The organism is Pelovirga terrestris (genome assembly GCF_014773365.1).
GTDB lineage: Bacteria > Desulfobacterota > Desulfuromonadia > Desulfuromonadales > Geopsychrobacteraceae > Pelovirga > Pelovirga terrestris.
In genome coordinates this window covers 1-56381 of sequence record NZ_JACWUN010000006.1, presented here as the reverse complement: position 1 = coordinate 56381, position 56381 = coordinate 1, and the positions used below count along the sequence as shown (strand labels likewise).

56 protein-coding genes (1 of these 56 running past the window's edge) are annotated in these 56381 nt (G+C 53.2%); 19 read left to right on the top strand and 37 right to left on the bottom strand.

The genetic code is table 11. The annotated features are described in order from the left end of the window. From dnaJ to hemW, 5 genes are all read right to left on the bottom strand, one after another. Window positions 1-612, bottom strand: partial view of a molecular chaperone DnaJ gene (gene dnaJ, locus ICT70_RS06660; protein WP_191154756.1) — the 5' portion only. It extends 501 nt beyond the left edge of the window; 612 of the gene's 1113 nt are visible here — the first part of the coding sequence; it begins with the start codon at window positions 610-612; its stop codon lies beyond the left edge, outside the window. Between the two features lie 75 nt (window positions 613-687). Further along, the gene (dnaK, locus tag ICT70_RS06655; RefSeq protein ID WP_191154754.1) at window positions 688-2595 is read right to left on the bottom strand and encodes a molecular chaperone DnaK; all 1908 of its coding nucleotides are present in this window, start codon (window positions 2593-2595) and stop codon (window positions 688-690) included. Window positions 2596-2631: 36 nt separating this feature from the next. After that, window positions 2632-3237, bottom strand: a complete 606-nt coding sequence (gene grpE, locus ICT70_RS06650; RefSeq protein WP_191154746.1) for a nucleotide exchange factor GrpE — start codon at window positions 3235-3237, stop codon at window positions 2632-2634. A gap of 20 nt (window positions 3238-3257) precedes the next feature. Next, complete coding sequence (gene hrcA, locus ICT70_RS06645) at window positions 3258-4286, bottom strand: heat-inducible transcriptional repressor HrcA (RefSeq protein ID WP_337906752.1); 1029 nt, start codon at window positions 4284-4286, stop codon at window positions 3258-3260. Between the two features lie 137 nt (window positions 4287-4423). After that, on the bottom strand, window positions 4424-5557 hold the full coding sequence (gene hemW / locus ICT70_RS06640) for a radical SAM family heme chaperone HemW (RefSeq protein ID WP_191154742.1): 1134 nt from the start codon (window positions 5555-5557) through the stop codon (window positions 4424-4426). Between the two features lie 230 nt (window positions 5558-5787). Here hemW and ICT70_RS06635 point away from each other — a divergent pair, with 230 nt between their 5' ends. After that, entirely contained in the window at window positions 5788-6564 is a 777-nt protein-coding gene (locus ICT70_RS06635) for a hypothetical protein (protein ID WP_191154734.1), read from the top strand. Window positions 6565-6860: 296 nt separating this feature from the next. On the opposite strand, the gene ICT70_RS06630 is transcribed toward ICT70_RS06635, so the two are convergent. From ICT70_RS06630 to ICT70_RS06600, 7 genes are all read right to left on the bottom strand, one after another. Next, entirely contained in the window at window positions 6861-7241 is a 381-nt protein-coding gene (locus ICT70_RS06630; protein WP_191154732.1) for a hypothetical protein, read from the bottom strand. A gap of 124 nt (window positions 7242-7365) precedes the next feature. After that, complete coding sequence (locus ICT70_RS06625) at window positions 7366-7683, bottom strand: Na+/H+ antiporter subunit G (RefSeq protein ID WP_191154730.1); 318 nt, start codon at window positions 7681-7683, stop codon at window positions 7366-7368. A gap of 15 nt (window positions 7684-7698) precedes the next feature. Next, the gene (locus ICT70_RS06620; protein WP_191154728.1) at window positions 7699-7968 is read right to left on the bottom strand and encodes a K+/H+ antiporter subunit F; all 270 of its coding nucleotides are present in this window, start codon (window positions 7966-7968) and stop codon (window positions 7699-7701) included. Further along, window positions 7962-8462, bottom strand: coding sequence for a Na+/H+ antiporter subunit E (locus ICT70_RS06615; RefSeq protein WP_191154726.1), 501 nt, complete (start codon window positions 8460-8462; stop codon window positions 7962-7964). The genes ICT70_RS06620 and ICT70_RS06615 overlap by 7 nt, the downstream gene beginning before the upstream one ends. Continuing rightward, window positions 8462-10030 carry a monovalent cation/H+ antiporter subunit D gene (locus ICT70_RS06610; protein WP_191154724.1) on the bottom strand — a complete coding sequence of 523 codons (1569 nt, stop codon included), beginning with the start codon at window positions 10028-10030 and terminating at the stop codon, window positions 8462-8464. The genes ICT70_RS06615 and ICT70_RS06610 overlap by 1 nt, the downstream gene beginning before the upstream one ends. Next, window positions 10027-10362: a Na+/H+ antiporter subunit C gene (locus ICT70_RS06605; protein WP_191154722.1), complete on the bottom strand. Its 336-nt coding sequence runs from the start codon at window positions 10360-10362 to the stop codon at window positions 10027-10029. Before ICT70_RS06605 ends, ICT70_RS06610 begins: the two co-directional genes overlap by 4 nt. Further along, a complete protein-coding gene (locus ICT70_RS06600; protein ID WP_191154720.1) occupies window positions 10363-13191 on the bottom strand; it encodes a monovalent cation/H+ antiporter subunit A in 2829 nt (942 codons plus the stop codon). A gap of 274 nt (window positions 13192-13465) precedes the next feature. Between ICT70_RS06600 and ICT70_RS06595 the strand changes: the two genes are divergently transcribed. After that, window positions 13466-14251: a carbon-nitrogen family hydrolase gene (locus ICT70_RS06595; RefSeq protein WP_191154718.1), complete on the top strand. Its 786-nt coding sequence runs from the start codon at window positions 13466-13468 to the stop codon at window positions 14249-14251. Window positions 14252-14271: 20 nt separating this feature from the next. Here the strand turns inward: ICT70_RS06595 and ICT70_RS06590 are convergent, their stop codons facing one another. Next, complete coding sequence (locus tag ICT70_RS06590; RefSeq protein WP_191154716.1) at window positions 14272-14598, bottom strand: hypothetical protein; 327 nt, start codon at window positions 14596-14598, stop codon at window positions 14272-14274. Window positions 14599-14758: 160 nt separating this feature from the next. Between ICT70_RS06590 and trxB the strand changes: the two genes are divergently transcribed. Together trxB and ICT70_RS06580 are read left to right on the top strand one after the other, a co-directional pair. Then, entirely contained in the window at window positions 14759-15697 is a 939-nt protein-coding gene (trxB, locus tag ICT70_RS06585) for a thioredoxin-disulfide reductase (protein WP_191154714.1), read from the top strand. 58 nt (window positions 15698-15755) lie between these two features. After that, complete coding sequence (locus tag ICT70_RS06580) at window positions 15756-17285, top strand: YifB family Mg chelatase-like AAA ATPase (RefSeq protein ID WP_191154712.1); 1530 nt, start codon at window positions 15756-15758, stop codon at window positions 17283-17285. Between the two features lie 60 nt (window positions 17286-17345). On the opposite strand, the gene ICT70_RS06575 is transcribed toward ICT70_RS06580, so the two are convergent. From ICT70_RS06575 to hflK, 3 genes are all read right to left on the bottom strand, one after another. Next, window positions 17346-18281, bottom strand: coding sequence for an RluA family pseudouridine synthase (locus tag ICT70_RS06575; protein WP_191154711.1), 936 nt, complete (start codon window positions 18279-18281; stop codon window positions 17346-17348). A 144-nt stretch (window positions 18282-18425) separates the two neighbouring features. Continuing rightward, window positions 18426-19358 (bottom strand): protease modulator HflC, encoded by a 933-nt coding sequence (gene hflC / locus ICT70_RS06570; RefSeq protein ID WP_191154709.1) that lies wholly within the window; start codon window positions 19356-19358, stop codon window positions 18426-18428. Next, complete coding sequence (hflK, locus tag ICT70_RS06565; RefSeq protein WP_224746877.1) at window positions 19355-20395, bottom strand: FtsH protease activity modulator HflK; 1041 nt, start codon at window positions 20393-20395, stop codon at window positions 19355-19357. The genes hflC and hflK overlap by 4 nt, the downstream gene beginning before the upstream one ends. 221 nt (window positions 20396-20616) lie before the next feature. Between hflK and ICT70_RS06560 the strand changes: the two genes are divergently transcribed. Then, window positions 20617-20922, top strand: coding sequence for an MTH1187 family thiamine-binding protein (locus tag ICT70_RS06560; protein ID WP_191154707.1), 306 nt, complete (start codon window positions 20617-20619; stop codon window positions 20920-20922). Window positions 20923-20942: 20 nt separating this feature from the next. Here ICT70_RS06560 and rsgA read toward each other — a convergent pair whose 3' ends face one another. From rsgA to ICT70_RS06545, 3 genes are all read right to left on the bottom strand, one after another. Then, window positions 20943-21947, bottom strand: coding sequence for a ribosome small subunit-dependent GTPase A (rsgA, locus tag ICT70_RS06555; protein WP_191154705.1), 1005 nt, complete (start codon window positions 21945-21947; stop codon window positions 20943-20945). Window positions 21948-22037: 90 nt separating this feature from the next. Continuing rightward, the gene (locus tag ICT70_RS06550) at window positions 22038-22751 is read right to left on the bottom strand and encodes a 16S rRNA (uracil(1498)-N(3))-methyltransferase (RefSeq protein WP_191154703.1); all 714 of its coding nucleotides are present in this window, start codon (window positions 22749-22751) and stop codon (window positions 22038-22040) included. Between the two features lie 10 nt (window positions 22752-22761). Continuing rightward, window positions 22762-23328: a cob(I)yrinic acid a,c-diamide adenosyltransferase gene (locus ICT70_RS06545; RefSeq protein WP_191154701.1), complete on the bottom strand. Its 567-nt coding sequence runs from the start codon at window positions 23326-23328 to the stop codon at window positions 22762-22764. Between the two features lie 412 nt (window positions 23329-23740). Here ICT70_RS06545 and ICT70_RS06540 point away from each other — a divergent pair, with 412 nt between their 5' ends. The 3 genes from ICT70_RS06540 (at window position 23741) to ICT70_RS06530 (ending at window position 26537) form a co-directional block, all read left to right on the top strand. After that, a complete protein-coding gene (locus ICT70_RS06540) occupies window positions 23741-25396 on the top strand; it encodes an L-lactate MFS transporter (RefSeq protein WP_224746876.1) in 1656 nt (551 codons plus the stop codon). A gap of 73 nt (window positions 25397-25469) precedes the next feature. Continuing rightward, on the top strand, window positions 25470-26072 hold the full coding sequence (locus tag ICT70_RS06535) for an acetate uptake transporter (protein WP_191154698.1): 603 nt from the start codon (window positions 25470-25472) through the stop codon (window positions 26070-26072). Window positions 26073-26198: 126 nt separating this feature from the next. Then, window positions 26199-26537, top strand: coding sequence for a hypothetical protein (locus ICT70_RS06530; protein WP_191154696.1), 339 nt, complete (start codon window positions 26199-26201; stop codon window positions 26535-26537). Between the two features lie 8 nt (window positions 26538-26545). On the opposite strand, the gene ICT70_RS06525 is transcribed toward ICT70_RS06530, so the two are convergent. The 5 genes from ICT70_RS06525 to ICT70_RS06505 all read right to left on the bottom strand — a co-directional run bounded on the left by ICT70_RS06525 (window position 26546) and on the right by ICT70_RS06505 (window position 32795). Further along, a complete protein-coding gene (locus tag ICT70_RS06525; RefSeq protein ID WP_191154694.1) occupies window positions 26546-27922 on the bottom strand; it encodes a sigma-54-dependent transcriptional regulator in 1377 nt (458 codons plus the stop codon). A 24-nt stretch (window positions 27923-27946) separates the two neighbouring features. Next, complete coding sequence (locus ICT70_RS06520) at window positions 27947-29914, bottom strand: sensor histidine kinase (RefSeq protein ID WP_191154692.1); 1968 nt, start codon at window positions 29912-29914, stop codon at window positions 27947-27949. 153 nt (window positions 29915-30067) lie between these two features. Next, window positions 30068-31459 carry a dihydrolipoyl dehydrogenase family protein gene (locus ICT70_RS06515; RefSeq protein ID WP_191154690.1) on the bottom strand — a complete coding sequence of 464 codons (1392 nt, stop codon included), beginning with the start codon at window positions 31457-31459 and terminating at the stop codon, window positions 30068-30070. A 56-nt stretch (window positions 31460-31515) separates the two neighbouring features. Continuing rightward, window positions 31516-31872: a hypothetical protein gene (locus ICT70_RS06510; protein ID WP_191154688.1), complete on the bottom strand. Its 357-nt coding sequence runs from the start codon at window positions 31870-31872 to the stop codon at window positions 31516-31518. A 146-nt stretch (window positions 31873-32018) separates the two neighbouring features. Next, on the bottom strand, window positions 32019-32795 hold the full coding sequence (locus ICT70_RS06505) for a porin family protein (RefSeq protein ID WP_191154686.1): 777 nt from the start codon (window positions 32793-32795) through the stop codon (window positions 32019-32021). Between the two features lie 298 nt (window positions 32796-33093). Here ICT70_RS06505 and msrB point away from each other — a divergent pair, with 298 nt between their 5' ends. Together msrB and msrA are read left to right on the top strand one after the other, a co-directional pair. Then, window positions 33094-33546: a peptide-methionine (R)-S-oxide reductase MsrB gene (gene msrB / locus ICT70_RS06500; RefSeq protein WP_191154684.1), complete on the top strand. Its 453-nt coding sequence runs from the start codon at window positions 33094-33096 to the stop codon at window positions 33544-33546. 43 nt (window positions 33547-33589) lie between these two features. Then, a complete protein-coding gene (gene msrA, locus ICT70_RS06495; RefSeq protein ID WP_191154682.1) occupies window positions 33590-34186 on the top strand; it encodes a peptide-methionine (S)-S-oxide reductase MsrA in 597 nt (198 codons plus the stop codon). Between the two features lie 142 nt (window positions 34187-34328). On the opposite strand, the gene ICT70_RS06490 is transcribed toward msrA, so the two are convergent. Further along, window positions 34329-35009: a Crp/Fnr family transcriptional regulator gene (locus ICT70_RS06490; RefSeq protein ID WP_191154680.1), complete on the bottom strand. Its 681-nt coding sequence runs from the start codon at window positions 35007-35009 to the stop codon at window positions 34329-34331. Between the two features lie 177 nt (window positions 35010-35186). Between ICT70_RS06490 and ICT70_RS06485 the strand changes: the two genes are divergently transcribed. Both ICT70_RS06485 and ICT70_RS06480 read left to right on the top strand, forming a co-directional pair. Next, the gene (locus tag ICT70_RS06485) at window positions 35187-35699 is read left to right on the top strand and encodes a peroxiredoxin family protein (protein ID WP_191154678.1); all 513 of its coding nucleotides are present in this window, start codon (window positions 35187-35189) and stop codon (window positions 35697-35699) included. Between the two features lie 22 nt (window positions 35700-35721). Continuing rightward, entirely contained in the window at window positions 35722-36474 is a 753-nt protein-coding gene (locus tag ICT70_RS06480; RefSeq protein ID WP_191154676.1) for a cytochrome c biogenesis CcdA family protein, read from the top strand. 110 nt (window positions 36475-36584) lie between these two features. On the opposite strand, the gene ICT70_RS06475 is transcribed toward ICT70_RS06480, so the two are convergent. Continuing rightward, window positions 36585-36737 carry a hypothetical protein gene (locus tag ICT70_RS06475; protein WP_191154674.1) on the bottom strand — a complete coding sequence of 51 codons (153 nt, stop codon included), beginning with the start codon at window positions 36735-36737 and terminating at the stop codon, window positions 36585-36587. A gap of 241 nt (window positions 36738-36978) precedes the next feature. Between ICT70_RS06475 and ICT70_RS06470 the strand changes: the two genes are divergently transcribed. Both ICT70_RS06470 and ICT70_RS06465 read left to right on the top strand, forming a co-directional pair. Next, window positions 36979-37692, top strand: coding sequence for a hypothetical protein (locus ICT70_RS06470; RefSeq protein ID WP_191154672.1), 714 nt, complete (start codon window positions 36979-36981; stop codon window positions 37690-37692). Between the two features lie 197 nt (window positions 37693-37889). Beyond that, window positions 37890-38762 carry an aminotransferase class IV gene (locus ICT70_RS06465; RefSeq protein WP_191154670.1) on the top strand — a complete coding sequence of 291 codons (873 nt, stop codon included), beginning with the start codon at window positions 37890-37892 and terminating at the stop codon, window positions 38760-38762. Window positions 38763-38905: 143 nt separating this feature from the next. Here ICT70_RS06465 and cysS read toward each other — a convergent pair whose 3' ends face one another. The 5 genes from cysS to ICT70_RS06440 all read right to left on the bottom strand — a co-directional run bounded on the left by cysS (window position 38906) and on the right by ICT70_RS06440 (window position 44180). Beyond that, entirely contained in the window at window positions 38906-40357 is a 1452-nt protein-coding gene (gene cysS, locus ICT70_RS06460) for a cysteine--tRNA ligase (protein ID WP_191154668.1), read from the bottom strand. Between the two features lie 172 nt (window positions 40358-40529). Continuing rightward, window positions 40530-42197, bottom strand: coding sequence for a glutamine--tRNA ligase/YqeY domain fusion protein (locus ICT70_RS06455; protein ID WP_191154666.1), 1668 nt, complete (start codon window positions 42195-42197; stop codon window positions 40530-40532). Between the two features lie 14 nt (window positions 42198-42211). After that, the gene (gene ispF / locus ICT70_RS06450) at window positions 42212-42724 is read right to left on the bottom strand and encodes a 2-C-methyl-D-erythritol 2,4-cyclodiphosphate synthase (RefSeq protein ID WP_191154994.1); all 513 of its coding nucleotides are present in this window, start codon (window positions 42722-42724) and stop codon (window positions 42212-42214) included. Further along, window positions 42724-43461 carry a 2-C-methyl-D-erythritol 4-phosphate cytidylyltransferase gene (ispD, locus tag ICT70_RS06445; RefSeq protein ID WP_224746875.1) on the bottom strand — a complete coding sequence of 246 codons (738 nt, stop codon included), beginning with the start codon at window positions 43459-43461 and terminating at the stop codon, window positions 42724-42726. Before ispD ends, ispF begins: the two co-directional genes overlap by 1 nt. 239 nt (window positions 43462-43700) lie before the next feature. Then, complete coding sequence (locus ICT70_RS06440) at window positions 43701-44180, bottom strand: CarD family transcriptional regulator (protein WP_191154663.1); 480 nt, start codon at window positions 44178-44180, stop codon at window positions 43701-43703. Between the two features lie 174 nt (window positions 44181-44354). Between ICT70_RS06440 and ICT70_RS06435 the strand changes: the two genes are divergently transcribed. Then, window positions 44355-45275, top strand: coding sequence for a putative 2-dehydropantoate 2-reductase (locus tag ICT70_RS06435; protein ID WP_191154661.1), 921 nt, complete (start codon window positions 44355-44357; stop codon window positions 45273-45275). Window positions 45276-45329: 54 nt separating this feature from the next. Here ICT70_RS06435 and znuB read toward each other — a convergent pair whose 3' ends face one another. The 3 genes from znuB to ICT70_RS06420 are packed head-to-tail and all read right to left on the bottom strand — an operon-like array spanning window position 45330 to window position 47339. Further along, window positions 45330-46139, bottom strand: a complete 810-nt coding sequence (gene znuB, locus ICT70_RS06430) for a zinc ABC transporter permease subunit ZnuB (protein ID WP_224746874.1) — start codon at window positions 46137-46139, stop codon at window positions 45330-45332. Next, window positions 46108-46845, bottom strand: a complete 738-nt coding sequence (locus ICT70_RS06425; protein WP_191154659.1) for an ATP-binding cassette domain-containing protein — start codon at window positions 46843-46845, stop codon at window positions 46108-46110. Before ICT70_RS06425 ends, znuB begins: the two co-directional genes overlap by 32 nt. After that, entirely contained in the window at window positions 46842-47339 is a 498-nt protein-coding gene (locus ICT70_RS06420) for a Fur family transcriptional regulator (RefSeq protein WP_224746873.1), read from the bottom strand. Before ICT70_RS06420 ends, ICT70_RS06425 begins: the two co-directional genes overlap by 4 nt. Window positions 47340-47433: 94 nt before the next feature. Here ICT70_RS06420 and ICT70_RS06415 point away from each other — a divergent pair, with 94 nt between their 5' ends. Beyond that, window positions 47434-48393: a zinc ABC transporter substrate-binding protein gene (locus tag ICT70_RS06415; protein ID WP_191154657.1), complete on the top strand. Its 960-nt coding sequence runs from the start codon at window positions 47434-47436 to the stop codon at window positions 48391-48393. Window positions 48394-48454: 61 nt separating this feature from the next. Here the strand turns inward: ICT70_RS06415 and ICT70_RS06410 are convergent, their stop codons facing one another. From ICT70_RS06410 to ICT70_RS06400, 3 genes are all read right to left on the bottom strand, one after another. Then, complete coding sequence (locus tag ICT70_RS06410; RefSeq protein WP_191154649.1) at window positions 48455-50560, bottom strand: carboxy terminal-processing peptidase; 2106 nt, start codon at window positions 50558-50560, stop codon at window positions 48455-48457. A gap of 209 nt (window positions 50561-50769) precedes the next feature. Then, window positions 50770-51042 carry a hypothetical protein gene (locus ICT70_RS06405; protein WP_224746872.1) on the bottom strand — a complete coding sequence of 91 codons (273 nt, stop codon included), beginning with the start codon at window positions 51040-51042 and terminating at the stop codon, window positions 50770-50772. A gap of 24 nt (window positions 51043-51066) precedes the next feature. After that, entirely contained in the window at window positions 51067-51765 is a 699-nt protein-coding gene (locus ICT70_RS06400) for a diacylglycerol kinase (RefSeq protein ID WP_191154647.1), read from the bottom strand. A gap of 179 nt (window positions 51766-51944) precedes the next feature. On the opposite strand from ICT70_RS06400, the gene ICT70_RS06395 reads away from it, so the two are divergent. The 3 genes from ICT70_RS06395 (at window position 51945) to ICT70_RS06385 (ending at window position 56239) form a co-directional block, all read left to right on the top strand. Further along, the gene (locus ICT70_RS06395) at window positions 51945-53150 is read left to right on the top strand and encodes a 30S ribosomal protein S1 (RefSeq protein WP_191154645.1); all 1206 of its coding nucleotides are present in this window, start codon (window positions 51945-51947) and stop codon (window positions 53148-53150) included. Then, the gene (locus ICT70_RS06390) at window positions 53147-54529 is read left to right on the top strand and encodes an MFS transporter (protein ID WP_191154643.1); all 1383 of its coding nucleotides are present in this window, start codon (window positions 53147-53149) and stop codon (window positions 54527-54529) included. Before ICT70_RS06395 ends, ICT70_RS06390 begins: the two co-directional genes overlap by 4 nt. Before the next feature lie 105 nt (window positions 54530-54634). Further along, window positions 54635-56239, top strand: a complete 1605-nt coding sequence (locus tag ICT70_RS06385; RefSeq protein WP_224746871.1) for a sensor histidine kinase — start codon at window positions 54635-54637, stop codon at window positions 56237-56239. Window positions 56240-56381: the final 142 nt, after the last annotated feature.

The following is a 56381-nucleotide window of genomic DNA, read 5'->3' as shown; positions in this document are numbered from 1 at the left end:
GCCTTTACAATCGGGGCAGGGATCTTTGATCGTTTTTCCTTCACCGTGACAGTCAGGACAGGGGCGGGTCATGGTGAAAAACCCCTGCTGATAACGTACCTGACCGGCACCGCGGCAGGTTGAACAGGTCTGAGGTGAGGTTCCACTGCGAGCGCCACTGCCCTGGCAGCTTTCACACGGCTGACTGCGCGGCAGCTGCAGTTTCTTTTCGGCCCCAAATGCCGCTTCTTCGAAACTGATGGTCAGGTTGTAACGCAGGTCATCACCACGACGGCCACGTCCGGGGCGCCGTGAGCCACCGAAGATATCGCCAAAGATATCACCGAAAATATCCTCAAAAGGTGCGCCGCCGAAATCGAAGCCACCGCCTGAGAAGCCGCCGGCACCGTTAACCCCGGCGTGACCAAACTGATCATAGGTTGCCCGCTTCTGGGGGTCGGAAAGAACCGCGTAAGCCTCGGAGAGCTCCTTGAATTTATTTTCAGCTTCCTTGTTACCTGGGTTTTTATCCGGGTGGTATTGCACCGCTAAGCGCCGATAGGCTTTTTTTATTTCCGTTTCACTGGCGTTACGGTTGACTTCCAGGATCTCGTAATAGTCAGATTTTACCAAAATAATTATCCAGACAGAAAAAAGGCGAACGCCGACCAATGATCAGCAAGGTCAGCGTCCGGCCCGGTTAGCAATTTACTTCTTGTCGTCTACGTCCTCGAATTCGGCCTCAACGACGTCGTCCTTGGCTGAGTCCTCAGCTGTCGTCCCCTCGCTGCCGGGAGCACCGGCATCTTCCTGGCCCTGGGAATACATCACCTCAGCAAGTTTATGAGAAACCTGGGCGAGGGCCTCACTTTTTTTCTTGATCAGCTCCGCGTCATCCCCTTCAATCGCTTTTTTCAGCTCATCCAGGGCCTCCTGAATCTTTGCCTTGGTGTCACTATCAACCTTTTCACCATGCTCGGCCAGGGATTTTTCCGTTGTGTAAGCTAAACCATCAGCCTGGTTGCGGGCTTCAATCAGTTCACGTTTCTTTTTGTCATCACCGGCATGGAGTTCAGCATCCTTGACCATCTGCTGAATTTCTGCCTCGGATAAACCACTGGAAGCAGTGATCTGGATCGACTGCTCCTTACCGGTTCCCAGATCCTTGGCTGATACGTGCAGAATGCCATTAGCGTCAATATCGAAGGTCACTTCGATCTGCGGCACGCCGCGCGGCGCGGGGGGCAGACCAACCAGTTCAAAGTTTCCGATGGTCTTGTTATCATTGGCCATCTCACGCTCACCCTGGAGGACGTGAACCGACACCGCCGGCTGATTGTCGGCAGCGGTGGAAAACACCTGGCTCTTCTTACACGGAACCGTGGTATTCTTCTCGATCAGCTTGGTCATGACCCCGCCGAGGGTTTCAATCCCCAGAGACAATGGGGTGACATCGAGGAGCAGGACATCCTTGACATCACCGGTCAACACTCCACCCTGAATCGCTGCACCGATAGCAACAACCTCGTCAGGGTTGACTCCCCTGCTTGGGGTTCTGCCAAAGATCTCTTTGACCCGCTCCTGTACCGCCGGCATACGGGTCATTCCGCCAACCAGCACCACTTCCTGGATGTCGCCGGCTGACAGACCGGCATCCTTCAGGGCCATCTTGCAGGGACCCACCAGCTTGTCGAGCAGGCCGCTGCAGATACTTTCAAGCTTTGAACGAGACAGTTTGATGTTCAAGTGCTTCGGTCCCGACTGATCCGCGGTAATAAAAGGAAGATTAATGTCGGTCTCCATCGATGAAGACAACTCAATCTTGGCCTTTTCAGCCCCTTCCTTCAAGCGTTGCAGGGCCATCTTGTCGTTACGCAGGTCGATTCCCTGATCTTTTTTGAATTCATTGGCGACATAGTCGATGATCAACTGGTCAAAATCCTCACCACCAAGGAAGGTATCGCCGTTAGTTGACTTAACCTCAAAGACCCCATCACCCAGATCGAGAATGGAAACATCGAAGGTACCGCCACCGAGGTCAAAAACCGCGATGGTCATTTCGTTCTTTTTATCGAGGCCGTAAGCCAGAGACGCTGCGGTTGGCTCGTTGATGATACGCAGGACGTTAAGACCGGCGATCTTGCCGGCGTCCTTGGTGGCCTGGCGCTGGGAATCGTTGAAGTAGGCCGGCACGGTAATAACCGCATCGGTGACTTTTTCCCCAAGGTAGTCCTCGGCGGTCTGCTTCATCTTCTGCAGCACCATGGCTGAGATTTCCGGCGCGCTGTATTTCTTTTCCCGCACCTGGACCCAGGCATCGCCATTGTCCGCCTCAATAATCTTGAAGGGGCTGATTTTCATGTCTTTTTGTACGGCCTCCGAAGTAAACTTGCGGCCGATCAGACGCTTGATGGCAAACAGTGTGTTCTCCGGATTGGTCACCGCCTGACGTTTGGCCTGTTGACCAACCAGACGCTCACCCGACTCGGTGAATGCCACCATGGACGGGGTTGTGCGTGCCCCCTCCGAGTTTGCAATAACAACCGGCTCGCCACCTTCCATGATGGCGACGCAGGAGTTGGTGGTGCCTAAATCAATACCAATAACTTTACCCATGATGTTGTTTCCTCCCTAGATCCTTTTTCCCTGATATCAGGTAGTTTTGTTGTCATCGTCGGCTGCTGAAAGCTTTTGTTCCGGCGACTTTGCCACCAGCACAAAAGCTGGGCGCAGCAAACGTTCATTAAGTTGGTAGCCCTTCTGCATCTCCACCATCACCGTGTTAACCGGATGGTCAGCTGACTCCAACTGCCCCATCGCCTGATGATAAGCGGGGTCAAAGGGTTTGCCGACAGATTCAATGGTCTCCACCCCGAACCGGCTGAGCACCTGGTTGAACTGGGTCAGGGTCATGCGGACGCCCTCAAATAGCCCCCCGCTGTCTTCGGCTTTATCCGAATGTTCCAAGGCCCGTTCGAGATTGTCAATCACCGGCAGAATATCACGCAGGATTCCTTCATTAGCAAACTTGGCAGTCTCTTCTTTTTCGCGGGCTGTGCGTTTGCGCAGGTTGTCCATGTCCGCAAGGGTTCTTAGATACTGCTCATGTAACCGCTGCTTCTCTTCAAGGGCTTGGGTCAACTGCTGCTCCAGATCGCTATTTTCCACGAGGGGTTCAGCCTCGGGCTGAAGACCCTCGGCAGGGTTCTCGGCAACCTGATCTGCTGCACTTTGTTCGGTCTTTTTACCCACAGTCATTCATCTCCTTTTTGATGTATTTATTCCGCTTCCCGATCAAGCACACGGCTAACCAATTGGGCGGTAAAATCAACAATGGGCACAACCTGGGAATAGTCCATACGCATCGGTCCGACCACACCCAGAGCGCCTATCGCACCTTTTCGATTGGAAAAATTCGCTGAAATGAGGCTGCAACCCTTCAAATCGACTTCACTGCCGATAAAAATCTGCACTCCCTGAGCTGACTGGCTGCGATCGAGTAAGTCTATCAGAATTTTTTTGCTTTCAAAGGTCTGGATCAGACGCCGCATCTGATCCGGCGACGAAAATTCAGGCTGCTCCAACATCAACGAGGTACCGGTAACGTAGAGTTGATCCTCAATCTCGTCCTGCAGGGCGGCAAAAGACAAGCTCAAGGCTCTTTTGCGTAACTGATCATAGAGAGTCATTTCATCCTGCATCTCTTTTTTCAGTTTTTCCCGCACCTGGTTAATGGTCAGTCCATTAAGCTCTCGATTCAGATAATTGCTGATTTTTTCCAACTCGCGCTGATCAATATCAGCAGTAGCCGAGATCACCTTGTTTTGTACCAGTCCGGTTTCAGACACATAGATCACCAGCAGACGGCCATGGGACAAACGGACGAATTCTATCTGACGGAAGACCGTGGTTGCAAACTTCGGCACCATCACCAGCCCTGCGTATTTGGATAAACCCGAAAGAATCCGCCCGACCTCCTGCATGATATCTTCCATCTTCATGCCGGAAAAACGGTAGCTACTTCGTAACTGCTTCTTTTCCTTGTCGCTCAAATCACGAATCTGCAACAGGGAGTCGATATAATACTGAAACCCCTTTTCCGTCGGAATCCGCCCGGCCGAAGTATGAGGTGAGCAGAGCAGACCCATCTCTTCAAGATCAGCCATGACATTGCGCACCGACGCCGGTGACAGGTTAAAGTGATGCCTGCGACTAATGGCACGACTGCCTACCGGCTCTGCGGAAGCAATATAATCCTTGACGATCGCTTCCAGGATTTTCTGGCTACGCTCATTCAATTCAGCCATCAACACAACTCCACCATACCCTGACCCATTTATGTTAGCACTCAACCAGCTCGAGTGCTAATACCGCAGATTAACAACGCTAATACCCTTTGTCAAGATCTAACCGGGCAAAGCGCCGACCAGGCCGCATGGACTCTTTAAAAAAAGGACGCGATCAGATGATCATAGATCAACCAATGCTGTGGCAGCAGGACCACCCGCCCATTATCGAACACCAAAGAGCCCTGCAACTGAGCAAGGGCGTCTGGAAAAACCTGTTGTAAAGATTCACCAAAACGCTGCTCAAAAGCCGCCAGACCAAGGCCATCGCTGGTGCGCAGGGCAAGATAAGCGGTCTCGGCCATTGCCCCTTTACGGTCAAACTGCTCAAGCAATTCAGCGGGGTCTGCTCCTGCCTCCAGGAACTTGCGATAACGCACCAGATCGGCCGGCACATGCCGGCGTGCACCATAGCCGGATTCAACAAAACTGTGGCCCCCCGCACCGACAGCCAGACACGTGCGTCGCTGCCAGTAGCACTGATTATGCCGACAGCGATGTCCTGGACGGGCAAAGTTCGACACCTCATAGTGTTCGTAGCCGGCGGCGGTAAAACGTATGCGCAAGAACTCGTACTGACCGGCGTACTCCTCATCATCCGGTACTTTGAGCTGCCCCTGAAGGCGCCACCGAGCAAATTCGGTTCCTTCTTCAATGGTCAGTCCGTAGACTGAAATGTGTTCAGGTTCCAGTTGCAACAGCTGGTCGATCTCTCGCTTCAGATCATTGCTGTTCTGCCCCGGCAGGGCAAACATCAGATCGAGGCTGATATTATCAAATCCGGCAGCGCGAGCGGCGGTCACAGCAGACTGGGCCTGTTGACCGTCGTGACAGCGCCCAAGCTGCTGCAGTTGCCGGTCATCAAAAGACTGAATACCGATAGATAAACGATTAACACCGAGCTGGCGTACCTGCTGAAGATAATTGCCGCCGAAGGTGGCGGGATTAACCTCAAGGGTTACTTCCGCCGTGGCGTTCAGACCAAACAGGTTATGGCAGGTCCCCAATAACTGGGCCAACTGTTTGGCCGTGAGCAACGACGGGGTGCCACCGCCAAAGTATATGGTATTCAGTGGGCTGAAGGTCTGATCGTCTCCAGAGATCAGCGTTAAATGCCGACACAGCAGATCAACATAGATGTCACGCTCGCCGGTGCCGGCCGTCGTTGAAAAGAAATCGCAATAGCGGCAACGCTTGCGGCAGAAGGGAATATGGAAATACAGAGAGCTCACGGACAATCAATCCCTTATCGGCAATCTGACAACATCAGATCTGGTAGACCGCACCATGGCGTGAAAAATCAACGGCCCTGCGACCGATCATACTTGAACAATCCCGCACTGATAAGCTAAATTCCTTATCTTTGAGCAGTATCGTTGTCATTGCGACCTGGCTGCTGTCACTACCATCGCTGAGGGGCGAAACGTTGCGCCAACAAACCGAAAATCACAACCGGAAACCAATGCCCGTGATCAATCCTGGACCAGGCGATACTGACCGCAAACAACTTGGCTTTGTCTGGTTTTTTACCCTGATTGCCCCCTTTGCCCTGTCTCTGGGGCTATTGGTGCTGTTTTACCTCGAACACGGCTGGCCCTTTGTGAAAACCCTGCTACTGACAGCAGCAGCGGTATTTTTTTTCTTTGGTCGCTTTGTCATTCTGAGTGGCAGCTCCAGCACAACAGGCGAAACCTACAGCGCTGTCGATGACGTGATGCAAGAGGCCGTTCAACAAGCTGCGCGCTTTTTCTCTTCCGGGGAGCTTGCCTTTCTGGTGTTTTACATGGACGTGATGGTGGCTTGTCTGCTCGCTTTCCATATCGGCTTTTTGTACCGTCTGCCGCTGCTTGGCAACAAGCTGGAAGAATTACAGGAAGACGGGAAATTTATTCTTGCCAGCAATCCGTGGATGAAAAGCGCCACCTTTGCCGGCATTGTTGCCTTCTGCGTCTTTCCACTGGCGGCCACCGGCAGCGTCGGCGGTTCCATTTTTGGGCGGCTGCTGGGGATGTCCCGCCTCGGCACCTTTTTCGGTGTTGTAACCGGCAGCGCGGTTGGCTGCTCGCTCATGTACTTTGGAGCCACCCTGATCAATCGCTATCTTGATCGCGACAACCCCTGGCTGACTATCGGTGGTATCGTCTTTGTGGTTCTGATGATTCTCTGGCTCAATCAACGCTACCGCAAGATGAAAGCTCAATGGAGAAGCGACCTTGCCTCCCGGCATCATGAAAAATAACGGCCCAAGTCTGGCTGTCTGCCCGAACAACTTGAGTAAAGGGGCTAACCAGATACCCAAATAGTCATGGGGCCAGAGGTGAAACTCACCCTGGCCCCATGACCCTTCAGCTTACAATCTCAACCGACAAGTAAATAACTCTGTATTATTCATTGTAACTATTCACCACTGTCCTTGCGCAGGGTCGGGGTTTCTGTGGCAAGGGTGTTTGTCGCCATGGACGGCGACAACAAGCGGTCAGGGATGACGAAAAGCGTCCCTTGACACAGGAACCCCGATCCAGGACTGGATAGCTACTATTCGTTTAACGCAGGAGTAATTGGCTGCTGAGGATCCCGGACCCGTAACTGTGAACGCTCCTGCCGTTGTTCCCCGTCAAGTTCGCGACGTTCTTGGCGCAATTGCAGCCGTTCTGATTGATTCTGCTCAGCCCGCTGCCGCTGCATTTGCTGATTCGATTCGACCCGCTGTTGTTGCATTTCACGATGTTGTTCCACGCGCTGCTGCTGCATCTGCTGTTTTTGTTCAACCCGCTGCTGCACGGCTTGCGGCGCCCCGCTACTTCCTGCGGCACCAACTCCGCCGCCGCCACGACCGCCACCGGGGGCCGCCAGCACCGGCACAGACAAACAGGCAACGACCATCCATACCAAAACTACGCGATTGCTCTTTTTCATTTTTTAATCCTTTCATGACCAAGTTGCCAGTCCTGCCGTAAACGCTCACGACTCACCGCGAGCAGCTGCAATCACGAAGAAGTGATTGCAGCCGTCATAGATTCAATCGTGCGGAACATCCATCTCAGGTTTCGGGATGATCTTTATCCTCGTGCAGACGTTGATGACGCGCTGCTTTGGCAAGAAAATGGGCACTGACCGGAGCGGTGATAAACAGAAACAGAGTGATCAGCACTTCGTGCAGGCTTAAGCCTTCTTTGAGAAAGCTGAAATAAATGGCCGAGGCAATGGCCATGCTGCCAACCCCCAGAGTAGTTGCCTTGGTCGGTCCATGCAGACGAGTGAAAAAGTCCTGCAGGCGAAACAGACCGATGGAGCCGGCCAGTGCAAAAAAGGCTCCGATTATCAAAAAGAAAGAGACCAGAATCTCCACAACGATCATGTCAAACTCCTCGATTTATTCAACGATATCGCCACGCATCAGGTACTTGCTGGTCGCCACCGTACTGATAAAACCCATCACGGCAATAATCAACGCTGCCTCGAAGTAGGTTGCCGTATCAAAATAGATACCCAACAATACAAACAGGGCTAACGCGTTGATATACATGGTATCCAATGCCAGGATCCGATCCGGCAGGCTTGGCCCCTTGAACAAACGATAGAGGTTCAATAACTGGGCCAGAGTCATAAACACAAATGCGATCACCAGGGCGACATTCAGCATGTGAAAATCTCCTTGAGAGTGGCTTCATAGCGGGACTTTATCTGAGCAATCGCCGCTTGCTCATCGGGCACATTAAGGCCGTGAACGATCAAGGTCTTATGGTCAGCACTGATTTCACTCGATACGGTTCCCGGAGTCATGGAAATAACGTTGGCGAGGATAGAAATCACCATCGGATCATCAATATCAAGGGGTACCTCAATAAACTTGGGTTGCAGAGTTGAAATATCGGGCTTAAGAATCAGGCGCACCACATTGATGTTGGACATGACGACATCATAAACAAAAGTCATGAAAAAGAACCTTAGAAACAAGCGGCGCTTGCAAATCCGCGGGCGCTCCGGCCAGAAGCGATTAGTAAACCAGGGGATCATGATTCCCAGCAGGGTACCAAGCAGAATATGGCCAAAGGAATAGGTGTTATTGAGTAACAGCCACAAAACAATCAGCGCAACGGTCATTAACGGATGAGGGATCCAACGGTTACCTTGCATTAGCGACCTCCTGCTGACATCAATGCAGCTACGGCATCACTACCGAGTACCGCCTCTATGTAATAAACCGGCTGGCTGATCTGGGCTGCGACAGCGTAGCCGAAATCACTTAAGGGACCACCGAACAATACCAAAAGTGGGCTGATCGCCAGAAGAATCAATACCGGGAAGACATAGCCGGCACTGTAACGCGGGATATTGGCATGAGGTTCCTTGGAAAAGGCGTCGACACCACTGTCATCAAGAGGTATGGTTTTCCAGAAGATCACACTACCGGCACGCCCGAGGGCGATCAGCCCCAACAGTCCACCAATCAGTACCAGCGACCAGATCCAGGGTGCGGCAGCATGGGACTGTACCCCCATCAGCATCGTCACCTTGGCAGTAAATCCGCTTAACGGCGGCAAGCCGCCAATCGCCACTGCGGCGCCTAAAAACAACAGTCCCAGTAACCGTTCCTGCCCAACCGGCCGATCAGGAGTCAAGGCCGCACCGGCATCAAGACGTTGCTGGCGGATCATATCCGCGATCAGAAACATGGCGGCGGTCATAAAGGTGGTATGAGGCAGATAGACAATGGCTGCTGCGATAGCATCGACACCGAAGGTACCGATCACGGCCAGCAGGGTGCCGACCGAAGCGACCACCATATAAGCAATTGTCTGGCGCAGGTCACGACTGGCGACAACGCCGATAGAGCCGGCGACCAGGGTTACCAGCGCGACCGGTAGCAGCCACGGCTCAAGGACATTGGCAGCAACTCCGGCGTGATCTCCAAATATCAATGTGTAAACGCGCAGGATGACGTAAACCCCAACCTTGGTCATGACCGCAAACAGGGCGGCCACCGGGGCGCTGGTAAAGCCGTAGGCGTTGGGCAACCAGAAATAGAGTGGAAGCAGTGCCGCCTTGAGGGCAAAAACCCCGAACAGGATCAACCCGCCAGCCTGCAGCAGCGCCGCATTATCGGACGGGGCGTGAGCCAGACGTACCGCCATATCTGCCATATTTAAGGATCCGAGCAGGCCATAAAGGATACCCACCCCGATCAGAAACACACTGGAACCCACCAGATTAAGCATAACGTAGTGCATGCCGGCCTTGGTGCGTCGGGCACCGCCGCCGTGCAGCACCAGCCCGTATGATGCCAGCAGCATGATCTCGAAAAAGACGAAGAGATTAAAAATATCACCGGTCAGAAAGGCACCGTTGATGCCAAGCAGCTGAAACTGAAACAGGGCGTGAAAGTTTTTCCCCTGCTCATCGGTGCCTTTCACCGCATACAGCAGACAAAGAAAAGCCAGCAGGGAGGTAATAAAAATCATCATCGCACTTAACCGATCGAGTACCATGATGATGCCGAAAGGTGGACTCCAGTCACCAAGGACATACATCTGAATCGGACCGGTAGCCGCCTGATACAATAAGGCACCGGTAATCAGAGTTACCAGCAGGGAACTGATCAGCCCCAGGGTACGATGCAGGGCCATACTGCGATTTACTGCAAGAACGATGATCGCTCCCATCAACAATGGCAGCAGCAAGGGAGCAACTATCAAATGGTTCATGATTCGTTCTCCTTGCGACCGTCAACATGATCGGAGCCAAGCTCACCACTGGCCCGCAAGGCCAAAACCACGACAAATGCGACCATGGCAAAACCGATAACAATGGCCGTCAGTACCAACGCCTGGGGCAAAGGGTCTGCATATTGGGCGCGCTCAGGCGAAATAACCGCCGGCAGATTGGTGTGCAGCCGCCCGCTGACAAATAAAAACATATTTACCGCGTAACCAAGCAAGGTCAAACCGAGAATCACCGGAAAGGTTCGCCCTCGCAGCATCAGATAAACACCACAGGCGATCATCACGCCCAGACAGATGGAAAACAACAGCTCCATTTAGTGTGCTCCTTCTTTTTTTTCTTTGGCTTTTTGCACGCTGGCGGACACGATTTCGGCATCCTTCGAATTCATCGATCCCAGCTTCACCAGTATGAGCATCACCGAACCGACCACCGCCAGAAACACGCCAAGGTCGAAAGCGATAGCGCTGGCCACCTCAAATTTGCCAACCAATGGCCAGGTCAGGTAAGTAAAACTGGTGGTCAAAAACGGGTAACCGATCACCCAGCTGCCAACCCCGGTCAACACCGCGATCACCAAACCCCAGGCCATAATGATGTGATTATCGACAGTCAGCCGTGGGCGGGTCCAGACAATCCCGCTGGAAATATACTGGAGGATCAGTACCGACGCGACGATCAGGCCGGCAATAAAACCGCCGCCCGGTTCATTGTGTCCACGCAGGAAAATATAGGCGGCAAACAATAGCGCCAACGGCATCAATGGCCGGGTAATCTGCGCCAAAATCATCGGAAAGCGATCCTGAACCCAAGGGCGTCCCAGCGCGTCAATTCCGGGTGCGGTCAGCTCAAAATTATGCAGCATGGCGTAAATCACCAGGCCGGCAATCACCAGCACGGTAATTTCACCCAGGGTATCAAACCCCCGAAAGTCAACCAGAATGACGTTAACCACATTGGTACCACCGCCACCAGGCTTGCTGTTCTCGAGAAAATATCCGGCAATGGTATCGTAGGGACGTGACAGTACCGCCAACATCAGAGCCGCAGCTCCACCGCCCGCCAGCACAGACAAGCCGATATCACGTCCGCGTCGAACACTGCTCGACTCCACCGGAGTGGTGCGCGGCAGCAGATGCAGCGCCATCATCAGCAGAATAATAGTGACCACCTCAACGGAAATCTGGGTCAGGGCGAGATCCGGTGCCGAAAATCGGATAAAAGACAGTGAAACGATCAGTCCGACAGAACCGAGCATGATAATCGACAAAATCCGGTTACGATGATTCACCACCGTTGCCACAGTACAAACGATCAACACCAAGCCCATGATCAGGGTTACCGGATCGACTGACGACATGGCCAAAGGACCGATAAAAGGCACACTTGACCCAAAAAACGGACTCGCGCCCAGCACGAACACGGCTCCTACCAGCAGGGCAATGTAACGCTGTAATGAGCCGTTTTCCATCAGGCCGGTCAACGTTCTGCCACCCTGTACCAGGCCACGGATAAGGGCCTCAAAAGTCGCTTTTCCGTCACAATAGCGCATACACCAACGGTGGGAATCAAACAGGCGCAGGCGCTGCAGATAAAAAACGGCGCCACCAGCCAGGGCAATGACACTCATCGCCAGCGCCATGTTGAGACCATGCCAGATGGCAATGTGGTAGTCGGGGGTCGCTGCGCCGAGGATGCTGCCGGCAGCCATATTGACCATAGGCGCCGCCAGGGTCATGGGGAACAGGCCGACCAGAACACAGAGGGTCATCAGAATTTCGGCCGGCAGACGCATGCCGTGGGGTGGCTCATGGGGCTTTTTCGGCAGATTGGTGAAGGGCTCCTTGAAAAAAACGTCATGCACCATGCGGATCGAGTAGGCCACGGCAAAAATTGCCGCCAGAGTAGCCCCGAGCGGTACGATCCAACTGAAAGCACCGAACAGGTTGGGCTCCAGGGTTTCCGCCAGAAACATTTCTTTACTCAAAAAGCCGTTAAACAGGGGGACTCCAGCCATGGATGCACTACCGATCATGGTCAGGGTGCCGGTAATCGGCATATACTTCCATAAGCCCGACAGCCGTTTCATATCACGGGTACCCGTCTCGTGATCGATAATCCCGGCAAGCATGAACAAGCCGGCCTTAAAGGTGGCGTGATTGAGGATGTGAAAGACCGCGGTAAAAGCCGCCAGCGGGCTGCCGAGCCCAAGCAGCAAGGTAATCAGGCCGAGGTGGCTGACCGTGGAATAGGCCAGCAGCCCCTTAAGATCATCTTTGAACATGGCCATGTAAGCAGCAAACATAAATGTGATCAGACCAACGGGCGTCACAATATAAAACCACAGGGAACTGCCTGATAGTACCGGAAACAGTAGTGCCAGCAAAAACACTCCGGCCTTGACCATGGTTGCAGAATGAAGATAAGCACTCACCGGCGTCGGTGCCGCCATGGCGTGAGGCAGCCAGAACTGGAAGGGAAACTGTGCCGACTTGGTAAAGGCGCCGAGCAGGATCAGAATAAGGGTGATTGGATAAAGGTGATGGGCATGAATAATCTCTTTTGCAGCCAAAATGGTTGTCAGTTCAAAACTACCGACGATATGACCGAGCAGAAGAAAGCCGGCGATCATTGCCAAACCGCCGCCGCCGGTAATCACCAGGGCCTGACGTGCCCCCTCACGGGCATCGGTACGGTAGCTCCAGAAGCCGATCAGCAGAAACGAGCTGATACTGGTCAATTCCCAGAACATCATCAGCAACATGATGTTTTCCGACAGAACGATCCCCAGCATTGATCCCATAAACAGCAACAGGTAAGAATAAAAACGCCCCATCGGGTCATCAGCTGAAATATAAAAACGGGCGTAAAGAACAATCAGCAAACCGATGCCGAGGATCAAAAAAGCAAACATGAAACCAAAACCGCTGACCCGAAAAGCGAAATTCAGTCCAATAGCGGGAATCCAACTCCAACTCGCCAGCGGCATCTCGCCATTAAAGACCGCCGGTGCTTGCAGCAGCAACAGCAGCATCGAGATGCCGGCGATTGCTCCAGCACTCAAAGCATTCAGATTGCGACTGCGAAACAGGGAGGGGATGAGCGCTCCTAACAAGGGGAGCAAAGGGATCAATGCAAGAGTCATTAGTTCATCCTTCTCGGGCTTTGCATTTGTTACCAAAGACGATTCAATGGTATAAAAAATACCGTCCAAAAAGGTATTCAATTCGGGGAGCAAAAGCAAGAATTATCGAAACCACTGTTTGTAAAACGCTACTATACGATGGCACACTGGTGGCGGAAAACAGCCTCTATGGGCTGTTTTCATCAAATTACCACAGAGAATTGGGGCATTACTTATTGTCGATATCCCCAGTGAAAATAAAACACTTTTCTATCTGACCCAGGGAGATCTTTTCATGAAACAACTGCGCTGTGCCGCCATTCAGTTCAACATTGCTCTGGGAAACATCGACAGCAACCGCAAACAGGTCGCTGCCGCTCTGCGGCGGGTCGCTGCTGCCAATGGTCAGCTAGCCGTCCTGCCTGAGATGTGGAGCACCGGCTACGACTACCGCCACCTACCCACCCTGGCCCAACACACCCCCGAGATTGTCACAGATTTGCAACAACTATGCGCAGAACTGGGGTTGGTCAGTGTCGGCAGCCTGCCGGAGTTGAGCGCTGGAAAAATCTACAATACCGCCTATGTCATTGATCATGGGAAAGTCGTCGGCAGCTATCGCAAGCTCCACCTTTTTTCCGCCATGGGTGAGGACCGCCACCTCGGCTCGGGCAGTCGGAGCCTCGTCGTTGACACCTCTGTGGGCAGAGTCGGCGTTGCCATCTGCTATGATCTGCGTTTTCCAGAGCTTTTCCGCAAGCTTGCGCTGGAAGGGGCCGAAATCATCTGCGTCCCGGCGGAATGGCCCAAGCCACGAGGGGAACACTGGCAGACCCTGTTACGTGCCCGGGCGATAGAAAATCAACTTTTTGTCGTTGCCGCTAACTGCTGTCGGGTGCAGGGAAAGCTGGATTTTTGTGGCCTCAGCCGTATCATCTCGCCACTGGGAACGATCCTCGCAGAAGCCGCAGAAGAGGATATCGAGCTGATCGCTGATTGTGATGTTGCAGAAATGCAGATCTATCGCGATCAGATCAAGATCCTGCATGATCGGCGCGCCGATATTTACGGCACCCCTTAACGAACAAGTGTGAGCACAGACTAGGGAGCCAAACGCTGCGCACTCTGACGATAGGCCGGTGGCACCTGGTTGAGGCTGTCGGCAAAATGCAACACCCCGGCAGCATCAACATAGATATAGCGCGACGAAGCCTCCTCATCAGAAAAATCTTTTTGCACCTCAATAGTCTGGCCGATGCGGTCATCGGTGCGCCCCAAGGTCAGTAACCGCGAACGAAAATCACGATAAAAAACCTGGACCTCCTTTAATACAGGAGTGGTAAAGTGGCGTTTTATCGCCAGTTGATCGATCATCACAACCAGTATCAGGGCCAACACCACCCACAAGATAAAACGAATAAATTTCAACCTGCTGCCTCCCACCATAAAAAATCTCAACATCGCTGAACAGAACACATCATACGCAACGGAATTGTCTGGCTGCAAGCTATTCCATTTTCACCATAATTATGCAAGAATTCGCATCGGTATTAAACGAATGCATCGCTTGAAGGAGTCAACGATTATTATGAGCACCACCGATTACGATGTCATTATCATTGGCGGCGGGCCGGCGGGAATGACTGCCGGTCTCTACGCATCGCGCGCTTGTTTAAAATCCCTGATGATCGAAAAAATGATCCTTGGTGGCCAGATGATGACCACCACTTTGGTGGAAAACTGGCCCGGTTATCCTGGCGGTATCGAAGGACCGGAACTGATGATGCGTTTTCAGGAGCACAGTGTTGAGTTCGGTCTGGAAATCGCTTACGGCACCGTCGAAAAGATCATTGACAATGGCGCCAGCAAAACCCTGTTGGTTGATGGCAAGGAAATGACCTGCAAGGCAGTGATCGTCGCTACCGGAGTGATTCCGCGTAAACTGGGAATTGACGGCGAAGCCGCCCTGGTTGGCAAAGGGGTCTCCTATTGTGCCACCTGCGACGGCGCTTTTTTCCGCAACCAGCCTATCGCCGTGATCGGTGGTGGCGACACAGCCGCAGAAGAAGCTTTATTTTTAACGCGCTTTGCCAGCAAGGTCTACATGGTGCATCGTCGCGATCAGTTGCGTGCCACCAAAATTCTTCAGGAGCGTATTTATGCCAACGACAAGATCGAAATGGTCTGGAACTCCGTAGTCGAAAAATTTATATCGGACAACAGCGGTCTTACCGGAGCCGTTTTGTGCGATATGAAAACCGGTTCGTGCCGTCAGGTTGAGCTAAACGGCATGTTTGTTGCCATCGGGATTACCCCTACAACTCATTTTGTCAAAGGACTGCTTCACCTGGATGAAGATGGTTATATCCGTTGCGGCGAAGATACCATTACCAATGTTCCAGGAATCTATGCCGCCGGCGACTGCCGTACTTCGGTCCTCAAACAGGTTTCCACTGCTGTTGGCGATGGCGCTGTTGCTGCTATCATGGCAGAAAAACTGATCTACGAACTCAATCAAGCGTCCTGATTGTCAAAGCTCAAGAACGTTTATTACAGTCTGACATAAGAGCAGGAAGGGGGGGGACATGCTCGCTAAAGTTACATCCGGAGCCCTGATCGGCATTAATGCCTACCCGGTGACCGTTGAAGTCGATATCGCTCAGGGGTTGCCGCAATTTGCTACGGTCGGCCTGCCCGAAGGTGCCGTTAAAGAGAGCAAGGACCGAGTCAAGTCAGCTATCAAGAATTCCGGTTACGAGTTTCCAGCGCGGCGCATCACCATCAATCTTGCTCCCGCCGATATCCGTAAGGACGGTGCCGCTTTTGATCTTCCCATTGCCATCGGCCTGCTGGCCGCCACCGGCATTGTCGATGCCGAACGCCTGAAAAATTTCATCCTCCTTGGTGAACTGTCCCTTGATGGTCAGGTCAAGCCGGTGCGCGGGGTTCTGCCAATTGCCGTTGTCGCCCGCGACTGGGGCGATCAAGCGCTGATCCTGGCGCTGGACAATGCCGAGGAAGGGGCCATCGTCGCCGGGCCGGCTATCTATCCGGTGCGCGATCTGGCTGAAGCTGTCTGCCTGATTAACGGCGAAAAAGAATTCTCCCCCTTCGCCATGCCTCCAGCTACGTTGACAACCTCACTAACCACTGACGCTGAGGATTTTGCTGAAGTGCGCGGCCAGGAGCACGTCAAGCGCGCCCTTGAAGTCGCGGCGGCCGGCTCCCACAACATCCTGATGAGTGGGCCACCCGGGTCCGGCAAAACCATGCTGGCGCGGCGCCTCCCTACGATTTTGCCTGATTTTTCTTTTGAAGAAGCGCTTGAAACCACCAAGATTCATTCCGTCGCCGGCCTACTGTCGCGCAACAATGCCCTGGTGCGTCAGCGCCCGTTCCGTTCCCCCCATCACACTATTTCCGATGCCGGACTGATCGGTGGAGGCTCGTACCCGCGGCCTGGTGAAGTCTCCCTGGCCCATCGCGGCATTTTATTTCTCGATGAATTTCCCGAGTTTAAAAAGAACGTGCTGGAGATGTTGCGGCAACCCCTGGAAGACGGCCAGGTCAGTATCAGTCGCGCGGCGTTGAGCCTGACCTATCCGGCCGACTTTATGCTCGTTGCTGCCATGAACCCCTGCCCCTGCGGCTTTTTGGGAGACACGGTGCACGACTGCACCTGCACCCCGCCGCTACTGCAGCGTTACCGCAGCAAACTCTCCGGCCCGTTGCTCGACCGCATCGATCTTCACGTCGAGGTGCCTCGTGTCACCCACAAGGATCTCACCGATGTTGCCGCCGGTGAAGCAAGTGGCGCCATCCGTGAACGCGTCAACCAGGCCCGCGATCGCCAGCGCCGGCGTCTTGCTCCCTTCGGCCTCCACGCCAACAGCCAGATGCAGGCGCGCCATATCCGCCGCTTCTGTAAACTCGACGCGCATGGCGACGCCCTGTTGGAACAGGTTACCGACAAGCTCGGTCTGTCAGCCCGCAGTTACACCCGTATCCTCAAGCTCGCGCGCACCATCGCCGATCTGGCCGGCAGCGACCAGATCGGCCGGATACACTTAAGTGAAGCGATTCAGTATCGGGGGCTGGATCGAAAAACAGGATGAAAGATCCAGTTCCGCTCAGATTGGCTTCTTTGCCCCCGGTGTCCCAAGGATCAAAGCGATTTACTGGATAACGTCCTTGTTTAGGTTTAAACTGACGCAGGGATAGTTGCCTTCGACGCCGAAATGACGATTGCAACGATGGAGTTCAACATTCAAATCCTCTAGAAAAGTTCTGAGGTTTTGCGGCACGGGTGATGTGATTTTCACAGGGGTATTGGTGAAGGGATCGTCAAATGCCAGCTGCCGGCAGTGCAGAAACAGCCGGGGCAGGTTATCGGGGCAGGGGCCGCAGTAACGGCGATCACCAAAAAGGGGATGGCCGATTTGCTGAAACTGGCGGCGAATCTGATGCTGGCGCCCAGTCTTTAATTCAATCTGCAGCAGGGAGGCACTGTCATTGGCGGCCAGCACCAGATAACTGGTGACCGCTGTTTTGCTTTTGCCCTTGGCTGGAATCTCAGTAGTTATGGTGCCGGCAGTGGTAAGGTTCCCTTTGACCAACGCCAGATAGGTTTTTTTGACCGGTGCGTTCATCATCATCTTGCCAAGTACCGAACAGCTCTTTTTCCCCTTACCGAACAGCACCACGCCGGAAGTTTCACGGTCAAGGCGTTGAATCGGTGCCGCCACGAAGGGTTCTCCGCGCCGATGGAGCAAGCCTGCCACTCGCGCCGTCAAATTATCCTCTTCATGCCCCTGTCCGGCATGAGTCGCCAATCCCGATGGCTTATCGAGAATGAGCAGATGCTCGCTTTCGTACAGAACCGTTACCGACATCTTTTCGCTTAGTGTCAGTAAATCGACGAGGCGGCGACTGTCTGGCAGGATGATGTGCTCGCCAGCAACTAATGCACCAGCGGTATCCTCACTGCGGCAGATTTTTCCATCTTTCACCAGCTTGCGTAGATAAGCTGCTGGAGCCGCCGCAACCCGCTGCTGGAGAAAATCTTCCAGCGATAAACCGGCTTCGGTGGTGGTGACGATCATTTTAGCCATGGAATTTACTCAACTCTGTAATTAGTCAGATGATTTCTTGTGATCTTGTGTAACCCCAGGATGGCGACCTTTCAAAAAAAAACGCCACCGACCAGCAAAGGCTGATACGGCGACGTTTCAGGGTGTTGTAACGGATGTTACCGGCTAAAATCCGGCATCGCGCGTGCGCAGGTATTTATAATAGTCGGAATCTGCGGAGATCACCAGTTTGCCATTTTTGGTCAGGGTTTTCTGGTAGGATTCCATCGTCCGTAAAAAGGCATAGAGCTCTTTGTCCTGATTGTAAGCATCAGCATAAATTGCGGCGGCCTGAGCATCGGCGTTACCGCGAGTTTCCAGAACCTTGCGGTGCGCTTCGGAGCGGATCTGCTGCAGTTGCAGATCCATTTCGCCTAGAATATTGGCCTTTTCCCCTTCACCTTCCGACCGATAGCGAGCCGCAACCTGTTTACGCTCGTTGATCATCCGTTCATAGACCCGCTCACGTACCTGCTCCACGTAGTTGATGCGTTTGATCTGGATATCGACCAGTTCAATCCCGTAAGCCGGGGTACTGGAACTGGCGCGGGAGAGCACATCACGGATAATGGTTTCGCGACCGATCATTTCATCCGCCCCGATCTCTTTACCATCTACCTCAAAGGCTTCACCTGCGTCAGCCTTGTAATCACTGCCGCGCACCAGTTCGGCCAGCAAGTGACTGGAGACCGCGTCACGCACCACTGAATCGAGGATATTGTCGAGGCGACTCAAGCCCCCCTGGATATTGAAAACGGTTCGGTAAAAAACCAGCGGATCGGTAATCCGCCAACGGGCGGTGGTATTCACCCAGATAAAACGCATATCCTTGGTCGGAATCTGATTGGGATCACCATCCCACTTGAGGATGCGTTTTTCAAAACGGTTGACGTTCTGGACAAAGGGGAGTTTAAAGTTCAGCCCCGAGTCAGTAACAGTACGTACCGGATCGCCGAACTGGGTAATGACCACCTGTTCGGCTTCGTTCACTGTATAAAATGCGTCCTGGCCGACAAGAACAGCCGCCAGAATAATAACAACCAATAATCCGTTTTTCATCGGGCGGCTCCTTCCGTGATTTTGCGCAGGGGCAGCAAAGGTAGTGCGCCACCGTTAATATCATCCATGATGTAGGTTTCATCGAGCTGGGGCAGGACCTGCTCCATGGTTTCGATAAAAATCCGCTGACGGGTCACCTCGGGCGCGCGTTTATATTCGGTGAGCAGGGACAGGAACCGATTGGTTTCACCGCGGGCGCGATTAACCCGCTCTACGGCATAACCTTCGGCTTCCTGCAACGCTCTCTGGGCTTCACCACGGGCGCGCGGAACTTCCTGGTTGAACTGGGCGCGCGCCTGCAGGATCAGACTTTCCTTTTGCTGCTCGGATTCGTTGACCTCGTTGAAGGCACCCTTGACCGGATCGGGCGGCGTGACATCCTGAAAGCGGACGGTGACAATCTGTACGCCGATATCGTAATTATCGAGGGTTTCCTGCAGGGTCTCCTCAACCTTCAGCGCCAGTGACACCCGTTCCGTGGTCAGAACTTCGGTTACATTGGCGTTACCCACCGCCCGGCGCACCATGGCTTCGGAAACATCGCGGATCGTGCCGACAGGATCGTGGATTTTAAAGACATACTTATAGGGGTCACGAATCTGGTACTGAACAATCCACTTGATGTCACTGACGTTCAAGTCACCGGTCAGGGTCAGAGATTCTTCCTCCAGGCCGCGCGTGGAAAGGGTGGGACGAACACCCGATCCTGCAGACCGGAAGCCGAATTCTTCTTTCAGCACTCGCCCGGTCGGTACCAGAAAAACCTGATCGATGCCGAAAGGCACCTTGAAGTGCAGGCCCGGCTCGGAGAAGGTGGCAAATTTGCCAAACCGCAGCACCACACCGGTTTCTTCGGTATTAACTTCGTACATACTGCTGTAAACACCAATAATGATCACCAGCACGGCCACAATAAGGATAATCGGCCGCATACTCTTTTTGGGATCCAGTTGCATTTTTTCTTTAAAGCGATTGGTCATGTCGATGACCTTTTTCTCCAGGTCTTCCCCGGAAGGACCTTGTCCCCAATTCTGCATTGCTACCTCTTTTTTTCTGTGTCAGGGTTGACGAACGATGACTTTGCTACGATTTAAGTCTGCCATGAACCGATGAATATAACAGATTATTCTTTCTGATGGGAGATTTTCGGAGTCTTAATGCCGTATTGTGCCCCACCAAGTGCTGGCCGGCACGTCAAGGGAGAGCTATACTACCGGTACCAGAATACCAACCCGACCAGACAAAGGAGCCCAATATCATGAAGGTGATCGTCGATCTCTGTGTCGTCCCCCTGGGGGTGGGGGTGTCCGTTTCCAGCTATATCGCGCGCTGTCAGAAAATCCTCGAAGACGCCGGACTAACAATCAATCTGCACGCCTACGGCACGAATATTGAGGGAGATTTTGATCAGGTGTTCGCCGCGATCAAGCGCTGTCATGAAGATATTCATGCCGCAGGTGCCCCGCGCATCAGCACCACCATCAGGCTGGGGACACGTATCGATCGGGAGCAGAGCATGCAGGACAAAATCCGCAGCGTTGAAGAAAAGCGATCCGCTACCTGAAAAGCCGGCGGCTGACGGGTTTACTTTCTACCTCGACCCAGGGCATGGAGTTCATTTTTCAGCTTGAGATAACTGGCCAGGCGATCGCTGTCGAGGGTTCCCGCAACTGCCGCCTGTTGCACGGCGCAGCCCGGCTCATGGTCATGGCTGCAATTGCGAAAGCGGCACTTTTGCGCCAGGGTGAGAATGTCGGCAAACGACTCCTCCAGGTCGGCACTCTCCCCCCACAGATGCAATTCGCGCATGCCGGGATTATCCATTAAAACCCCCCCTTGTGGCAGCAGAAACAGTTCACGATGGGTGGTGGTGTGACGTCCTTTACCGTCGGAACTGCTGACCGCCGCGATTTTCTGGCGATCCTCGCCGAGTAGCCCATTGACGATCGTTGACTTGCCTACCCCGGAGGAACCGAGGAATGCCACGGTTTGGCCCGGTTTCAGATACTGCTGCAGGGGCAATAGCTGCAGCGGTTCCAACGCCGAGCAAACAACTACCGGAGTTGTGCCGGCAACATTTTTGACCTCTTTAACACAAACTGCAGGGTCAGGGCACAGGTCAGCTTTGTTGAGAATCAACACCGCGGCAGCGCCGCTGCTGCTGACCAGGGTCAGATAACGCTCAATCCGGCGCAGATTGAAATCCTGATCGAGACCGCTGACAATGATCACCAGATCAACATTGGCGGCGATCACCTGCTCCTCGGCCCGCTGCTCCTTGCCTTTACGTCGACCAGACAGATTGCGCGAAAAGGAATTGCGGCGCGGAAGCTGGGCAACGATGGTGCCTCGCTCCTGCCCTTGAGGAGCAACTACCACCCAGTCACCGACGACCGGTAGATCCGGACGACCACCGGCGTGGTGGCGGATCTTTCCGGTAAAGCGGACAGTCAGTTCACCAACCGGAGAAAGTACCCGAAAATAATTTTTCTCCCCGCGAATCACCCGTGCCGGCAGATGACGACCGTCATTAAAGGGGGCAAAAGCTTCCGCAAAATCTGTCGCCCAGCCCCATTCTTCTAATATCATTGTCATATTCCATTGGTTGATGGCGGCGCAAAAACATCATGGGTTGCTGGACTGTTGTTCATACTACCAGCCACGCTCATCGTAAAGGATCTAGCGGACAAAGCGTGACAACAGCGCCGGCACCACCGTCTCCACCGTTAAAATACGCTCGCCAAAATGAACTGCCCCGAAATCGGCCTGTTTGAGTTTTTCAATTTCGTAGGGGATAAAGCCCCCTTCCGGGCCAACCGCAAGACAAGCGGGAACCTGTGGTTGATAGGGAAAGGCGCCATCATCCCCCCCGGGATGAGCCACCAGGTTGATGGTGCTGCTACTGATGCCGGGCAGTTCATCCTCGACAAAGGGGCGGAAGCGCGGGCACAAATGAACCTGCGGCAGGACCGTATCGCACCCCTGCTCGAGGCCCAGGCAGAGTTGCTCTCTCATCTTGCCAGGGTGCAGCAACGGACTGCTCCAGTAACTTTTATCGACCCGATAACTATTGATTAGATAGAGAGATTTAACCCCCATACTGGTGATCCCGCGCAACAGTCGCCGCAGCATTTTCGGGCGCGGCAAAGCCAGCAGCAGTGTCACCGCCAGCGGAGCTGGTGGCTGTTGATCAAGATGAACCGTCAAGGTCAGACCGGTGGAATCAATAGCCTCAATCACCCCTTGCCCCATCAGACCGTTGATCCGCCCAGTGCGCAAATGGTCACCCAGGTCCTTGCCCAGCAAGCCAGTGATGTGATCGAAACGGCGATCACTTAACCTCACACGATGATCATCAATAAAATCGTTGTCGTCGAGCAAGATCAGATTCATACCTGTCGCGTCATCGATGTTCCCCCGGTTGCCAGAAGATATCTGCCTTGCCGCCGTCGTTGCAAAGCCGGGCCCAGACAAAGCAGAGATCGGAAAGACGATTGAGAAAACCCAGGCACAGGGGATTAATCTGTTCCATTTCAGCCAAGGCAACCAGCTCGCGTTCACAGCGGCGGGTGACGGTGCGGGCCAGATGGAAGAGTGAAGCGGCGCGGGTGCCTCCGGGCAGGACAAAGTTCCGGGCTGGTTCAATTTGCGATCTGGCCTCTTCGAGCCAGCTTTCCAGGGCGTCAATCTGTCCCTGGTGGACGTTGGGTATGCGCGCAGCAAATTCACTGTCGGCAGGAGTCGCCAGCTCTCCCCCCAGATTAAACAGTTCGTTCTGCACCTGCAGCAGCTTGTCCTTGATCCCTGCCGGCATCTCTTCACAGCGCACCAGCCCCAGCACTGAATTGAGCTCATCGACGGTCCCGTAGGTTTTTACCCGCTGCGAAGCCTTGGAAATACGGGTTCCATCAACCAGACTGGTCTGGCCTTTGTCGCCGCCGCGGGTCATAATCTGATCTAGTGTCGGCATAATACACCTCTCTGAATTTTTGCATTTGAACACATCATCGGGTTGTTAAGTGTACGGAAATATCAACCCGGTGACCAGCCCCACAAATTCGCAATTCTGCAAAAAAATCTTCGGCAGACATCACAAGTACAAACCGCTGTTCTGATTGCAGCCTTTCCTAATTGGTTTTATTGAAATCTTTACCTATTTTCAAGTGGTTAGAAATAAAACTTCTTTTCTGTTCCGAGTTAAAAGGAGGCTACCCTCCCCCTGCAGCAATTGCAAATGTGCGAAAATGCCCTCGTCACGGTGTTTTTGACCAATCGCACATTAGCTCTTAACTATTTGGAATTATTGAGGGTATTTTTTTTCACAGATTGGCACACAGGTTGCCTTAAAGAAGGTCATACAATCGCACCCGAGGAGAACTGCCATGGCCATCTGCCCCTACTTTGATCAAGACCAAAAATTCTGCGACGTCGGTGAAGACTATGTTTCTCCTTACGACGTTGTTGCCATGTCTCATTACTGCTCGAGCAGATACCGGGAATGTGACAAGTTTCCCAGTCTGACCGAACGCTACCCGGAGATCCTGGCGCAAGTGAACCCGGCTGAAGCCATCCCCAAGGGAATTGAAGAAGCCCAGCCACTCTACGCCTATGCAAAACCGGCACAAAGAGAGGTTGCCGGGAGGGTGCGGATCCCTCTTGCCATCAAATTTGACAATAAATGGCCTTTGTTCCATCGCCTGAATCGTGTGATGTCCATTCAACAATCTCATGTCATAACACCAGAGGAGAGAGAAGTGATGAAACCGGAAACCATCAAAAATCGTGGCAAGCAAGTTGTCTTTGCCGGACTCGGCATCAACCTGGCCCTGGGCATTCTCTATGCCTATAGTATGCTCAAGGGTGAAATCAGTAAATTGTTTGCCGGCTCGGGCGACCCCTACGCTACTGCCTGCCTGGCCTTTGCTTTATCGATGATTCTTGGTGGCAAGATGCAGGACAAGGTTGGCCCACGCCTGACCGCCATTCTCGGTGGTCTGCTGGTAGGAGCCGGCTTTATCGTTTGTTCCATGACGTCGAGTTACTGGGGCTGGGTGCTGGGCTTCGGTGTCCTGGCCGGCCTTGGTATCGGCTTCGGCTACTCGGCCGCAACGCCGCCGGCTCTGAAGTGGTTTTCTCCAGCCAAAACCGGTCTGATTGCCGGGATCGTTGTCTCCGGCTTCGGCATTGCTCCGGTTTATCTGGCACCACTGTCTCAATACCTGCTGGGCCAGTATGGTTTGCATAGTACCATGATGATCCTCGGGGTCGCCTTCATTGTCATTGTATGTGGTATGTCGATGCTGCTTACCAACCCCCCGGCCGGTTTTGCCGCCGCTACGAAAGATACAGCTTCCAGCGCTAAAACCACCCCTGCAGCACCTACGGTCGATGTTGGGGCGACTCAAATGCTCAAAGAAGGTCGTTTTTACACCCTGTGGCTGACCTTCTTCATCGGTGCCGGTGCCGGCCTGATGGTCATCGGCAGTATCGCCGGCATCGCCAAACAAAGCATGGGCGAAATGGCCTTTATTGCCGTGGCGGTTATGGCCATTGGTAATGCTGCAGGACGGATTGTTGCAGGAATCCTGTCGGACAAGATTGGTCGTGCCTCAACCCTGACCCTGATGCTGGTCTTCCAGGCTGCTTTGATGTTTGCTGCCATTCCGGTTGTCTCCGGAGCCGGTTCCGGCGCCCTGCTGGTGACCCTGCTGGCAACCTTTATCGGCTTTAACTACGGTTCTAACCTGTCCCTGTTCCCCTCTTTTGCCAAGGATTTCTGGGGTGCCAAAAACTACGGGATGAACTATGGTATTCTCTTTTCCTCCTGGGGCATCGGCGCCTTTGTGCTGGTCAAAGTGTCAGCGCTACTCAACGCTAAATACGGTGGCATGGAAAGCTCCTTCATGGTCGCCGGCGTTCTGTTGCTGGTCGGAGCGATGATGGCCATGTCACTGCGTCCACAAAAAGCAGCCGTACCGGCAACGGCACCGATCTTTGTCGAAGACGAAGATCTGGTCCTGGAACAAGTACGCGACTAACCGTCCACCCCTTCATGGTGCTAAAAGACAGCCCTCCATTGCGAGGGCTGTCTTCCCTTTTACTGGAGCTGACATGACTGCACCAGCACCTCAAGCCATCCAGCACGAACTCCCTACTCCAGCCCTTCTGGCTCTGGCTGCTTCACTGCTGATCTATCTGTTCAGCCTGCTGGGGCCCTACCGTCCGCCGGTCCTGCTGAGCGGGATCATCCTGGTGTGCGGCGGGGTGATTCAACTAACCTACGGCTTACGCAGTCATCAGCAGGGGCACCCCCGAGCGGCCGCAACCTTACTCCCCTTCGGATTTTTCTGGCTATCGTTGATCAGTTACGAAATTTTTCCGGAACTGGGTCTTGGGCGTCACCCCAACGCTATGACCATGTTTTCCTATTTAAGCCTGTGGGCCCTGTTTGCAGCCATTTTATTCCTTGGTAGTTTTCGCCGCAGTATAGCCGTGCAAACTCTGTACGGCGCGATCATGTGTTCCTTGCTGGCACTGTCGATGAATCACCTCAGGGAGGATCAAGTCTTTCTGCTGCTGGGCTGCTTGTGCGGTTTTATCGCTTCAGCAACGGCCATGTATATCGCAGTTGCCCAGACAATCAATGAAAGCAGAGGGCAGGACGTTATTCCCCTGGGCCACTGGAATGAAGAATGGGAAGGGGAAGACAAGTAACAGGCTTGCCTCAAACGCTGTTTTAGGATATTTTTTTCAGAGGGCAAACCACCGGTTGTAAATTCCGGATGTAAATTTCCTTTTCGCAGATTCGCAAAAACGCGCCTGCGAACATAACGGGGTAGCATGAGTCCTGCACAACAAATGACATTACTGGGGCTGGTTGCTCTGGCTTACTATGCCATCCTGGTGGCATCGGGCGTGGTCAGCACCGACGTTATGCCGCAATTTGTCGTTTCGGCAGTCATTTTTCTGTCATCCGGGCGCCTGTTGCGCGGTATGGCCCGCAGCCGGGTGAGAGCAGAACGTAAAGATAAAAACGGCAAGCCTCGCCCCGAGCCAAACTGGGCTCTGCGTACCCAGATTCTCAACTGGGTGATGGTCATCCTGATCATGTGTGCTCTGGGCCTGTGGATTATGAAACCGGTGGGCGTTTCCCTTCTTGAAATGTTTGGGTTTGGCTGATTCCTGCTTTACTTCCCCTTATCGCCGAGCAAATCTTCCTTGCGCAGACCGTATTTTTTCATCTTCCGATAAATTGTTGCCATATTCATCCCCGCCTTGACGGCTGCTTCCTCGATATTCCCTCCAGCGGCACTGAGCAACTGGCGCAGATAATCGATTTCAAAACGTGCCAGGGCATTATTGTAATCATCAGCGCCGGCGGACACCTCTTCAATATCGATAAACTGGGCCAGAGTCGTCAAACTGATCTGGTCCTCGGTTTCAATGGTGATACAGGCTTCAATGACATTTTTCAACTGACGGATATTTCCCGGCCAGTTGTAACTGGTGGCCGCCTGTTGCGCCGCCGGTGACAAGCCACTGATATTGGTCGCGAACTTGCGATTCTGTTCACGAATAAAGTAGGCAGCCAGCAGCAAAATATCGGGCTGACGCTGACGCAATGGCGGCAGGTGCAGATTAATGACATTGAGGCGATAGAACAGATCCTCGCGGAAGGTTCCCTGTTCCACTTCTTTTTCCAGATCGGAGTTGGTCGCGGAGATGAGCCGGACATCGACCCGCGTCGGGCTGGTATCACCAATCCGCCGGAATTCCTGCTCCTGGAGGAAACGCAGCAGGGTTTTTTGAACATTAAGAGGCAGGTTGCCGATTTCATCGAGGAACAGGGTCCCACCATCGGCCGCCTTTAACAGCCCCTCCTTGTCGGTATCAGCTCCGGTAAAGGCCCCCTTTTTGTGACCGAACAGTTCGCTTTCCATCACCGAATCGGGGATCGCGCCACAGTTGATGGCAATGAAGGGCTTTTCCTTGCGCGGGGAATTGTAATGAATCGCCTGGGCGATCAACTCCTTGCCGGTACCGGATTCGCCGGTGATCAGGGCGGAGGTGTCGCGCACCGCGACTTTTTTGACCTTTTCCAGCAGCTGCTGAAGAATCGTCGAGGTACCAATGATCTTGTCAAAATTAAACTTCCCGGCAAGCTCCTGGCGCAGTTGCTCATTCTCGCTGAGCAACTGGTTATGCTTGAGGGCGTTGCGCACCCGAAACAACAGCTCATCCGGCTCAAAGGGCTTGGTCAGCATATCGTAAGCCCCTTTGCGCAACGCCTGAATCGACATATCGACGGTGGCAAAAGCGGTAATCATGATCACCGGGATATCAGCGTCCTTGGCCTTGATCCGCAGCAGCACTTCGAGGCCGTCGATCCCCGGCATCTTGATGTCGCTGATGACCAGGTCCCACACCCCGGGGCGAAACATCTCGACCGCTTCAAGGGGGTCGGTAAAGGTGCGCACAGCATGACCATCGTCCATCAACACCGCTGCCATCATCCGGCACAACCCCTCTTCATTATCAACAACCATGATCTGTTTTGCCGTCATTCCTCATTCCCCTGACATATCATATCAATATTCCTCACGTACCAACGGCAGGCGGATAATCACCCGAGTGCCTCTACCAATCTCCGAGTCGATGGTGACCTGACCCTGGTGCATATCAATGATCTGTTTGGTAATCGCCAGACCTAAGCCGGTACCACGCGCCTTGGTGGTAAAAAAGGGCTCAAAAATCTTGTCCAGATTTCCTTCGCTGATGCCTTCTCCCTGATCGGCAAACTCGATCCGGATATAGCGATCATCTTCGATACTGGTGGCCACGCTGACCTGTTTCCCCGGTTGAGAAGCTGCTCCGGCATTAAGCAGCAGGTTGATAGCAACCTGGCGCAGTTGGTCACCATCGGCCGCAATCATCGGTAGGTCGTCGGTAAAATTCTGAACAATCTGCACATGGTTCATATCCATGTGGTTGCCGGCAAAATCGATAATCTGGCGCAGCAAACGATTGATATCGGTGGGTTCCAGTGCCGGCTTGGGGGTGCGGGAGTAGCTGAGCAGATCCTGAACAATTTTTTTGCAGCGCTTGCTCTCCCGCTTGATCTCATGAATAAAGCTGTAATTGGGGTCATCTTCCGGAATCTTCTTCTCCAGATACCCGGCATAACCAAGAATCACCCCCAGAGGATTATTGATTTCATGTGCTACCCCGGATGAAAGCACCCCGAGGGATGCCATTTTCCCCTGCTGCGCCAGCGCTGCTTCCATCTCCTTGTTCTTCCGCAACATCCGCGTCATACGGTTAAAAGCGATGGCCAGTTCACCCAATTCATCCTGACTTTCCACCGACATCTGCTCATCAAGCCGACCCTGACGTACCTTGCGCATGACACTGATCATCCGCTGGATCGGATCGGTCAGAACCTTCGCCGCCAGGGCGAGCAGGGCGGTCGCCACCAGACCGATAATCAACGGCAGCAACAACACGTGCAGGGCAATGCGCCACTTAAGATCGTTAGCCGCCCGATAGAATTCATCCTCATAGCTGCCAACCGCAACGATCCAGTCCCAGGGCTCAAAGTAGCGATAACGAACAATTTTCATCCGGTTTTTTGTATCCTGCGGGCCACGCCAGGGGTAACGAATCCAGCCATCACGCTGCTGCGCCATCTCGACAATAAAGGCCCGCCCGTCAAGATCGGTAGCATGCAGCAGATTTTCACCTTCAGCGTCAGGATGAATAGTCAGGGTACCATCTCCGGTCATCGTGTAGATATATCCGGTCTGACCGACCTTTTTGCTTTTGATCTGTTGGCCCAACAGGGCCATGGCGTTCTGCTCAAAGGTCGGGTCATCATAGGTTTCATCCAGATAGCCGCCGGCAGCAACGATCCAGTCCCAGGTATGACAATAGCGAAAGGCGACAATCTTGCGGCGCGGACGACGGTCGCCGGGTAACTCATTGTGCCAGGGATAGATGGTATAAAGGACTTCCCCCGGCGCACTCGCCAGGGCCCGCTGTTTCATCTCTTGAATAAACAACCAGCCGTTTTCATCCTGCGCAGCGCTGATGTCTTCCCCTTCACGCGCCGGATGTACGGTCAACATTCCGCTGCCGGTCATGGCGAACAGATACCCGCTGGTACCGATACTGACTTCCTTGAAACTATTACCCACCGCCTGTTGGGCAGACTCAAGATCGATCTGACCGATCCGCTGTCGGCGCTGCTGCTCATTGATCACACCGAAAGCCAGCTCAACCAGGCTTTTCATCTCCTGTTCAACAATTTTCTTCTTGTCATCACGATACACCTCAAACTGGCGATGATGATTTTCCAGCAGGTCGAGGGTAAAGCTCGCCATATGATCAAGGTCGGCACGACTGACTTGCGTCAATCCCTCATAAGCCTGGCGGGTTGCGACGTACCCAATAATTGCACCGAGCAGAAAAATCGGTACGATGATCAGGGGCAGGATAATTACCAGCATTTTCCAGCGAATTTTCATTCTGTTGAGAAAACGGGAAAATATGCGGACCATAACACCTCATTGCCGGTCAGGATTTCCGAACAAAATCTGTGACTTTATAACATGAGTTGGCCAACGGAGGAAGGATCAGGTAGCTGAAATACCCGATTTAATGAGTCAAGAGAGGCTTAATTAGTACCATTCTGTTGGAGGCATCGGGCCGAGTCAGATCAGCCCCTGCATCTGGGCATTATCGCGCGCGGCCTGACGCAGGCCATCACTGATACTCGGATAAACGTGAACCGTGGTACTTAAATCGACCACCGACAGGCCAAAACGGATTGCCAGGGTCGCCTCGTGGATGATGTCGGCTGCCCGCGGGCAGAGCATCTGGACACCGAGAATCTTTCCGGTCCCCTGTTCGGCGGTAAGCAGCACGCCGCCCAACATTTCCCCCATAACATGCGCCTTGGGCACCCGCTCGAGATCAACATACGTGGTCAGAACGCTATAGCCCTGCGCTTCGGCCTGGATGTTCGTGAGACCAACGGTGGCAAACTCGGGATCAACAAAAACCGCCATCGGGGAAAACCGATGGTCGATGGAATGATTGCCGCTTGGATCAAGGATGTTCTTAACGGCAATCTGGGCTTCCCGCGCCCCCGCCGGCGCAATCAGCGGCGCGCCGGTCACATCGCCGGCCGCCCAAATTCCCGGCACGTTGGTACGTAACTGACGATCAACCTTGATAAAACCGGCCTGATCAGTTTCCACGCCAATCTCTTCCAGTCCAAGATTTTTGGTTACCGGCGAGGTCCCGATGGCAAGCATCAGCCGTTCGGCACTAAAGCCGACCTCCGCCCCGTTAATCAAAGCAAACAGGCAGGTATTGTCGCCGTGTTTTTCCACCCGTTGGGCCTCGACGTTGCAGAGGATCTCCACACCTTCCTGCTCAAGCATCATGCGAAACAATTCTGTCAGACGCAGATCGAACTCAGCCAGCAGACGCGGTCCACGTTCGAGAATGGTGACCCGGGTACCGAAGCGGGCAAACATCTGTCCCATCTCCAAGGCGATGACACCGCCACCGAGAATGACTATCGATTGGGGAAAACAGGGGAGATGCAGGGCGTTGTAACTGGTGAGAAAGTTGACCGTGTCAAGGCCGGGGATCGGCACAACACGTGGCTCACCGCCGGTGGCGATCAACATATGTGGAGCACTGTAAATGGTGCCACCGGCATCTATTTCACATGGGGAAATAAAATGTCCACGCGCCTTGATGACCTTGATATTAGGTGACTGGTCCACCTCACGCTGATAGTGGGTTTCACGCACCGTCACCACCGCCTTTTGCTTTAACGGCATCAGGGTCCCGCAATGCGGCGCGCCGGCCTGCAGGTTCAGCCCCCAGCCTTCCCCCTTGCGCGCGCCATGGTACATCTCGGCCTTGTGAATCAGGGTTTTACTGGGAATGCACCCCCAATTGACACAGGTGCCGCCCAAGTGGGATTGCTCGATCATCAACACCTTTTTACCAGCAGCCGCAGCAATACGAGCGCCGGCAAATGCCGTCGTACCAGCTCCAAGAACAATCAGGTCAAAAGAAGTGGGCATCTTTGTTTTTTCCATTAATAAGGCAAGGGTAAATGACGTTGGCCAACCTTAGCTGTCTAGTTGTCCATGGCCTGATACTGATGTCTCAATCGGCAGATTTCCAGTTTAGCCCGATAAAGATCACGGAACACCAGACTGGAGCGTTCGAGCATCTGTTGATTATAGCAGTCAACCAGCTGACCTAAACCCTTTTTTATTTCATCAAACTGCTGCTGGGTCAGATCTGATGGAAGTTTCAGCGAGATTTCCGGAACATCTTCAATAAAGTACGTTTCAATAATTTTTTCAAGTTCTGTCTTTAAACAATTGATCACTTCCGGGTTCTGGTCAGGGGGATGCTTCGCCAAGGCCTCATCAATAATCTGTTCTATCTGCGCTTGCGATTTTTTTATCGGAATCACTTTTGCTGCCATCAGTCAGATCCTTTTCAATGCGCTCGGTTATCCCATGAGGTTACAACAGCTCCAGCATAACGGATAATGGCAAGCAGATGCAAAACGGCCACCCCAAAATAAAGTGAAGTGGCCGCATGACATTGAGCACAATTGATCAGACTGGGTCAGAAACGCACGAACAACCCGCCAAATGGCCCGGAAAATTCTGTTTCCAGAAACAGGTCACTCTCATCAACCTTCAGATCAAAATAGCGATAACCGGCGTAGAGACCAAGGGTAGGAAGTGGCGAAAATTCCACCTGGGCTTCGGCATCCAGAAACTGATTATTATCGTATTCCATATAGCCTACCCGCCCAACCAGACCAAGAAAGTCGGCCAGGGCGACGCGCCCACGCACGCCAACCGTGGGAATTGGCACCAGCGCTGATTCTTTTTCCTCAAATACATTTGTTAGATTTCTCAACATCACTTCAGCATCGGCAATCTTAACCGCCAACTCCAGACCAAGTTGCAGACGGATCGGAAGATCATCCAGATTGAGCAAAAAGTAGGTGTAACCGATATCGTAAAGGGCGATATCCAGTTCGCTTTCTACTCGATCGTTAACCGAAAAACTTTGACCTTTGAATGTTCCACTAACCTTGAGGGTACCGGTACCGGAAAAGCTGATCGGCAGGTAGTTAAATGCGAGGCGGGAATTGCCCAACTGCAGGGCGACCTCACCGGTGAGTCCACCGCTGTCATCCAGATCCAGGTCGCGACGGACGTCGATCTTTTGCCCGACACCGTTGTCGGTTCCGGCAATGGAGCCTTCAGGGCTCAGGAGCTGATAGCCTGCCTTAATCGACAGCAGTTCATCGGCAAAAGAGGTTGTGCTCAGGGTGAGCAAAAACATCAGGGCGGTAGTCAACAAGAGTGTCACTTTACATTTGGGTGGCATGGCCATTCTCCTTGCCGGTTTGGGTTGCAAAAATAGTTAACACAAACCAACAACCGAGGTCATCACTTTTAATATTAATTGTGTGAGCGTTAATATTTATTGGAACCCTTGCATTTATATGCGTCAGCACCAGATAATACAAGTAAAAAGGTCAACTATTAATCCAAGGCATTGAAAAATGAAAATTTTCACAGCTTCTGTTACCAGACGACAGCTTGTAACATTATTGGCTTCACAACTGGGGATGTTATGGCTGGCGTCCCAGGGATTTTCGACACAAGCAGAGAAGGATAAAATCATGAATAACGACGAATCAACCGTGAGGGTTTTTTCTGTTGAACAAGGGGCCTACATAGACGTGGAAAAAGTTATCCGCAGTGAGGCCGAGTGGCGCCAATTGCTGACGCCGCAACAGTACAATGTTCTGCGGGAAGAAGGCACCGAACGTGCCTTTACCGGCGCTCTGCTTGGCAACAAGGAGCGTGGCGTCTATCGCTGTGCCGGTTGCGGCAATGACCTCTACCACTCTGATCATAAATTTGACTCCGGTAGCGGCTGGCCCAGCTATTATCAGGCGGTCGCTCCGGAAAATGTCGCTACCCGCCTTGACCGGCGCCTGTTCATGACCCGCAATGAACTGATCTGCCGTCGCTGCGAATCGCATCTGGGGCATGTGTTTGATGACGGGCCTCCGCCAACGGGTAAGCGCCACTGTATCAATTCCACATCCCTGACCTTTCATCCATTGTAGGGGCGGTTCGCGAATCGGCCTGTAGGAATCCCCTGGTGATTAAATGATAAAAATATTTCTGACGATCCTGTTCCTGACGTTTACCACCGTTGCACTGGCGGATGAATCCGCGCCACAACGAGCGATTTTTGCCGGCGGCTGCTTCTGGTGCATGGAATTACCTTTTGAACAGCTCGACGGAGTGACTGAAGTGATCTCAGGTTTCACCGGAGGTCAGGTACCAAACCCCTCCTACGAGCAGGTCACCGCCGGCAGCACCGGCCACGTTGAAGCAGTCGAAATCCACTTTGATCCTCAACTGGTCAGCTATAAGCAGCTCCTCCATATCTTTTGGCGCCAGATCAACCCCACCGATGGCGGTGGTCAGTTTGTCGACCGTGGCCAACATTACCGCAGCGCAATTTTTTATCTGGATGAACAGCAACGACTGATCGCGGAACAATCACGCAATGAACTTGCCGCCTCAGGGATTTTCGACCAGCCGATCGTCACCGAGATCCTCCCTGCCGCCCCCTTCTACCCGGCCGAGGAGTATCACCAAGATTACTACAAGAAGAATCCCCTGCGTTATCGCTACTACCGCTACGGCTCCGGTCGTGACAAATTTCTTGATCAGGTCTGGGGGAAAGAACGGCCATAACGGGTACGTACGATCTAAATTCATGGTGATTAGCGACGTCTTCCGCGATATGCAGGCGTTGCTGCAACCATGATACGCTGAAAAGACAGCCCTTGAACTCAGGCCTCCATCGGTTAACCTGCGCCAGGGTAGAGCTGAATAGTTATCGTTCTTGTTTTTTTAAAGCCTCAAGGTCCGGAATCAACAAAGAGCGGTAAGCCGTTTCCAGTAGCCCGGCACGTTTGAAGCGGGCGATTTCTTCCGCAACTGCTTCGCGGGTAGCTCCTACCAGGCAGGCAATGTCCTTCTGGGTAATCGTCAACCTGATGCCGCCGGCTTCCTCAATACCATGACGCTCGGCCAGGCGTAACAGGATGGTTTTCAACCGTTCGCCCACCGATTTAAAGGTCAGATCCTGAAGCCTTATTTCCATTTCGCGCATCCTGAAGCCGATCATTTTCATGACATTAAAGGTCAACTCCGGGTGCTCGGTTAAAAACTGTTGAAAGTCGGCCCGCGAAAAAATACAGACCAGGCTGTCTTCGGTTGCTTCGGCGAAGTGTGATCGGCGTTTTTCATCAGCAACGGCCAGCTCACCAAAGAGTTCACCGGGACCAAGAACATCAAGGCTGATTTCATCTCCGTTCGCATTAACCATCCCCAGTCTGACCTTCCCCTTTTTGACCAGATAGATTTTATCGCTGACATCCTTCGGCAGATAAAAAGGTTGTCCACGCCGACATTCCTCCATTTTACTGATGCCGGCCAGATAGGTCTTGTCCTCATCATTGAGGGTGGCGAAAACCCCGTCGGTATTTTTGAGGTACCAGATTTTATCCTGCATCGATCTTCTCCTGATAATCACCAAGATCCTAGCTCTAACAGGTTTTCATCTGTTTAAAAAAATAAAAAGTGGTTAAATATCATCCCCATGGGCCAATAGTATGCCAGCTTATATTTTAAGAAGACAAACAGCGGTTTAATATGAAATCAAGTTGAAAAATCAGTCAGGAGTCTAACTATGAAAAGCTGTTATTCCTTGAAGAGAATCTGCTGTACAGCACTAACCCTCATTCTATTATGTCTTTCCGCTACGGCTGCCATGGCCTTGAAAGTTGGAGATGCAGCACCGGATTTTGCTGTTTTGGATCATCGAGGTATTCAGAGAACCTTGGCGGATTATCAGGGACAGGTGGTCATTATTAACTTCTGGGCAAGCTACTGTCCCCCCTGCCGCCAGGAGAAGCCGTCGATGGATCAACTTTATCAGGATAAAAAAAATCAGGGGCTAAAAATTCTTGCGGTCACAGGAGAAAAAAAACGGTCGGTAGAAAGATATCTAAAAAAATTCCCTCTTAGTTTGACTGTTTTACGGGATGAGCAAGGGACAATGCACAGATCCTATGGCGTATTAAGTTATCCGCAGAGCTTTGTCATGGATCGTGATGGAACAATTGTCCAGGTGTTTTATGGAACACAGGACTGGATGGGTCTTTCAGTCTCAGAGGTAATAACCCCTTTGCTGGCAGAATAAGCAGCAGGCAGGGAAAATAATTATGGGTGCTGGTGCTGATATTACCATCGTGGTCGCTTTTTTTGCCGGCGTCCTGTCGTTTTTGTCCCCTTGCGTGTTGCCTCTGGTGCCTGCCTATCTGACCTATATCTCAGGACTTTCCTTTGCTGACCTCAAAGACGAACAAACGCCGCCCGCTGGACGAATCCACGTTTTATGGCACGCGTTGCTGTTTGTTGCCGGGTTTTCTCTGGTTTTTATCGCCCTTGGGGCTCTGACGGGCCTGGCCTCCGCATCTATCAACTTTTATCTGCGCGATGCTCTGGGAGTGATTCAGCAAGCGGGCGGGGTGCTGATCTTTCTGTTTGGAATCCACTTGAGCGGTATTTATCGCTTCGGCTTTCTGTTGCGGCAAAAGCAGATCCATCTGCAGCATAAACCGGCCGGACTGATGGGTACCTTTCTGATCGGTATTGTTTTCGCTGCCGGCTGGACTCCCTGTGTCGGACCGATTCTGGGAGCTATTCTGGCGGTTGTTGCCGGTAGTGGCGGCAGTGTCGAACAAGGCACCATTCTGCTTAGCTTTTATTCCGCCGGACTGGGCATCCCTTTTATTCTATCTGCCCTTGCATTTAACCGTCTGGTCGGCATTTTTGACCGGTTGAAAAAGCATATGCACCTGCTGGAACTGATCACTGGTTTGCTGCTGATGGTTACAGGGATTTTGCTGTTCTTTGATCTGTTCAGTGAAATTACCTGGTATTTGTACGAGTTGCTTCCGGAGGGACTTGGGTGATAGCGGCATAATTTATCAGGATAATGCGGTTTTTAGGAAAAAAGCTGGAAGGCAGAAAAATGTCCCATGTCGGATCTGATGTCAAATCCGACATGGGAGAAAATCATTCATTAACCTTTAGTTTTATCCAGTTCAATTATGTGCTCCTGAGCATCAAATACGGAACCACAGTTGGGACATTTGACCATCAGGGGCTTGCCACCACATGCGGACAGAACCAAAACCATGAGGATCAAAACACTCCATCCAGCTAACTTTTTCATAGTATTTCTCCTTTCTTAGAGATCAAAAGACTCGATCGAGTCGTCTAGTTAATTATAATAGTAAGAGACGAATGACAATAAGAATGTAGTCAGGGATACAATTGATACATATTTATGATTTTTTTTAAAAATTAAACAAACGGCTTAACTTAAAAAGTAGTCATGATGACATTCTGTTTTGTAGATAGCAGTTATATGTGTCAAAATGGATGAATGATTTTTTAAATGAAAGGAAAAAACAATGAAATATTTTACCCGAGCAAGGCTTCTGTTTTTATTATTTTTACTAGTACTCACTGTGGGCTGTACCGGCCCGGCTAAAAGGTTAGATCCAGTCAATGCTATTGCCTTATCTGCTCCAATTGCCCCAGGGTTTGAGTTACATCGGGTTAGCTCCGATCTGGGTCTTGTTCTTGAAATTCTACCGGAACATTGGCAGGCTACCACCGAGGCCACCGCGCAAATGATTGAGCATCAGGCCGAACATGAAGAGGAGAATGCCATCAACGCCGGGAAGCAGATCTCCAGAGCAGAGGCGATGGAGCGTGCGCGCCGGTTTTTTGAAAACAGCAAGGACCTTTATTTTTTGAACACCCGGAGTGAGGCCCATTTTTTATTCAGTTTTGCCAAACTCAAACCACAGCAACCTGAACCGACCGCTGGTCACATTGCCGGCTCGGCTCTGGCGGCAATGTCAGGGGTAACCGCAGAAGGGTGGACCAAGCATGTCGAAGATCATCGTCCGGTCCAGGTCAAGGGTACCCAGCACGCCCATTATTTTGAAATAGATTATACCCAGCATGGCGAACGCCAGACATTTAAAGGAGTGGTTGGTTATGCGCAGCCATACTGGTTCTGGTTTTATACCTACGACCATCTGCAAGACCCGCAGGACCAACGTATGTTGAAGCGGCTTTTGGAAACGTTTGAAATTCGTACCGAAGCGCTACAGTAATAACCAGTCAGAGACAATGACTATTGACCGGATGGCTGAACCAAAATCGGTCAATAGTCCGCGACCTTCTCTCTTCTAAATAGAGCCTGTCCCATTGTGCGAAAACCGACTGTCTATTGGAAGATAAACATTAAAGAAAGCCAACGTCAACAGCAAAACGGTGTAACTTTTATCAATGACCTGTTGCTTAAGGGATTATGATGAACTGCGTCTACCTGAACGGTCAATTTATCGCCGAAGACCAGGCCTGTATTTCGGTACTGGACCAGGGGTTTCTCTATGGAGACGGAATTTTTGAGAGTTTCCGTTCGATTAACGGCATGCTCTACCAGTTTCCTTTACACTATATGCGCCTGGCCCAATCGGCCCAATCCTTGTCTTACCCCGTGATCTTTTCGCAGTCAGACCTGGAGGAGAAGCTGCTGGAATTGCAGCGCCTCAATCAGATCAGCAATGGTTACTTTCGTATCACCATCACCCGGGGACCGGGGGAGATTGGTTTTTTGCGCAATATGGAGAGCCCATTGACCTGCCTGATCGTTGCTCGCGAGTTTAAAGGACTGAATGAAGATCTGTATCGCCAGGGGGTGTCTTTGTCGGTCGCGCAAACCCGGCGCAACGCGCCGGAGGCCATCAATCCCAAGATCAAATCCATCAGCAACCTCAACAGTCTCCTTGGTAAACTCGAGGCCAGGGCCGCCGGGGCCATCGAGGTGATCATGCTCAACAGTCGGGGCCACCTGTGCGAAGGGTCGGCTTCCAATCTGTTCTGGGTGCGTGGTGGCTGGGTTTTTACCCCTGATGTCTCAACCGGTCTGTTAGAAGGGGTGACGCGCTCAACGATTATCCATCTGTGTGAAGAAAAGCTGGGGTTGCGCCTGATCAGTGGTGAATTCCGTTTGCAGGATCTGCACTATTCTGACGAGGTCTTTATTACCTCTACCTCTCTGGAGGTGTTGCCGGTAGTGCGGGTAGATGACTTTATTATCGGTAAAGGCGTGGTTGGGCCGGTGGCGCGGGAGTTACGCCGGGAGTTGCAGCGGGATATGGGGATGGGGGTACTGGTATAATGAAGTAGTGAGGTGGTATGGGGTCGAGACTCCCATACCAAGGAACGCTTTTCGCCGTCCATGGCCGCTTGACTGCCGCCATCCCTGGCGACAGACACCCTTGTTATGAGAGCCCCGACCCCCTTGCAGTATCTACACGTTTTTTATTTTAACTTCCAGTTCGTTCCTTCACGACTATCCAGTAGTTCAATGCCACGTTCTTCCAGTTCAGAGCGGATCTGATCGCTGCGCTCGAAATCCTTGATCTGACGGGCCACCAGACGCTCGTTGATCAGGGCCTCTATCTCTTCCTTACTGATATCCAGCCCTGCCAGTCCCGCCATGCGCACCCGCTCAAGCCACTCTGCCGGGTGTGAGCCAAGAATGCCCAGAACGCTGCCCAGTTCAATGATGGTGGTATGCAGATCCTTGACCTGGACGACCAGTTCCGGTTTTTTAGCGAACTTTTTGGTGGCGAGCAGGCGATTCATGGTGCGCACCCCTTCAAACAGATGGGCAATGGCCAGGGCGCTGTTAAAGTCATCATTCATCGCCTCGACAAACTGCTGCTTGAGTTCAGCCCCCAGGGTACTGGGAGGGGTCACTGGATCAGCAGGGATGCTACCGGTGGCGTGTTCCGCACTCTGCAGGGCTTCGTAGAAACGGCTCAAGCCGGTGCGTGCTTCTTTAAGGTTATGGTCGGAAAAGTCGATGGGTGAGCGGTAGTGGGCGGTGAGGATGAAAAAGCGTACCACTTCGGCATCGTAGACCTTGAGAATGTCACGGATGGTGAAAAAATTACCCAGGGACTTACTCATTTTCTCCTGATTGACATTGACAAAGCCGTTGTGAATCCAGTACTTGACGAACGGTTTGCCGCTCGCCCCCTCGCTTTGGGCGATTTCATTCTCGTGGTGGGGAAAGATCAGGTCGCGACCACCACCGTGGATATCAAAGCTGTCTCCCAGCAGAGATGAGCTCATCGCCGAACATTCAATGTGCCAGCCTGGTCGCCCCGGCCCCCAAGGGGAATCCCAGCTTGGTTCACCCGGTTTGGCCGCTTTCCACAAGGCGAAGTCCATCGGGTTGCGTTTCAACTCTCCCGGCGCAATCCGCGCTCCGGCGAGCATTTCATCCTTGTTGCGCTTGGAGAGCTTGAGATAGTCGGGAAAGCCGTCAACCTGGTAATAGACATCGCCACCGGCCTCGTACGCCAGACCCTTGTCGATCAGTTGGTGGCAGATGCCGATAATCTCACCAATATAGGCGGTGGCACGGGGCTCATGGGTCGGTTTGACTAACCCTAAAGCCTCCATGTCCTCATCGAAAGCGCGGATAAATTCTTCGGCCAGTTCCTGGCTCGGAATCCCCCGCTCGTTGGCGCGGTTGATGATCTTGTCGTCCACATCGGTGTAGTTACGCACGTAGGTGGTGTCGAAGCCGATGTATTGCAGGTAGCGGAAGATCACATCGAAAACAATATTGGCGCGGGCGTGACCGATGTGGCAGTAGTCATAGACGGTCACGCCGCAGACATACATCTTGACCTTGCCAGGCTCCAAAGGCTCAAAATCCTCTTTCTTGCCGCTCAAGGTGTTGTAAACACGTAAACTCATATCATCATCTCCCAAAAACCAAAATTACCATTCAAGCCCCACCCTGTTTTTTTACCCTGCGCGAAGCCGCAGGGTCCAGATAGATTCTGCGACTTCGCGTTGCTTTGCGCAGCATGACAGCTTCGTAGGTTGACAGGGAAGCACAGAACGCTATGCCTTAAGTGGTGAAATATTATTCCTTAATCTTTTCCCAGGTATCCCGCAGAGTCACGGTGCGGTTGAACACCGGCTGTCCTGGAAGCGAATCCTTGCTGTCGATAGTAAAATAGCCGACCCGTTCAAACTGAAAGGTCGCGCCCATTTCCTCATTCAACAGGCCTGGTTCCGCTAAACCCTCTGTTACCTGGAATGATTCCGGGTTGAGGGCAACAAGAAAGTTATCCGCTTTATCCGGGTTTTCGAGTTGAAACAGGCGATCATACTGGCGGATCTCTACTGGTTTGGCATGGCGGGCGGACACCCAGTGAATAATCCCTTTGACCTTGCGCCCATCCGCCGGGTTTTTCCCCAGGGTGTCAAGGTCGGCACTGCAGCGAAGTTCGATCACTTCCCCCTGCTCATCGCGGATCACTTCATCACAGCGGATAATATAGGCATTGCGCAGGCGTACCTCCCTGCCCGGTCCCAGACGAAAGAACTTCTTTGGGGGGTCTTCCATGAAATCAGCGCGCTCGATGTAGATTTCGTTGCAGAAGGGCAATAGCCGTGTCCCGGCTTGAGGATTCTGCGGATGATTGGCGGCCTCCAGCTCTTCCGTTTGGCCCTTCGGGTAGTTGCTGATGACGATCTTAAGGGGATCCAGAACGACCTGGCGGCGCGGCGCGGTTTCGTTCAGTTGTTCGCGTACGCAATCTTCCAGCACCGAAAGGTCAATCCAGCTGGCCGCACGGCCGACGCCGATACGCTCACAGAAGGTGCGGATCGCTGCCGGCGGATAGCCGCGCCGGCGCATGCCCACCAGGGTCGGCATGCGCGGATCGTCCCAGCCGCTGACATGGTTTTCCTTGACCAGTTGCAGCAGCTTGCGCTTACTCATCACCGTGTAGCTCAGATTGAGGCGGGCAAATTCGATCTGCTGGGGGGCAAAGATGTTCAGTTCGCGAAGGAACCAGTCGTACAGGGGGCGGTGATCCTCAAACTCTAGGGTACAAATGGAATGGGTCACCCCTTCGATGGAATCCCCTTGGCCGTGGGCATAGTCGTACATTGGATAGACACACCAGTTATCTCCGCTGCGATGATGATGGGCATGAAGAATCCGGTACATGGCGGGGTCGCGCAGATTGATATTGGGTGAGGCCATGTCAATCTTTGCCCGCAACACATGGCTGCCGTCGGGGAATTCCCCCCGCTTCATCCGGTCGAAGAGATCCAGGTTCTCGGTGACGGAGCGGTCACGGTAGGGGCTGGCAACGCCGGGCTCGGTCAGGGTGCCGCGATTAACGCGCATGTCCTCGGCGCTCTGGCTGTCGACGTAGGCTTTCCCCTGTTTAATCAGTTCGATTGCCCACAGGTAGAGCTGATCAAAGGTATCGGAAGCGTAATAAAGATGTTTGCCCCAGTCAAAGCCAAGCCACTGGACATCCTCTTTAATCGCCTCGACATATTCCGTCTCTTCTTTGCTCGGGTTGGTATCGTCGAAGCGCAGATGACAGTGCCCACCGAATTCCTGCGCCAGGCCAAAGTTCAGACAGATGCTTTTGGCGTGACCGATATGCAGATAACCATTGGGTTCAGGGGGAAAGCGGGTAATGATGGTTTTGCGGCGGCCACTGGCGAGGTCGTCGCTGATGATGGTACGGATAAAGTTGGAGCCTGATGCCATCTCCGGGGTGGTCATGGGTTACCTCGATATCAGCTTAACAGCGCGGCACGGCGCGCGCGTTCTATGGTGGATGGACGGTTGATCAGGGCGACGGCATAAGCAGCAATTCCTTCGCCACGTCCACAAAAGCCCAGCTGTTCCGTTGTGGTTGCTTTGACATTGACCTGTTGCAGCGGTACCCGGCAATCTGCAGCAATGTTGGCCATCATGGTGGGGATATGGGGCGCCAGTTTGGGCTGCTGGCAGACAATGGTCGCGTCAATATTGCCGAGCAGATAGCCCTCTTTGCCAATCAGTTCCATCACCCGGCGTAGCAGCACCCGGCTGTCACACCCTTTGTAGGTTGCATCTGAGTCAGGAAAATGGCGACCAATATCCCCCAAACCGACAGCGCCTAACAGGGCATCACAGATGGCATGTAGCAGCACATCTGCATCAGAGTGCCCCAGCAACCCCAGCTCATAATCAATAGTAACCCCACCAAGAACCAGTTGCCGTCCTGGTACCAGTTGATGAACGTCGTAGCCCTGACCAATGCGCATCATGCCGATTTCTCCTGGTAGCTGTCAAGAAGCGCCGCAGCGATCAGCAGATCTGCCGGCGTGGTGATTTTAATGTTACGATCCTCCCCCGCCAGAACCTGAACGGCATAGCCAGCTGCGGCCACCAGAGCGGCGTCATCGGTCGAGGGACCCTCGTCAGAAGCTTGCAGGTGAAAAGCCTTGTCAAGAATCTCAAAATGAAACCCTTGGGGAGTCTGGGCCTGCCACAACTGATCACGCGACGGCGAGTCGACAATCTGTCCTTGAATGACCTGCTTTATGGTGTCTTTCGCTGGTACAGCCATAATACAGGCCCCGTTAGCGTCAATGCTCTTCAGTAGTGCTGCAAGCAAATCGGTATTGAACAGGGGGCGGGCACCATCATGAATCAGGATCGGACGCCTTGGTTGGTTGTAGCCATCTTCTATCAGGGCCGCCAGTCCGTTACGAACAGAATCCTGACGTTCACTGCCACCGGCAATCAGGCGTCGAACAGACTTGAATTGATAGCGGTCAAGGATCTCACGTTGACAGTATTCGCGATCATCTGCAGGGACAATGGGATAGATTGCTTCAACCTGGGGGTGCTGATCAAACAGGGCGATGGTGTGGGCCAGCAGCGGTTTGCCCTGAAGCTCAAGATACTGTTTGCTGGTCGTGGTGCCCATACGTCGTCCCGAACCAGCAGCTGGAATCAGCACAATGGACTTCAATTCTGGCAATGGCAGGGCTGGCAATGCAAACTCCTTGGATTGTAACTATTCAGCACGATCCTTCGCGCAGGGCCTTTGGATCCTGTGGCAAGGGGTTTTGTCGCCATGGACGGCGACAACAAGCGGTCCTTGATGACGAAAAGCGTCCCTTGACAGAGGATTCAAAGGCCCGGTGCTGAACAGATACCTTGGATTAAAAAAAGACCAGGTACTATAGCACCTGGTCTTGATTGTTTGAAACGCTAATTCGTAATGGCGAAAAATCAGTGGAAGATATTTTCCAGCCGCTGCATGACCTGATCTTCCTTGGCCCCCTGAGCGAGGGCGACTTCGGTCACCAGCAACTTGCGCGCCTGCTCAAGCACCTTTTTTTCACCATAAGAAAGCTCTTTGGATGTCTTGATCTGGTACAGATCGCGCAACACCTCGGCAACTTCCAGCAGGTTACCAGTCTTCAGTTTGTCGTTATATTCACGTTGCCGGCGGCTCCAGGAGGCAATCTTGCCATTTTCGGTGCGCTCGGCCAGGGCATCAAAAATGCCGGTAATCCGCTGTTGATCGATCAGCTGGCGCATGCCGACACTGGTGGCATTGCCGACCGGAACCATAATCCGCATATCGCTGTCGACCAGGCGCAGGATGTAGTACTTCAGGGTTTGGCCGGAGTATTCCCGGACTTCGATATCTTCAATCACCCCGACCCCTTGGGTCGGGTATACTGCCATATCACCGATTTTAAACAAAATGGTACTCCTTTAGCTCGACCTCCCGACAATAGCACAAGTCGCCTCGGGCGTCAATGCCTCATTTTTAGATAACACACTGATTTATAGGAAGAAAGTTTTTGACTAAAAGCTGCTGCAGGGACTGTGCTAGGATTCCCTCAGTTGTTCACCACTCGGCAGGGAGGTCAGACAATGCGTATTGCCATTGTTGGGGCTGGAGCCCTTGGTCTGTATTATGGTGCTATGTTGCAGCGTAGCGGGCTCGATGTTTGTTTTTTACTGCGGCGCGATTATCAGGCGATCACTACCGGCGGCTTGCAGGTGCGTTCGGTCAATGGAGATTTTTACCTGGCGCAGATCAAAGCCTTCAGAACCCCGCAGGAAATCGGGGTGGCAGACTTGGTTATTGTAGGTCTCAAAACCTTCTCAAATGCTCAGATGGGTGAGTTGATGAGGCCCCTGATTGGAAAGGAAACAGCCATTCTGACCCTTCAGAATGGTCTGGGTAATGAGGAACTGCTGGCAGAAAGCTTTGGCCCGGAACGGGTGCTGGGTGGTATCGCTTTTCTGTGCAGCAATCGAGGAGAACCGGGGGTCGTCTGCCATCTTGGCGAAGGACGGATTCGTCTCGGTGAATTTGGCGCCGGGCTGACCCCGCGCAGTGAAAAGCTCGCCGCCATGTTTCGAGATGCCGGGGTCCCCTGCGAAGCGGTAGCGGATTTGCGCCGGGCACGCTGGGAAAAGCTGGTCTGGAATATTCCTTTCAACGGCCTGTCGGCATTGTTGGGACAGGATGTCACTGAACTCCTCACCGGTGGACACACCCGGGAGCTGGTGCGTGAGCTGATGCTGGAAGTGATCGCCGGAGCCAACGCCCAGGGCCTGAGTAACGAAATCGATGGCCCGATATTCAGCAAACAGATGATTACTTTGACTGATCAGATGGATCACTACCGGCCAAGTATGCAGATTGACCGGGAAGAGGGTCGTCCTTTGGAGCTCGATGCGATCTTTGCGATTCCGCTGCAACGGGCCGTTGCAGCCGGAGTAACGATGCCTCGGGTGGATATGCTGTACCGACTGTTGGCCGGTGGCGAAAAAATATCTTGCTAAAAAGACAAGAGCTGTTTGCCTGAACCTGCCGGCCCGATTTCTTCAGATCAACTGTCAGCGCTTGACCGGAACCAGATAGCTCAGAGCAAAAAGGATACAAGCTGCGACCACAATACTGGGCCCGGTAGGCGTATCCCACTGAAAGGATCCGTAGAGTCCGCCGGCGACGGAGGCACATCCGAACAGGCAGGCCAGCAGAGCCATCATTTCCGGATTGCGGGCAAAGCGCCGCGCCGTCGCTGCCGGGATGATCAGCAGGGAGGTCACCAGCAGCAAACCCACCACCTTCATCATCACCGCAACAGTCAGAGCGATCAGGGCCAGGAACAGACCGTTAATCCGTGTCACCGGCACCCCTTCGACCCGCGCCAGATCCTCATGGATGGTGATTGCCAACAGCGGTCGCCACAGCCATAACAGCGCGATCAGAGCCCCTCCGCCACCGAGATAAATCCACAGCAGATCGCTGTTACCGATAGCCAGAATGTCACCAAACAGGTACGCCATCAGGTCAATGCGCACGTCGGGCATGAAGGCCAGGGTGACCAGGCCCAGGGAGAGGGCACCGTGAGCAAAGATCCCCAGCATGGTGTCGCCGGCCAGTTGACGCTGGCGCTGACTGAAGAACAGCAGTAAGGCCAGCAGCTGACAGACAATAATCACCCCCAGCGTTAAGTTGATGTGCAGTAAAAATCCCAGAGCAACACCGAGCAGCGACGAGTGGGCAAGGGTGTCACCAAAATAGGCCAGACGCCGCCAGACCACAAAGGCGCCGAACGGCCCTGCGACCAGAGCCACGCCAATTCCGCCGAGCAGTGCCCGCAGGAGAAAATCATCGATCACAAGAACAGCCTCCATGGTCATGATGATGGGTCCGATCATGTTGGTAGAGGGCGAGGTGGCCATACATTTTAAGGTATTCAGGGTCACTGGTGACGACGGCAGGGGTACCGCTGCAGCAGATGTGACGATTCAGACACAGGACCCGGTCGGTGGCTGCCATTACCAGGTGCAGATCATGGGAGACCATCAGGACACCGCAGTTGCGTTCATCACGAATCTTGCCGATCAGTTGATAGAGTTCAACCTGACCATGGACATCAACCCCCTGCACCGGCTCATCAAGAACCAGCAGATCCGGTTGACGTAACAGCGCGCGGGAGAGCAGTACCCGTTGCAGTTCTCCGCCGGAAAGGTGTTGCATGGCAGCATCGATCACATGGTCAGCGCCGGTCTCTTTTAGAACGGTTCGGAATGCGGTAGCGTCACATCCCTTGCGGGCAAAGGACAGAAAGCGCTTTACCGAAAGGGGAAAGGTCGGGTCAAGCTGTAAACGCTGGGGCATATAGCCGATGGTCAGCTGGGGACGATGATACAGGGTTCCCGCGCTTGGTCGCAGCAGCTCAAGAGCCACCCGCAACAGCGTCGTCTTCCCCGCACCATTGGGGCCGATAACGGTCACTATTTCCCCGGAACGAACCGCGAAGCTGACTGCTTCCAGCAGGACATTGCCGCCCAGCTCCAGGTAAATATCAGTGGCCTGAATCAATGTGCTGTTCGTATCAGTCATGCCGGGTTAACCTCAGTTGAACAGTCAGGGCACAATCCCATGACCTCGACCAGACGATCCTGAACGACAAAGCCGCACTGACCGGCGCTGCGATTGATCTCGCGGGTAATCGCAAGGGTGCTGAGTTCGGCGCAGGCCCGGCAGGAGGTGCAGATGAGAAAATATCCCTCATGGGACGCTCCGGGATGGACACAACCGACAAAGGCATTCAGTGATGAAATCCGGTGAATCAAACCAAGGTTCAGCAAAAAATCGAGGGCCCGGTAGACCGTCGGGGGAGCGGTGCGTGCCTGCTGCTGCAGCTCCTCCAGAATCTGGTATGCACCGATCGGCTTATGCTGCTGCCAGATCAGTTCAAACACCTTGCGCCTGATGCTGGTAAAGCGCTGCCCCTGCTCAAGACAAATCTGTTCGGCCTTGGATAAAGCACTAGCGACGCACTGTTGATGATCATGGTCCGGATCGATAAAGCGTGGTGAATGCAAGAGGGACAACCTCTTTCTCCAGGGGAGCGCTTGACTCCAGCAAATGTTATAATATAACGTTACGACTCAAGATTTATGCTACCCTATCCTACGGAGAAAAACAATGAAGAGACACCTTTTGTTATGGCTGCTGATCTGTGGGTTCGCCCCTGCGGTATGGGCACAACAACAAGCCGTACCCCGTGTTGTTGTCAGCATCAAGCCGATTCATTCCCTGGTAGCAGCAGTAATGGAAGGGGTAGGTGAGCCGCAATTGCTGGTTAAGGGCGCTGGGTCACCCCATGGATATGCCCTACGACCCTCTGAGGCTCAGATGCTGGCGGAAGCAGGGCTGGTGGTCTGGGTTGGCGAGGGGCTGGAAACGTTTTTACAGCGCCCCCTGGCCACCCTGGGTAAGTCAGCGCAACAGCTGGAACTTGCTGACCACCTGCAGGATCGGATGTTGCCGGTGCGCGCCGGGGGGCCCTGGGAAGGTCACGCCCATGACCATCAGGGTGACGACCACAAGGATGCCCACCACGGTGACGATCACGCCCATGCGTCACTCAAATCACTGAACCATCATATCTGGACCAGCCCCTTGGTTGCCAAAGAGATTGTCCATCATGTTGCCGTGACATTGAGTAACATGGATCCGTCCCATCAGGCTCAATACCAAAAAAATGCCGCAGAGCTGCAGAAAAAGCTCGAGCTATTGTATCAGGAGGTCCGTCAGCAACTGGCGCCGGTTTCTTCAACGCCTTACATCGTATTCCATGATGCCTATCAGTATTTTGAACGGGATTTCAGGTTGAATGCGGTAGGCTCGGTAACCATTGATACGGAGCGCTCGCCGGGCGCTCGCCGGATCAAAGAGGTGCGGGGAAAAATAACGGAATTGGGAGCCCGGGCGGTTTTCAGCGAACCGCAATTCCAGTCTCGGATCGTCGCCACAGTACTAGAGGGGACAGGGGCAAAAGCGGGGGTTCTTGATCCGTTGGGAGCGGAGCTGGCAGAGGGGCCGGAGGCTTATTTTTCCCTGATCAGGACAATGGCTACAAGTATTCTGAGCACCCTGAGGTGACACACAAAAACCATCCAGTAGCACAGGGTAGAACGGTTCTACTGGATGGAAGAAGCAGAGATCAGGCAGCCGCGGGCAGGGATAGAAGATCGGCAAGAATTTCTTTCCCTTCCTGAACATAGGGGTCATCGATGAGGGCCTCGATAAGCGCCTCTTCCCGACTTTTGTTACCATTGTCCACATCCGCCGAGGGCATTCTGTGTGGGGTATTTTTCAGGTTTTTTTCTTCTTCCTGTAATTGGCGGCGCTCCATAAGCATATCGTCAAGACGCAAGGATTGGGTGGTCAGTTCCCGACGGTTAGCAGCACGCTGTGCGGCCTGTCTGATATTGAGAAACTTCTCGCTGTTATCGATCCTCTCCCGGCTGCGTTGTTGCAGTTTTTCAAGGTTGTCCACCGGGTTCTGCCAAAGAGTATAGTTGGCGGGGGCAATACGATCCCAGCTCAGGGCATTGTCCATATATTTTTCACCACTTTCAAGCCCATCGAGGCGGGAGGGCAGGATGATATCGGGGATAATACCGCGCTCCTGGGTTGAATCACCGGTAATCCGGTAGAATTTCTGAATGGTCACCTTGGCCGCACCTAACGGCATATATTGAGACATGCCACGCAGCCGGATAAAGCGATCCAGATCAAGAACTGCCTGAACCGTCCCCTTGCCGTGGGTGTGTTCATCACCGACGATCAGGGCGCGGCCATAATCCTGCAGGGCGCCGGCTAGAATTTCCGAAGCCGAAGCGCTGAAGCGGTTAACCAGCACAATCAGCGGGCCATTATAGGCAACGTCCTTATCGTCATCACGCAAAGAACGAACCGTCCCGGAACCGTCCCGCACCTGAACCACCGGGCCACCATCAATAAACAGACCACTGACACTGACTGCATCGGTCAGGGAGCCGCCGCCATTATTGCGCAGATCCAGAATCAACCCGGAAACTCCCTGCTGTTGCAGACGCATCAGTTCCGTGCGGGTGTCGTCCGTACTGTTGCGTTCGGTTTTGCCACTGTGATCACGGTAGAACGAGGGGATTTTGACGTAGCCGATACGTTTGCCATTGATTCCGTCGATCACCGTACTCTGGACAAAAGATTCTTCAATTTCAACAACATCACGAATAATCGGCACTATCAGCCGCCGGCCGTCCGGTTTGCGCAGGGTTAAGCGCACCTCGGTTCCCTTTTTGCCACGAATCAGCGATACCGCATCGCGCAGGCGGGTATTGGTGACCTCAATCGGCTCCGCGGTTCCTTCAGCAACCTTGAGAATAATATCGTCCGCCTCGAGTTGGCCCTGGCGAGCTGCAGCCCCACCGGGAATCACTTTGACTACGCGGATAAAGCCGTCATCGTCACGCAGAGTGGCTCCAATTCCTTCCAGCGAACCACTCATCTGGATATCAAAGTCTTCTTTGCTGGTTGGCGGCAAGTAGTTGGTATGAGGATCATAGGCCCGGGCGATCGCGTCGAGGTAGCGATCGTAATGATCCTGCTCGGTTTCCGCCAGCATCCGCTCTAAAAAAGTGTTGTGGGATTTGACAACATTTTCCTGCGCCCGGGTTAACAGTTCCGCTTGGGTCTTTTCATCAACAGGAAGAAGCTCACCCTCATCATCAAGGCCGATCTCGATTTCGCGCAGGCTGATATAGCGACTTAATATCTGAAATTTGATATTTCTACGCCAGAAATCCCGCAGTTCTGCAAGGTTGGTAACAAATTCATATTTGTCCGGGTCAGTCTCAATGACCTCAGCAGCATCAGGGTCGAGGGGCTCATCGAGGATGGCGACCGTGATGGTTTGGACCTGCTTGATCCGCTCCTGCAATAGCTCTCGCCCGGCCAGCGGCAGATCCAGGCGGCCGCGGCTGATGGCACTTTCGATCTGGTTGCGGTGAATCTGCAGTTGTTCGACATCTTCCTGGAGCAGAAAACGTTTTTGCGGATCGAGCTGTTTAAGGTAGAGGTCGAAAGCCGTCTGCGACAGTTGCATAGCGCTGAGGTTCTGATTGTAATGCTGACTGCCCAGTTGCTGGTGCAGAATATGACCAAGCAGGCGGGCACGATTGGTGTTCAGCGGCTCCTCTGCCAACCCGACAGAAGCTGTTGGAAGCAGAAAAATCAGAGCAATAAAGAAACTGTGAACTATGGTTTTTGTGAACCGGGACATAAGCTCTCCAACGCCGTGTAAAGGCGGATGTTAAATGACTATCGGGGCAGTGTAACCCCGGCAAGCACATCATCGCAAGGTTGAATATCTGCACTCGTCTATGTGTAATAGCGCAGGTCGTTTTGATTGGTCCATTGTTATGCCGTATCTGTTCAGCACCGGGCTTTTGGATCCTGTGGCAAGGACAGAGCTGAATAGTTACGTTTTGCCTAAAGCGGGATGCGCATTTTTTTACAATAAGTGCGCAGGATCATTTCAGCTTGAGTAAGACGAGTCGTGCGGTAGTTTTTCTGCTTTACCGCGTCAACGTCATCAAGGGAAACCGGTATTTGTCGAAGTTCACGCTGCACCATCTCAAGGTTGCTGAGCAGGGTTTTGAGCTGCCCCGGCGTATGCCCTTTCAGCATGGGCGGCGAAAGGCGGACAAAGCCGTCGGAAAGTGCCTGGGCAAATTTTTTCGGATTACCTGAAATTGACATCATCGCTCCTCTACTTCAAATGGGAGTTCAGCCGAACAGCAAAAACGCCAACAGGGTAACGACCGCTCCCAACAGAGCCCCAAGAAAAACCTCGCGCGGGGTATGGATGCCCATCAGCAGTCGACTCTGGCTGACCAGTAGTGCCAGAATCAGCACCAGTAGACCGATCAGCAGTCCTGCGCTGGAAAGCAGGGTCGATACGGCGATGGAAAAGGCGATGGCAGAATGACCGCTGGGCATTCCTCCGTGCAGGGGGGAACCGTGGTTGAAGCGCGCCTTGAGGAGAATCACCAGAATAATAACCGCCAACAGGGCGCCGACCGGAACCGTGCCGCCAGGTTCGCGGGTGAGGGTTTGGGAGCTGTCAAACAGCGGGAAGATATGGCCGGACAGCACCAGATATCCGAGCACCACGGCACCGATACTGGTAACCAGCACGGCTCCGGCTGCAACATCCTTGGCCAGCTTGGCGAGTTCGTGATAGTCGGGAGAAACCAGATCAACAACGGTTTCGATGGCGGTATTGATCAGTTCTGCAAAGAGTACCAGCATAGCCGCCAGCACCAGCAGGAAAAATTCCAGTGCTGATACATGAAAGAACAGGGCGAGGAACAGCACGGCCAGCGCCGCGACCAGGTGGTAACGAACATGGCGCTCACTTTTGGCCGCCCAGAGGATGCCCTCGATAGCGCAATTAAGACTTTCCAGCCAGCTTTTGGGTTTCATGGTGCGCCGCCGGGGGTTGGGGTTGGCAGTACCTGGAGTAACCAATCAAAAATAAAGATAACAGGTTCAGCCACTGCACACCAAGACCATTTGCAGCGTTTACTTGGAAAGGATAAACAAGGTAGTCTTGCCGGCGAGACGCGTAAAACCCTCAGCCTAATCGCCAAAGGATGGTTAACATGAATGATGATATCAACAACGACGAATTGATGGGTATGGATGATGATGACTTTGCCGCCATGTTTGAAGCGAGCCTGGCCGGGGTTGGCCGGGAATTGCACGCGGGGATGAAGATCACCGCAACAATTCTGCAAACCGGCGCCGAGTGGACCTTTCTTGATGTCGGTCAGAAGGGTGAGGGGGTGCTGGCGACGGCAGAACTGCTCGATGCCGAGGGGCAGTTGACAGCGGCGGTCGGGGATCAGCTCAGTGTGTATTTTATTTCGCGCAAGGACGGTGAATTGCGTTTCACCACCAAGGTCGGTGGTTCCGGCTCAGGTACCGAGCAGCTGCAGCAGGCCTATCAGGGCGGCATCCCGGTTGAGGGGCGGATCGACAAAGAGATCAAGGGGGGATATGAGGTCGCCCTGTCAGGCAATGTCCGCGCCTTCTGCCCCTTTTCCCAGGTCGGCTTGCGGCCACTTGATGCGGGCGAACTGATTGGGCGTACTCTCGCTTTTCGCATTACCCAGTTTGGCGAACGCGGGCGGAATATCGTCGTTTCTCACCGGGTATTGCTTGATGAAGAGCGCCAAGAGCAGCGCGAGGCGTTACGCCAGACCCTCAAAGAGGGGCAGATGGTCAGTGGCACGGTCACCAATCTGCGTGATTTTGGCGCTTTTGTCGATATCGGCGGGATTGAAGGATTGCTGCCGATTTCCGAAATCAGCTACGGCCGGGTGGAAGATATCAGCACGATTCTGGAAATCGGCCAACAGCTGGATCTGATTGTCAAAAAAATCGACTGGGCCAATAACAAATTTTCCTTCAGCCTGCGCGATACCCTGGCCGATCCCTGGCTCAAGGTGGGGAGCAGCTACCAGGTCGGTGGACAATATTCGGGCACGGTCAGTCGCCTGGCCCAGTTCGGGGCCTTTGTCACCCTCGAAGAAGGGATCGACGGGCTGTTGCATATTTCCAAGATGGGGGACGGGCAGCGTATCCGCCACCCGCAGGATCTGCTCAAGGTCGGGCAGCGGCTTAAGGTGGTGATTGAAAAAATTGATGAAGGTGAAAAACGGATCTCCCTGGCCCTGGCTGGAACGGTCGATGAGGTGACCGAAACCAGTTACAGTGAAGGCCCTACTGGCGGCAGCGGCATGGGAACCCTGGGGGAATTGCTCAAGGCCGGCCGGCAGAAAAAAGAGCGTCGTCAACCTAAATGAATCAGGAAGTCTCACGCTCCGCCGTGCTGTTTGCGGTTTGCATGGCGCATTTTCTCATGCCTTTTATGATGTCATCGGTAGGCATTGCCCTACCGGTGATCGGTCGCGAATTCAACGCCAGCGCATTACAGTTGGGGCTGGTAGAAACCACCTACGTCTTGTCGGCGTCAATCTTTTTGTTGTCGATGGGCCGATTTGGTGACATTCACGGCCGGCGCCGGATTTTTCAGACCGGTCTGCTGATTTTTGGTGGTATGGGGGGGCTGATTTCCCAGGCCTGGTCTATCGAAACCGTCATCGTTCTGCGCTTTTTACAGGGGATGGGGGGTGCCATGGTGATGGCGACGACCATGGCGATGCTGGTTTCGACCTTTCCCGTGACCGAGCGCGGCAAGGCCCTGGGGATTGCTGTCGCCAGTGTTTATGCCGGTATCTCCTGCGGCCCTTTTGTCGGTGGCCTGCTGGTTGAGATATTGGGTTGGCGCTCCATCTTCTACTTGATCTTTCCTTTAAGCTTGCTGACCTGGGGCGTGACCCGCCTCAAAATCAAAACCGAATGGGCCGACGCTAAAGGGGAGCCCTTCGACTGGCGTGGGGCGATAACTTACGCTACAGCGGTGATGCTGCTGGTGATCAGCGTCACCAATTTAAGCAGCAGCAACTGGGCCTGGGTGACCCTGGTGCTGGCCAATCTGCTGCTCGGGATGTTCTTTGTTCAGCAGTCGCGCCACCCCTATCCTCTCCTTAATCTCGACTTGCTGCTCAATAATCGGGTCTTCGCCCTGAGCAACCTGGCGGCCCTGTTCAACTACGCCGCGACCTTTGGTGTCACCTTCTTTTTGAGCCTTTATCTGCAATACGTCAAAGGGATGAGTCCATCCCAGGCCGGTCTTGTTTTAATTGTTCAACCGATCGTCCAGACCCTCTTTTCCCCGTTCTGCGGCCGTTTATCCGACCGGATTCCCGCTTCTTACGTGGCCACCACCGGGATGGCCCTGTGTGCTGTGGGTCTGGCCGTCGCCTCGACCCTTAATGCGGGATCCGAACTCACCCTGGTTTATCTGTTGCTGGTGTTGCTGGGGTTGGGGTTTGCCTTTTTCTCTTCCCCCAATGTCAGCTTGATCATGGGCAGTGTCGAGCCGAAATACCTGGGGGTGGCTTCCGGACTGAATTCAAGCATGCGCACCCTCGGTATGCTGACCAGTATGATGATCATCACCCTGATTTTTGCCCATCTGATGAACGATCAACCTGTGACCTTGGCCACCCAGGCCCGGTTTCTTGCCAGTATGCGACTGGCACTGTTGATCTTCAGCGGTCTTTGTGTCGTGGGCATTGGTTGTTCTTTAGGACGCATCAGAGGTCCCAATAAAAGGTGAGAATGTGGCCTGTTCCGCCGGACCTGCTTGTGGATTGGCGCGAATAATGCATTATTAGAGTTACTTGTGGTTGTCCCTGCCGTATCATTGTACTGGGAGTGAGCGATGCGCGTACGTTTGGCTATCAGGTATACATTTTTTTCCAGCTGTATTTTGCTGGTGATCATGCTTACCTCTTCATACTTTCACATTACCCAAGTTCAGAAAATATTTGCCGAAACCTCCATCCAAGATGCTGATGCCCTGGCAGATCTGCTGTTACGTAACTCCTACCACCTGATGCTGGAAAATGACAGGTATAACCTGCAACTGATGATGGAAGAGGTGGGCGAGAGCAAGCGCATCAAGCGGGCAAGGATTCTCGGCCGCGAGGGGGTTGTCAGCTTTTCAACCAATGCTGATGAGGTTGGTAGTGTATTAGTCATTCAGGATGAGAGTTGCACTTTTTGCCATATTTCTGAATCTGAAGCGTTGGTGAATGTGCCGGCGCAGGATCGAATCCGGACCCTTTCCGGATACCAGTACATGAATGTCACCAGGGGGATTTACAATGAGCCAAACTGTTCAACGGCGGCCTGTCATGCCCATCCACCTGAACAGGAAAAAATCGGCGTACTCGACATGGTTATTTCCCTGGATCAGATGGCCTATTTGACCCATGTGCACCACAATGATGTGTTACTGTCTACGTTGGTGATGCTGGTTTTGCTGTCGGTTGGTCATTACCTGATGACCAGACGTTATATCTGTAAGCCGATCGAAGGATTGCTACATGAAACCAAGGCCCTTGCCCAAGGCCATCTTAATGCTCGGGTCGTGAACCCTTCCAGAGATGAAATTGGCGAGCTCGGACACTCCTTTAATCAGATGGCAGAGAATCTGGAGCATGCCCAGGAGGAGCTAAGAGATTGGGGAGCAACCCTCGAGCAGAAGGTTGATGTCCGCACCGCAGAAATGCAGGAAATCCAGAACCAGTTAATCAGATCAGCCAAGCTGGCTTCTATGGGAGAGCTGGTCGCGGGGATCGCCCACGAAATCAATAACCCACTGACCGGCATTCTGATGTTTGCCTCCTTGTCATCTAAACACAAAGAGTTGCCACCACAGGTCAAGGATAACCTTGACCTCATCGTGGCGGAAACCGGACGTTGCGCCAAGATTGTCCGGGGCTTACTGGAGTTCGCGCGCGAATCGGTTCCAGAAAAAACCCCCTCCTCTATCAATACCATTATTTCCCAGACCCTCGAGCTGGTTTCCCACCAGTCGATTTTTCAGGACGTTGATATCGTCTGTCAGCTTGGCGAGGATATCCCTGAAATTGAGCTGGATGCCGATCAGTGGCAGCAGGTGTTTGTCAACATGATCATCAATGCCGGCCAGGCCATGCCGCAAGGAGGGAACTTAACCATCACTACACACTTCCTTGAGGCAGAGAATAGCGTACACATTACGATAGAAGACACCGGCACCGGTATCAGTCGTGAACATCTGGACCGGATTTTTGATCCTTTTTTCACCACCAAATCACAGAAAGGCTTTGGCCTGGGCCTGTCGGTTACCTATGGTATCATTCAAAACCATGGCGGCAAGGTTGATGTGCAGAGTTCCGAAGGGGTGGGCACCCGATTCAGTATCCTCCTGCCGGTTGAAAATCCGGGCTGGACAGGGACTGGGGATCGGGGCGAAGGGAAAGACAATCAAGACGCGTAAACCATACCTGCTGAACTAGTGTCCCGTGCGGTTAGTTCTTTTGCTTAAATTGAAGTTGTGCTATAGTTTCAAACATGGCACGCACTCATGAAAAATACGAATTAACAGCGCAAGACCGACAAGCTCTCGAAGCCTTGCTTCG

Coding starts and splice junctions, on each gene's coding strand:
- dnaK (WP_191154754.1), bottom strand. CDS start 2,595: ATGGGTAAAGTTATTGGTATTGATTTAGGCACCACCAACTCCTGCGTC.
- grpE (WP_191154746.1), bottom strand. CDS start 3,237: ATGACTGTGGGTAAAAAGACCGAACAAAGTGCAGCAGATCAGGTTGCC.
- hrcA (WP_337906752.1), bottom strand. CDS start 4,286: ATGGCTGAATTGAATGAGCGTAGCCAGAAAATCCTGGAAGCGATCGTC.
- ICT70_RS06635 (WP_191154734.1), top strand. CDS start 5,788: ATGCCCGTGATCAATCCTGGACCAGGCGATACTGACCGCAAACAACTT.
- ICT70_RS06630 (WP_191154732.1), bottom strand. CDS start 7,241: ATGAAAAAGAGCAATCGCGTAGTTTTGGTATGGATGGTCGTTGCCTGT.
- ICT70_RS06625 (WP_191154730.1), bottom strand. CDS start 7,683: ATGATCGTTGTGGAGATTCTGGTCTCTTTCTTTTTGATAATCGGAGCC.
- ICT70_RS06620 (WP_191154728.1), bottom strand. CDS start 7,968: ATGCTGAATGTCGCCCTGGTGATCGCATTTGTGTTTATGACTCTGGCC.
- ICT70_RS06615 (WP_191154726.1), bottom strand. CDS start 8,462: ATGCAAGGTAACCGTTGGATCCCTCATCCGTTAATGACCGTTGCGCTG.
- ICT70_RS06610 (WP_191154724.1), bottom strand. CDS start 10,030: ATGAACCATTTGATAGTTGCTCCCTTGCTGCTGCCATTGTTGATGGGA.
- ICT70_RS06605 (WP_191154722.1), bottom strand. CDS start 10,362: ATGGAGCTGTTGTTTTCCATCTGTCTGGGCGTGATGATCGCCTGTGGT.
- ICT70_RS06600 (WP_191154720.1), bottom strand. CDS start 13,191: ATGACTCTTGCATTGATCCCTTTGCTCCCCTTGTTAGGAGCGCTCATC.
- ICT70_RS06595 (WP_191154718.1), top strand. CDS start 13,466: ATGAAACAACTGCGCTGTGCCGCCATTCAGTTCAACATTGCTCTGGGA.
- trxB (WP_191154714.1), top strand. CDS start 14,759: ATGAGCACCACCGATTACGATGTCATTATCATTGGCGGCGGGCCGGCG.
- ICT70_RS06580 (WP_191154712.1), top strand. CDS start 15,756: ATGCTCGCTAAAGTTACATCCGGAGCCCTGATCGGCATTAATGCCTAC.
- ICT70_RS06575 (WP_191154711.1), bottom strand. CDS start 18,281: ATGGCTAAAATGATCGTCACCACCACCGAAGCCGGTTTATCGCTGGAA.
- hflC (WP_191154709.1), bottom strand. CDS start 19,358: ATGAAAAACGGATTATTGGTTGTTATTATTCTGGCGGCTGTTCTTGTC.
- hflK (WP_224746877.1), bottom strand. CDS start 20,395: ATGCAGAATTGGGGACAAGGTCCTTCCGGGGAAGACCTGGAGAAAAAG.
- ICT70_RS06560 (WP_191154707.1), top strand. CDS start 20,617: ATGAAGGTGATCGTCGATCTCTGTGTCGTCCCCCTGGGGGTGGGGGTG.
- rsgA (WP_191154705.1), bottom strand. CDS start 21,947: ATGATATTAGAAGAATGGGGCTGGGCGACAGATTTTGCGGAAGCTTTT.
- ICT70_RS06550 (WP_191154703.1), bottom strand. CDS start 22,751: ATGAATCTGATCTTGCTCGACGACAACGATTTTATTGATGATCATCGT.
- ICT70_RS06545 (WP_191154701.1), bottom strand. CDS start 23,328: ATGCCGACACTAGATCAGATTATGACCCGCGGCGGCGACAAAGGCCAG.
- ICT70_RS06540 (WP_224746876.1), top strand. CDS start 23,741: ATGGCCATCTGCCCCTACTTTGATCAAGACCAAAAATTCTGCGACGTC.
- ICT70_RS06535 (WP_191154698.1), top strand. CDS start 25,470: ATGACTGCACCAGCACCTCAAGCCATCCAGCACGAACTCCCTACTCCA.
- ICT70_RS06530 (WP_191154696.1), top strand. CDS start 26,199: ATGAGTCCTGCACAACAAATGACATTACTGGGGCTGGTTGCTCTGGCT.
- ICT70_RS06525 (WP_191154694.1), bottom strand. CDS start 27,922: ATGACGGCAAAACAGATCATGGTTGTTGATAATGAAGAGGGGTTGTGC.
- ICT70_RS06520 (WP_191154692.1), bottom strand. CDS start 29,914: ATGGTCCGCATATTTTCCCGTTTTCTCAACAGAATGAAAATTCGCTGG.
- ICT70_RS06515 (WP_191154690.1), bottom strand. CDS start 31,459: ATGCCCACTTCTTTTGACCTGATTGTTCTTGGAGCTGGTACGACGGCA.
- ICT70_RS06510 (WP_191154688.1), bottom strand. CDS start 31,872: ATGGCAGCAAAAGTGATTCCGATAAAAAAATCGCAAGCGCAGATAGAA.
- ICT70_RS06505 (WP_191154686.1), bottom strand. CDS start 32,795: ATGCCACCCAAATGTAAAGTGACACTCTTGTTGACTACCGCCCTGATG.
- msrB (WP_191154684.1), top strand. CDS start 33,094: ATGAATAACGACGAATCAACCGTGAGGGTTTTTTCTGTTGAACAAGGG.
- msrA (WP_191154682.1), top strand. CDS start 33,590: ATGATAAAAATATTTCTGACGATCCTGTTCCTGACGTTTACCACCGTT.
- ICT70_RS06490 (WP_191154680.1), bottom strand. CDS start 35,009: ATGCAGGATAAAATCTGGTACCTCAAAAATACCGACGGGGTTTTCGCC.
- ICT70_RS06485 (WP_191154678.1), top strand. CDS start 35,187: ATGAAAAGCTGTTATTCCTTGAAGAGAATCTGCTGTACAGCACTAACC.
- ICT70_RS06480 (WP_191154676.1), top strand. CDS start 35,722: ATGGGTGCTGGTGCTGATATTACCATCGTGGTCGCTTTTTTTGCCGGC.
- ICT70_RS06475 (WP_191154674.1), bottom strand. CDS start 36,737: ATGAAAAAGTTAGCTGGATGGAGTGTTTTGATCCTCATGGTTTTGGTT.
- ICT70_RS06470 (WP_191154672.1), top strand. CDS start 36,979: ATGAAATATTTTACCCGAGCAAGGCTTCTGTTTTTATTATTTTTACTA.
- ICT70_RS06465 (WP_191154670.1), top strand. CDS start 37,890: ATGATGAACTGCGTCTACCTGAACGGTCAATTTATCGCCGAAGACCAG.
- cysS (WP_191154668.1), bottom strand. CDS start 40,357: ATGAGTTTACGTGTTTACAACACCTTGAGCGGCAAGAAAGAGGATTTT.
- ICT70_RS06455 (WP_191154666.1), bottom strand. CDS start 42,197: ATGACCACCCCGGAGATGGCATCAGGCTCCAACTTTATCCGTACCATC.
- ispF (WP_191154994.1), bottom strand. CDS start 42,724: ATGCGCATTGGTCAGGGCTACGACGTTCATCAACTGGTACCAGGACGG.
- ICT70_RS06435 (WP_191154661.1), top strand. CDS start 44,355: ATGCGTATTGCCATTGTTGGGGCTGGAGCCCTTGGTCTGTATTATGGT.
- znuB (WP_224746874.1), bottom strand. CDS start 46,139: ATGACCATGGAGGCTGTTCTTGTGATCGATGATTTTCTCCTGCGGGCA.
- ICT70_RS06425 (WP_191154659.1), bottom strand. CDS start 46,845: ATGACTGATACGAACAGCACATTGATTCAGGCCACTGATATTTACCTG.
- ICT70_RS06415 (WP_191154657.1), top strand. CDS start 47,434: ATGAAGAGACACCTTTTGTTATGGCTGCTGATCTGTGGGTTCGCCCCT.
- ICT70_RS06410 (WP_191154649.1), bottom strand. CDS start 50,560: ATGTCCCGGTTCACAAAAACCATAGTTCACAGTTTCTTTATTGCTCTG.
- ICT70_RS06405 (WP_224746872.1), bottom strand. CDS start 51,042: ATGATGTCAATTTCAGGTAATCCGAAAAAATTTGCCCAGGCACTTTCC.
- ICT70_RS06400 (WP_191154647.1), bottom strand. CDS start 51,765: ATGAAACCCAAAAGCTGGCTGGAAAGTCTTAATTGCGCTATCGAGGGC.
- ICT70_RS06395 (WP_191154645.1), top strand. CDS start 51,945: ATGAATGATGATATCAACAACGACGAATTGATGGGTATGGATGATGAT.
- ICT70_RS06390 (WP_191154643.1), top strand. CDS start 53,147: ATGAATCAGGAAGTCTCACGCTCCGCCGTGCTGTTTGCGGTTTGCATG.
- ICT70_RS06385 (WP_224746871.1), top strand. CDS start 54,635: ATGCGCGTACGTTTGGCTATCAGGTATACATTTTTTTCCAGCTGTATT.